Genomic DNA, 57,671 nt, shown 5'->3' on the forward strand with positions numbered 1-57,671 from the left:
AGATTTTTGAGTGCAGCCATCTTTTCTTCTGCTAACGTGATTAGGATCTGAGACTTCTCGATATAAGAATAAAGTATGGCGCCCTCTTGCGTTAAGTTAACGCCTTTGGAATTCCGGTAGAACAAAATGACGCCGAAGCTGTCTTCCAACTGCTTGATGGCGTGACTGACGCTTGGCTGGGTGATATACAACGATTTGGCGGCCTTAGACAAGCTTCCCGTCTTTGCGGCCCAATAAAAAACCTTATATAGCTCGTGATTGATCATAGACGTGGTCTATAGCTCCTGTGAAATATACTAATTACATGTATAGGTGATATTCGTATTATAGTGGATTTAAGAAATAGAAACCAGAGCTAGCAAATTAGCCCTGTTGAAAGGAGAAGAAAAATGGAGTCTACCACGTTTGTCTTGTTTGGAGCGACAGGGGATTTAGCCAAAAGAAAAATTTACCCTGCCTTGTATAATTTATTCGTTGATCAGAAGCTGCCTCATTCTTTCAGTGTGATCGGCCTTGGAAGAAGGGAACTATCTGATGAAGCCTTTCAAGCTAATGTAGAGCAATCTCTTCGTATGTTTTCCAGGAGAGAAGTGAAAGATCCCGTTTTGGTGAAAAAGTTTTTACGCACCTTCCGCTATAGTGTGCTAGATGTAAGCCGTAAAGAAGATTATCAGAAGCTGCTTCAGCTCATTGAACAACAGGAAGCTGAGCTTCGCATGGCGCCAAACCGTATGTTTTATTTGTCCGTAGGCCCGGAATTTTTTGAAACCATTGCAGCGAACATCCAGGAAAGCGGACTTGGTTCCGCGGATGGCTGGAAGCGACTGGTGATCGAGAAGCCGTTTGGCCATGATTTGCAATCTGCTCGAGCGTTGAATAACAATCTGAGCAAAGCTTTTACGGAAGATGAGATTTTTAGAATCGATCATTATCTCGGCAAGCCAATGGTGCAGAAGCTTGAGGTGCTGCAGCAGAGCAATCCAGTCCTTCAGGCATTATGGGATAACCGTTACATTGCTAACGTTCAAATAACGGCGAATGAAATCGTCGGCGTCGAAGAAAGAGCTGGTTATTACGATCATGTTGGTGCTGTAAGAGACATGTTCCAAAACCATATGCTGCAATTGCTTATGATGCTGACGATTCACCTCCCGAACAACAGTACGTCAGAAAATGTCCGTTTCAAAAAGAAACTGGTGATGGAGGCACTGGAGCTGCTGCAAAAAGAGGATCTTAGCTCCCATGTTGTTCGCGGACAATACGGAGCAGGAACGATCCAAGGGAAACCGGTGATCGGATACAATTCCGAACCCAACATTGCCGCAACCTCTAGAAATGACACCTTTATCGCAGTTAAGCTGCAAATCGATGATTATTCATGGCGAGGCGTTCCTTTTTACATCCGCACAGGCAAAAGAATGAAGGACAAATCGACGCGAATCGTAATCGAGTTCAAAGAACCTTTAAAACAGTCCAAGGCAAACGATGATACGAAGAAACCTAATCTTCTCGTCATTGAAATTAGTCCGAACGAAAGCATATCGCTGCAATTAAATACAAGAAATCCTCAGAACAAAGGGGAGTTCAAGCCCATGCATATCGACTTCCACGAGAGTGGAGACAATGTACCCGAGGCTTACGAGAATTTAATTGGCGATGCTTTGCACGGAGATTCTACATTCTTCGCACATTGGGACGAAGTCGAATTATCATGGCAATGGGTTCAGCCTATCTTAGATGCATACGAAGAGAACCGAGTGCCGCTTCATCTGTACGCAGCTGGCAGTAATGGTCCAGCAGAGTCAGATGAGCTGTTAGCTCAGGACGGCTATCATTGGTGGTTTGACGAGATGACGGAACAACAAATCGAAACCAAAGAAGGAGAACAATATGCCTATCACACAAACAATTGATCAACTGGCAGTCGATACGATCCGCACCTTGTCGATTGATGCCATCAATGCCGCTAATTCCGGACATCCAGGACTTCCTATGGGAGCTGCGCCTATGGCGTATGCACTTTGGGGCAAACTACTGAATCACAATCCAGCACATGCAAAATGGTTCAACCGCGATCGTTTTGTATTATCCGCAGGTCACGGCTCGGCTTTGCTTTACAGCCTTCTGCATTTGTCTGGCTATAACGTCTCAATAGAAGATGTGAAGCAGTTCCGCAAGCTGAACAGCAAAACGCCTGGACATCCTGAATTTGGCCACACAGATGGCGTAGATGCAACAACTGGTCCTCTAGGACAAGGTATTGCGATGGCGGTAGGCATGGCAATGGCTGAAGCGCATCTGGCTTCGAAATTCAACCAAAGCGGGTTTCCAGTCGTCGATCATTACACGTATGCGCTTGTCGGAGATGGCTGCTTGATGGAAGGAATCTCTTACGAGGCCATGTCCATGGCGGGACATATGAAACTGAACAAATTAGTTGTATTGTACGATTCCAACGACATCTCCTTGGATGGTGAACTCAATCTTTCCTTTGGAGAGAACATGCAAAAAAGAGCAGAATCCGCAAATTGGCACTATTTGAGGGTTGAAGACGGCAACGACATCGAGCAAATTACGAAAGCGATCGAAGCAGCCAAGCAAAATAATTCCCAGCCGACGATTATTGAAATCCGGACGATTATAGGTTACGGAAGCAAAGTAGCGGGAACGAATAAAGCGCATGGCAATCCGCTCGGCAAAGAAGAAGCAAAGGCAACTAAGCAAGCTTATGGATGGAAGTATGAAGAAGAATTCACGGTTCCTGAAGAAGTCAAAGCTCATTTTGCACAGCTGAAACAAAATGGCGAAGCAAAAGAAGCAGCATGGAACCAATTGATCGCTTCCTATAAAGCACAGCATCCAGCACTTAGCACAGAGCTTGAGCAAGTCATCGAAGGCTCCGTCGTAATCGATGCCGCAGATATCCTTACCTTTGATGCTTCAAAAACAGTTTCAACTCGTGTAGCAAGTGGTCAAGCGATTAATCATTTCGTAAAATCAGTTCCTTCGATTTTTGGCGGCAGCGCGGACTTATCACATTCAACGATGACTGATATTAGCGGTGAGCAAGTGTTTGCGGTTGAATCCTATGCTGGACGGAATATTTACTTCGGCGTTCGCGAGCATGCAATGGGTGCAGCTGGCAACGGCATGGCGCTGCATGGTGGAGTAAAACCATTCGTAAGCACATTCTTCGTGTTCAGCGACTATCTGCGCCCGTCCATTCGTTTGGCTGCACTGCAGAAACTGCCTGTTACTTATGTATTTACCCATGATTCAGTAGCAGTTGGTGAGGATGGGCCTACGCATGAGCCAGTTGAGCAGTTGACTGCGCTGCGTACCATTCCTGGACTTACGGTCATTCGTCCTACCGATGCCAATGAAACAGCAAGTGCATGGGCTTATGCCTTGCAGCAAAATGAAGGTCCGGTAGCGCTGGTACTGAGCAGACAGAACCTGCCTATATATGAAGCAACCAAAGGCAATGTTGAAGCGGTAGCCCAAGGAGCCTATGTCCTTACGGAAACCAATAATCAGCCGGATGTCATCCTGATCGGAACCGGTTCCGAGGTTTCTCTGGCCGTGAGCGCCAAAGCTGAGCTCGAGAAGGAAAATATCTCTGTACGTGTAGTTGCTATGCCAAGCCGCGAGCTGTTCGACCGTCAATCATACGCTTATAAGCAGTCCGTACTGCCTGCTTCCGTCACGAAGCGTTTAGCAATTGAAGCGGGTATCTCGCTTGGATGGGAGCGTTACACGGGACCAAGCGGCAGCGTATTGTCCATCGATACATTTGGAGCTTCAGGACCAGGAGCTGAGGTCTTGGAATACTTTGGCTTCTCCGTGGATAATGTGGTTCGTTTGACGAAAGAATTACTATAGTAAAACGCAAGAATTGAGAACAGGCGACTCTGTTCAGTCGGAACTTTCTTTCGCGGATATGTGTGTAAGTTTAACCATGTTAAATAATAACCATAAAAAAAACGGAGGTAATAACTATGAAATTTTTTATCGACACTGCGAACCTGGTAGATATCAAAAAGGCCTATAAAATCGGCGTCTTGTCCGGTGTTACGACAAATCCATCCTTGGTTGCCAAAGAAGGCGTGAAATTCGAGGATCGCATCGCTGAGATTTTACGTGAAGTACCTGAGGTCGAATCCGTTTCAGCCGAAGTTACACCTGATGCAATAACAGCTGAGGACATGATTGCGCAAGCGAATGAACTGATCAAAATCAATAACAATGATAAAAATATCACCATTAAGCTCCCGATGACGCTGGCAGGCTTGGAAGCATGCCGTTACCTGACAAAAAAAGGCGTAAAAACAAACGTAACACTGATCTTTACCGTGAATCAAGCACTCTTGGCTGCTCGCGCTGGTGCAACCTATGTCTCCCCGTTCCTTGGCCGTTTGGATGATATATCGGAAGATGGCGTTCTACTCGTATCCAAAATCGCTGAATTGTTCCGTACGCATAACCTGGATGCACAAATTATTGCGGCTTCTGTCCGTCATCCGGATCACGTGACACGCGTAGCCATGGCAGGCGCACATATCGCAACCATTCCTTTCTCAGTCATTGAACAAATTTCCAAGCATCCTCTAACGGATCAAGGCATGGAGAAATTTGCTGCCGATTGGAAAAAAACAGCTCATTAAGCATTTATCTGCAACTAGACAGTAATGACAGGGAGGTAGCAATAGTGAAGAAACAACAAATTGGCGTGGTCGGTTTGGCTGTAATGGGTAAAAACCTGGCCTTGAATATTGAAAGCAAAGGGTTCTCGGTTGCGGTGTATAACCGATCTGCGGAGAAAACAAATGAACTATTGGCAGAAGCGCAAGGGAAAAATTTCGTTGGCACGTTCAACGTCGAAGAGTTCGTCCAATCGCTGGAGACGCCGCGTAAAATCCTCATCATGGTCAAGGCGGGTCAACCCACTGACGATACCATAAATCAGCTTGTCCCTTACCTAGATCAAGGAGATATTCTGATCGACGGCGGAAATGCATATTTCCCTGATACGCAGCGCAGAAACAAAGATCTTCAGGCTCAAGGCTTCCACTTCATCGGCGCAGGCGTTTCTGGAGGCGAAGAGGGGGCATTGAAAGGTCCTGCCATTATGCCAGGTGGGCAAAAAGACGCGTATGATCTCGTAGAACCGATCCTGACAGCCATTTCGGCCAAAGTGAACGGTGATCCTTGCTCGACTTATATTGGAGAAGACGGCGCTGGCCATTACGTCAAAATGGTACACAACGGCATCGAATACGGTGATATGCAGCTCATCGGTGAAGCTTATCATCTGCTCAAGGATGTACTGAACTTGAGCACCAGCCAGCTGCATGACATTTTTACAGAATGGAACAACGGCGAGCTGGATAGCTATTTGATCGAGATAACGGCGGATATTTTCAAGAAGACAGATCCGGATACAGGCAAACCGATGGTGGATGTCATTCTCGACTCGGCAGGGCAAAAAGGAACTGGCAAATGGACAAGCCAAAGCGCATTGGATTTGGGTGTTCCATTGTCCATCATTACGGAATCCGTGTTTGCACGGTTTATCTCCGCGATGAAAGAAGAACGCGTAGCCGCAAGCAAGCAGCTGAATGGTCCTGCCGTATCCAACTATGACGGCGATGCTAAGGAATTCATCGAGGCCGTTCGTAAGGCTTTGTATACGAGTAAAATAGCTTCCTATGCACAAGGCTTTGCCCAGATGAGAGCTGCTTCTGATGCATACAACTGGAATTTGAACTATGGCAGCATTGCGATGATATTCCGCGGAGGATGTATTATCCGTGCAAGATTCCTACAGAATATTAAGGATGCCTATGACCGGAATCCGGCACTGAGCAATTTGTTCTTGGACGATTATTTCAGCCAGATCGTTGATAACTATCAGGAGGCTTGGAGAAAGGTAATAGCGATTGCCGTAACTAGAGGAATTCCGGTTCCTGCTTTTGCTTCTGCTTTAGCTTACTATGACAGTTATCGATCTGAGAGGCTGCCAGCTAATTTACTGCAAGCGCAAAGAGATTATTTTGGAGCACATACGTTCCAACGCCTTGATAAAGAGGGAAGCTTCCATTTCCAATGGATGGACAATAACGAATAACATGTAAGTGTGATGCTTATAGAACGATCTATTCAATTTCAAATACAATAAGGCACTCCTTTGGGATGGTTATGAAATGTCAAATTTCATGATACTCAACATAGGAGTGCTTTTTATTTGTTAAAGATTTTCGATGGGAAAGCCCGAAGAATGGCTGCCACCGATACCCAGCGAAAGGGAAGCGCAATTCGATTATACAATCCACTCTATTAATATCCCCACTTGTTCTGCCATGACACGAGGTGGAGAAGGCATTCGATTCTTGAACCACCATTCCACTAACTCTACGTAAGCCCCTTTTAAATGTGGCCTATAAGGCTGTTATGGCAGAGTCCCCTCACAGCCTCCGGCATAGTAGGGGTTAGCTCAAAAGATGCCGGTGCCGCCTCAGCTCATAGAGGGGTACCACCAGCAAAACGCAGATTTACACCGTTAAGGGGATTTGAACATTAAAATAACCAGTTTTCACCCCGCTAAGGGGTAACCGTTAGAAACGAAGACACATACAACTTTTTTTGAAAAAGTAGTAACTATACAATTTAACGTGTTAAGACATGTACATTCTACTAATGAGATATAGCACCGGGGTGCATCCAATGAGAGGTTTCTCTTTGATTCAAATGATCCCGATTATAAAAAAGAAGGAGCACTATATCGCTCCTTCTTCTTCTTTGGATATTTCCGCTACCAAGTACTAACAATATTGAACGTTTAAGCCACGTTAATACCGGAAAGAGGTCTTGCTCAGATACCTTACACCTACCTCAACCTACCCCAATAACGCTATTGAGAATATGCTGAATTATTTGTGATTTATAAATTGGGCTCCCGTTTTGCAAACTCTTGTAACATCCCTCTTATTTGTTCTACCAATAAAGCAGGCGCTTTCTTTGGGGAACCTGTGTCAAACGGAGGCTGAGGATCGTATTCCAAAATCAGCTGGACTCCTTTACTCATATCTTCTCCCAATTCCCATGCTATTAATTGAAGTGCCATATCGATACCAGAGGAGACACCGGCTGCTGTAACGATTTTGCCCTGACGAACCACTCTTTCATCTGTTGGAATTGTTCCAAGAGATTGAAGCAGGTCGAAGGATCCCCAATGACTGGTGGCTACAATTCCATTTAACAAGCCTGCGGCGCTCAAAATCAGAGAGCCGTTACAAACCGACGTGGTCCATTTCGTAGTTTCATGTATTTGGCGAATCCAATTTAACGTTTCTTCGTCATTCATTGGAGTTTTATAATTTGGCGGACTGCAACCTGGAACAACGAGAATATCAGCTGAAGTAACTTCAGAAAAACTGTAATCGGCATGCAAATAACCCATATTTGAGTCCAGTTTGATTAACCCTTTTTTCTTAGCGACAAACTTCACTTCACATTTCAGTGTAGCAGCAAATACATCGTATGGACCAATTGCATCTAATGCTGTGATTCCATCGAAAAGCATGATTGCGATTTTCAAGATGATCTCTCCTTTGGAGTGGGATTCTATTCTTACACACAAACTATAACATACTCATACGGGGTATGGGTATGTAGATATTGTGAAAACACTGCTCGGCGTTCTGATCATGAACGGTATCGCCCACAACCAGAAAGTGACCTTTGGAAGTAATAATACGCTTACCAGTGTAAAACCCCCATGCCGTAGACCAAGGTATTTTAATTTCAAACATCTCTTTCCACAAATATTGATTGAGAAATGCTCATGTAAACCTTTAATAGTACGTTACTTGTCAAAAAGCATACTTTATGACAAGTTGGAAAACAGGCAATATTCCACTTGTCATAAAGTATGCTTATTTATTTTGAAACACTGCACTTTACTGATATGCTTTTTGACACGAAGTTTCGTGAACTCGGAATTGAAGAACGGTATATCTTCATGGACAAGCAAAGTGGTAAGGACTTCAACCGGCCACAGTATCCGCGTTTTGCTGGTGGTACCTCATAGAGCTAAGTAACAAAAGGGGAAGGAATGGGCTACTTCAGCATGTTTATGAGTATTGCCATGGTAATTGGGCCGGCTTGTGGACTCTACTTATGGAAAGACAAGAACATCACGTTATTGCTTGTGACCGTTTGTGTCATTGCTGCGCTTTCTCTTCTGTTTACGTTGGGGATACGGGTACGTCAACCAAAACAGGGTAATACAAAGATGACTTTGAACGTAGAGCCAGTTAAGCGGAAAAAGGGCATGCACTGGAGTGACTTTATCGAGCCTAAGGCGCTACCTATTTCATTGGTGGGGTTTCTTCTTGCCGTATCTTATAGCTCATTATCTGGGTTTATGGCCTCTTTTACAACTGAGATTCATCAATCTCAAGTGGCGGGTATTTTTTTTGTTGCGTTTGCAATCATGATTGTATTATTTCGACCTCTTGTTGGAAAAGTATTCGATAAATATAACGAACATTACTTATGCTATCCCGGGATTTTGTTGTTTACAGTCGGTATGTTCCTGTTAAGTCAGGCGGACTCCGGAACGATGGTTTTGGTGGCCGGCTTCATTATGGGAGCAGGGTACGGAGCGCTTTTCTCTAGTTTTCAGGCACTTGCCATCTTGCTGTCCCCCGAAAACCGCAGAGGGAGCGCCAATGCGACGTTTTTCTTGTTGTTTGACTCCGGTTATGGGGTAGGTTCTTATTTCATGGGATTGATTGCATCCTTTACGGATTACCGCATGATGTATGTTTTCGCAGGCGCCATTGCGATGCTTTCTGCAGGCCTGTACTATGGTCTGCATCATCGCACTCGAGCGAAGCAGACTATTCAGAATCAAAATGCCATGTAAATTGCCTTTCCGACAGGATGCAATAATGAATTGATTGACATTTAATTAAGATTGGGGTAGCCGTACAATAATACCTTCAAACAAATCAACTTTGAGGGTCTAGAAATCGAAGCAAGTATGGGCGGCTGAACATATCGTTCGTTGACCTAATCATGGGAGACGAGAACTTAATAAATCCACCTAGCGATTCTCACTCCCATGTCTCAACGGATCTTAGCCCATTCATTCCTTCGTCACATCTTGGAGGTCGGACTTTCTAACGGAACGGGTCCGAGCCCTTTTGCGTAACGTTTCCCGATACTCCGGACGATTCCCGTTAGCGCAATCAATTATTATTGTCTTAACCTGTATAGCTTCGATGAACCAAATTACAAAAAACCTTGAATCATACGATCTTGTACGACCCAAGGTTTTTAATATTTTTAAAGATTACCTCAGCTTCATGTTATGCCTTCTTTAACGCTGATGGCGGGTAACCAAACCGCTCTTTGAATACTTTTGAGAAGTGGGCTGCATTCTCAAAGCCAATCGTAAAACAAATATCCGTAACGGATAAATTCGAATGAGTTAACAGTTCTTCCGCCTTGTCCAACCGACGATTGCGTATCCATTGTAGAGGAGATGTGTTGTACGTGGCTTGAAACTCTCTTTTAAAAGCAGATAAACTTCTTCCAGATAAGTATGCAAGATCGCTTATTGATACAGGGTTCATGAAGTTCTCCTCAATAACTTCGGCAATACCTTTCTTAGTTTTGCGTTTAAGCTGTAAAAACTGAAGCAGAAACCGATTGTCTGCGTCCACTACATTGAATAATAATTCCAGCAGCTTAAGCTTTACCAGTCCATCATTTATTTTTTCAGAATCATTGAAGTAAGGCTTAAGAGACTCCAAATAGCCGACAAGACGATCATTTACGGAGTGAACAGACACCGGAACAATCAGTGCCGGATATGATGATTTATAATCTGCCAGTTTCATAAATTCACGGAGCACATCTTCTTTCAGGAAAAACATCATGTAGTCCAATTTATATTCAGAATCCGAATCTCCCGATTTCTCATATTCGACAACAATCGATTTTTGCAAAAGTATCATTTCATTTTTAAGAACCGTATATTCCTGATTTCCGAATCTCACCGTGTACATTCCCTCAAGGACGAAGAGAAGCAGGTGATCCTCTAAAAACATGGTTCCCTTTGTGCCTTGGGTATGTGTGCAGGATTCAATCACAGACAATCCTTTCAGCTTTAAGACACTTTGATTATACGGAGGCCTACTAAGGGCTTGAGGCGCCTTAACAATCGCACTGTTTCTTACAGACATCAATTATTCCTCCTGAATATAACTGCAAAATATATTCGCCCCTATGACGAATATTCCTTTTCAAAATAAAGCAAAAGTAATTTTGCTATAACTCCAATCAACTAACGTTACTGAGCCCCGCCAAATAACGTTATTACGAATCATTCTTTAATTTTCCTTTCTAGGGGTAGTACCAGCGAAGCTTACACCACCCGCACAGTTGAAGGATTATTTATAAATAATCAGTTCCAAAATTGAGCTAGCATTTCGTGTTATCTTACCTCTAATACTTGAGAAATTCAAGAAAGGGGTTTGAGTCCGAACAAGCTTGCCGCGATCATCTTTTCCACATCTGTATGCCAAACTGTCTTTGATGTCGAAGTGCCAGAATGCCTCGACAAAAACATTAAAAACCTTGGGTCGTACTGAGTACGATTCAAGGTTTTTTGTCTGTCATGTGGTTCATTGTAGCCGTGCAAATGAGCGAAATGAACAAATGTATAGAGCTTTGGAACAAAGTAATGGATGCGCTGGTGAAGTAAACTTACCTCATCAGGAAAACAAATCAAGCTGAACAGAAAGGAAAGGGAAATGATTATGACAAAACAAAAGGTTTGGTTCGTAACAGGAGCATCAAGAGGTTTTGGATTGGAAATTGTCAAAGAAGCGTTGGGATTCGGTGATCAGGTTGTGGCAACGGTCCGGAATTCACCTGAATTATTGGCAAGCAAGTTAGATAATCCGGATAACCTTAGCGTGGTCGTGCTTGATGTCACTAATGAACAACAGGCTTACGAGGCAGCAGGACAGGCAATCAAACGATTCGGTAGGATTGATGTGCTTGTCAATAATGCAGGATTCGGCCTGCTGAGTGCAGTAGAAGAAGCGACGGACAAGGAAGTAAAGAGAAATTTTGAAGTCAATGTGTTCGGGTTGTTAAACGTTACCCGCGCAGTTCTTCCTTATATGAGAAAAGAACGTCCGGGACATGTGATCAATATTTCCTCGATAGGCGGATTAACGGGTAACGTCGGATGGGGGGTGTACGGCTCCACAAAATTCGCTGTTGAAGGATTAACGGAAGCAATGGCAAAAGAATTGGCTCCGCTAGGCATTCATGCTACTGTCGTAGAACCCGGTTTGTTCCGAACGGAATTCCTGGATGTAACGTCACTGACTCGTACCAGCCGTGTAATTGACGATTATGCGGAAACAGTAGGTGAGATGAGAAGTTTCGCCACTGAGGTTAACAAAAAGCAACCCGGCGATCCTGTCAAGTTAGCCAAAGCATTAATTCTCTTGGCTAATGCGGAGAAACCTCCGGTACACTTACCGATGGGAAAGGATACCCTCACTTTCTTCAAAGAAAAAATGGATCTTTTCGAGAAGGATATTGAGGCATGGTTTGACGTGATAACAGGCACAGACCATGATGATGTGATTTCGTGAGGTTCGATATTAAGTAGCATTAAACGAATATTCGATTTAATTTAGCCACTGACGGACGATTCGAAGCGTTTATCCACGATCAGTCATTTGGTTAGGGTTTGCTGTTAAAGAGGCTCCAAGCATTCGCCTTCGTATGATTCACTTGAGTCTAAGCAGTAATCAATAAATCAAATGAAAAGAGGACAAAAAATGAATTCGAAATACAATCAACTGTTCCAACCTTTCACATTCAAAAATGGTATCACGATCAAGAACCGCGTCGTTATGGCACCAATGACAACCTGGGCAAGCAACGATGATCTAACCATCTCCGACGAGGAAGTCAGCTATTACCGCAAAAGAGTTAACGGGGTTGGACTCGTTATTACGGGGTGCACGCAGGTCACTCCAAATGGACAAGGCTTTACGAATGAATTTGCCGCTTACGACGATTCCTTTATTCCGAGTCTGCGAAAACTTGCTGATGCTGCGAAAAGCGGCGGAGCTCCTGCTTTGCTTCAAATTTTCCATGCCGGGAATAAAGCTTTGCCGGACCTCGATATCGTAAGTCCTAGTGCAATGAAAACGGAAGCTACGGCTTTTGCTCCAAGCGTAGAAACAAGAGAGTTATCCCATGGGGAAATCTTATCCATTATCCATGCCTTTGGCGAAACCACAAGAAGAGCGATCGAAGCTGGATTTGATGGTATCGAAATTCACGGGGCACATGGATTTTTGATTCAAAACTTCTGGTCCCCAATAACAAATCAACGTACCGACGAATGGGGTGGCACACTCGAAAACCGCTTGCGGTTCCCAACTGCACTTATTGAAGAGATCAAAAGTGTCATTAAGAAGCATGCACAAAAACCATTAATTATAGGCTTCCGTATTTCCCCTGAAGAATCGAGAGAAGGGGGACTGCGAATGAAAGATACGTACGAATTAATCGAGCGGCTTGTTCAACTGGATGTCGATTATATTCACGCTTCGTTGGATGACGTATCTTCAAAACCAATTGACAGCGAAGATGACAAAACGAGACTCGAATTGATTCTCGACAAAGTAAACGGCAGAGTACCGGTCATGGCTGCAGGTTCTGTCAAAACACCGGACGATGCCCTTAAAGCTGTAGAGAAAGGGTTACCGCTTTTTGCTATTGGGCATGCGCTGGTAATGGACCCTGAGTGGGCCCAAAAGGCTTTAAATGGCCGTGAAGCCGAGATCGATACGGAATTGAAAGTCTCGAAACTCAGCCAGCTTGAACTGCCGGATAAGCTTTGGAATGTAATTCAGGCAATTCCGGGCTGGTTTACGATCAGCAAAGAAGAAGAACAAGTGAAATAAAGGGAAATCGTTTCATATTCGTCAAAATCATAAAAATCATGCGTTGATTAATCAATCCACATTGATTATTCCACATACATTGATTTAACTAATTTGGTGAAAGTAAACGGAGGAGGGAATTTGAATGTCAGATGCAAAGACAACTAACTGGTGCACAGAAAACGATTGGAGATTTTGCACCAGAACTTATCGAATTAACCGATGATGTTTTATTAGGAAATGTGTGGGGGCGAAAGGACCTTTCTCCTCATGAGCGCAGTTTAATTACCATATCCAGCTTGATCACGGGCGGAACAACTGAAATTTCATCTTAATAAAGCAAAGGAAAAGCCGAAAGCGATGTCTGCAATTATGGTTGCCAAAGAACTGTTCCAATAGGAAAGTAGTTATTCCAAAGCAGCAAAAGTAAAAATAGTTTAACCAGGTCTGATCAATTAGCAGCTTTACATCGCATTGGTGAAATTTAATGACTTAAAAACTCAGTAATCGCATACAAGCGTAACAACATAGGAGGAAAGAAAATGACAGACAAAAAAGTTTGGTTTATTACAGGTGCCGGGCGTGGTATGGGTGTAGATATTGCAAAGGTCGTCTTGGCTGCTGGCCACCGGGTCGTCGCCACCGGTCGCAACACCGACACCGTTGCCAAAGCTGTGGGAGAGTCGGGCAACCTTTTGGTGGTCAAGCTCGATGTGACTAGCCCTGCAGACGCCGAGGCAGCTGTCAAGGCTGCGGTTGAACGGTTCGGCCGCATCGATGTGCTCGTCAATAATGCCGCCAACTTCTACGCGGGCTACTTTGAGGAGCTGACTCCCGAGCAGATCGAGTCGCAATTGGGGACGGCCCTCATCGGACCGATGAACGTCACCCGTGCCGTCCTGCCTGTGATGCGTAAGCAGCGCTCGGGGCACGTGATCTCGATCTCGTCGAGTGCGGGCCTTCTCGGGTTCGAGTTCTGTACCGCCTACGCCGCGTCGAAGTTCGGCCTCGAGGGATGGATGGAGTCGCTGAATGCTGAGGTTGCGCCTTTCGACATCAACACCACCATCGTCAACCCAGGCTTTTTCCGCACAGAGCTCCTTACGAAGGAGTCGGTGACATACGCAAAGCCGATCATCGAGGACTACGCCGAGCGCAGAGCAGGGCAGCTAGAGTGGTGGAATGCCCAGAGCGGACAGCAGCCTGGCGACCCGGCTAAGCTCGCTCAGGCGCTGATTACGATCGCGAGCGAGGAGCAGCCGCCGACCCGGTTCGTCGCAGGAGCCGACGCCATCGGCGTCGCTGAGCTGAAAATCGCCAATCTACAGGCGGAGATCGACGCCTACCGTGATCTTTCGATATCTATGGCACACAAGCAAGCATAAGCACTGGAACTGATCTTGCCGGACCGCACCAACTAGCCTGCATCCGTCGCGATTGCATTAGCTCTGGCTGCGGTCTCCTTAGCCGTATCTGCTCGTCCTCCGAAACGGTTAGCAGTCTAAGGTGATGGAACTTAAGAAATCAGGAACAGAAAGAGGTTTATACATGATGATGAACTTGATTGAAAAAGGAACATTTGAAGGCGAACGCCCCTTATTTAAGATTGCTAACGTGCAAATTAAGCATAGTGAATTTTTAGTAGGGGAATCTGCCGTTAAAGAGAGTCGAAATCTGAAAGTGTCGGATTGTAGTTTCTCCGGTAAATATCCTTTTTGACATAACAAAGGTATAGAAATTCAAGATTGCTATTTTTCAGAAGGTAGTCGTGCAGCGATTTGGTACACAAGCCATGTTCGCATGACTAATTGTAGAGTTGATTTGCCTAAGATGTTTAGAGATGCTCAAAATATCACCATTCACAAGACGCTGAAAATAAGTGATAAAAGAGGTGGAAAACCACGTGATCAATATTCTTGTTGTGGAAGACGATATAAAGCTAAATAAAATTGTATGTGCTTATCTGAACGATAATGGCTACCGTGCTATCGGATGCAAAACCGCTTCGGAGGGGTTTGATAAGATGGTTGACAACATGGTGGACTTGATTGTTTCGGATATTATGATGCCTGAGATGGATGGATTTGAGTTTGCGTCCCATATAAGGAATCAAGATAAAACTATACCGATTTTGTTCGTGACCGCCCGTGACGATATTTCCTCCAAGCAAAAGGGGTTCCGAATCGGCATTGACGATTATATGGTCAAACCGATTGATATGGATGAATTGGTATTGCGTGTTGGTGCTCTGCTGCGCCGAGCTAACATTGCCAATGAAAAGAAGATGTGCATAGGAAGCCTTCTGATGGACGCGGATGAAATGACGGCTTATTTGGACGGAGAGGAAATTCCGCTTACCGTCAGGGAGTTTAACATCCTTTTCAAGCTCCTGTCTTATCCTAAGCGGACATTTACCCGAAACCAGTTGATGGATCAGTTTTGGGGTATGGAATCAGAAAGTACACCTAGAACGGTGGACGTATATATTACCAAGCTACGGGACAAATTTGGTGGCTGCAAGGACTTTGAAATCGTTACGGTTCATGGGTTGGGATACAAGACGGTATTGAAATGAAACTTAAACGGAAGAAACGGGATGAGCGGGTCAATGTACGCTACACATGGGTTAGAGATTTTATTGGTTTATTCCTAATACTGATAGTCATCAATAGCGGTTATATCCTTATTTTTATGGCAATCTTCAACATAGAGCCTACAGTCTCCAATTTATTAGTACCGGATACGATGGCTTTTTTAATTTTTGCCACACTGATATTATGTACGATCACTACCATGTTGCGAAGTTACTCCTTGAATCTTCCCACGCAGCGGCTAAGTGAAGCTGCAAAAAGAATTGCCGAGGGAGATTTTTCTGTCCGTGTCGCCCCATTGCGCAAGGATGGAAAGAAAGACTTCGTTGAAGTGATGTTTGATGATTTTAATAAAATGGCGGGGGAACTTTCCAGTATTGATACCTTAAAAAATGACTTTATCGCCAATGTATCTCACGAGATCAAAACGCCGCTTTCCGTTATCCAGAGCTATGCTTCAGCCATTCAGCGTGATACGCTATCACCGGAAAAGCGAAAAGAATATTCTGAAACCATCCTGACTGCCTCACAAAAGCTGACCGCATTGGTCACCAATATTCTGAAACTCAGCAAGCTGGAAAATCAGGAAATTACGCCGGTGGCCAAGCTATTTGACCTGAGTGAGCAGCTGCGCTGCTGCACCCTTGCTTTTGAGGATTTATGGGAAAACAAAAGTATTGCGTTTACAGCCGATATAGCGGACGATGTGACCGTAAGCTATGACGAAAGTATGCTGGAGATCGTATGGAATAACCTGATTTCCAATGCTATCAAATTTACTGATCCGGGCGGTTCCATTGCATTGACGCTGAAAAACGAGGATGGCTTTGCCGTGGTTTCGGTAACAGATAACGGCTGCGGTATGGACGAAGCAACAGAAAGTCATATCTTTGATAAATTCTATCAGGGAGACACCTCACATTCGCAGGAAGGAAACGGATTGGGGCTTGCTCTTGTAAAAAAGGTCATTGAAATTATTGATGGCGGAATAACGATTGACAGTAAAGTGGGTCTCGGTACAACTTTTACTATCCGGTTAAAAAAAGTATAGCTTGTCATATCTAAAAGCCTTTTCTTGACTTGAACGTCAGGGAAGGCTTTTTATGTTCGCATTATTTCACATTAATATTTCTTTAACAATTGTTTGACAAGTCAAAAACAACTGCCCTATAAAGTAAGGGCATCAAGAGGTTCACCAAACTTGTAACCAAGGAGAGATAAAAAATAAGTGTTGGTCGATCACAAGGGTGAGCTAAATTAGCAATTTACTTTCTTTTTATTAATTTGACGATAGGTGGGAACTTAAATTGATTGAAACATTATACACATTGTGGCCTGTTACACTACTCTGGTTAGTATTGCATATTCTTGGGGTTATTATTTTTATCAAAAAAAAGAAAAGAAAGAGGGAGGCTTCTCGTCTTAATAATTAAAAAAGCCACTCGGAAAAAGTATTCATAAATGACAAAAAAATGCAGCGTATTCCCACAAAATAATGTAATTAAAAGGAGCAAACCGATATGATGAAAGCAGCCATTTATTATGGAAAAAATGATGTTCGTGTAGAAGAAAAACCGATTCCAACAGTAGGCCCCAAAGATGTATTAGTTCGTAACTTGCGAGGCGGCATATGCGGCACGGATATTAATATCGTGAAAGCCGGCGGAGGGAATATAGGCATTAGTCTCGGCGCCGAGTTTGGACATGAAATGGTCGGCGAAGTCGTTCAGGTTGGAGCGGACGTATCTGCCGATATTAAAGTCGGTTTGCGCGTCGGCATTAACCCGATTACGGCGAAACGAGCTGGGCGACGCAAATCACTGGAATGCTCTGGTTTTTCTCAATATGTTCTGATCGAAGATGCAGCGTTAAATTATAACTTATATGAAATGGACCACAACATTCCATTAGAAACAGCAGTATTAATGGAACCTGTAAGTGTCGGGCGGCATGGCGCTTTTCGTGTAAACCCACAGCCGACAGATAAAGTCGTTGTATTAGGCGCTGGTCCAATTGGTCTTTCAGCTGCAGCAAGCTTGATTGCAGAAGGCATTACGAATGTATGTGTCGTTGACATTGATGATTGGCGTTTACAAAAAGCGACAGAACTAGGTGCTGTTACAGTGAACTCAATGAAAGAGGATTTAGTAGAAGGTTTAACAAAACATTTCGGTGCAGTAAACGTTTATGGTCATATCGTGCCAGATGTTGATATTTTTATTGATGCAGCCGGTGCACCCGTTCTGTTCGAAAAGGTAATGAAAATCGTTAAGTTTCAAGCGAAGATTTCTATCATTGCGGTTTATAAAAATGAAGTGCCTGTCAGCTTAGCCCAAATGATGTCGAAAGAACTGCAAATTCAAGGTGCAAGCGGTTATACGCATGAGGATATTACCAAGGTGATCGATCACCTCGCCAATAAAAAAACAAATATTGCCAATATCGTCACGCAGGTCTATAAACTAGATGATATCCAGGAAGCATTCACCGCAGCCATCGAAGCCAAAGAGGCTATCAAGGTTATCGTTGATTTATCGTAACACTGAAGCGGTCAACTTATCGGCCCTATGCGAAAACGGGGCCGTGATCGCCGCCGACGGAGGCTGGAAGGCGTATTAATTCGATCTTGCGATTCCATGGCAGATATACCGCCATTCAGCCAGATCCCCAACATCGTGCAAGAACGAGGAAGGGGTGAGCAATGCTCCAAGCTTGCTTAACCCTTCTTTTCTTTAACTGGATCTGTTTTTGAAAACAATGGCCAGATTTTTCGAATGCATTTTCTAAGATTATCAGCATTTTTGTTATTCTAAGTTCGTATTTGGGGTTATAGTTGGTAACCCAAAGATTACGCATCTGGGTACGGAAGGGCTCATCGGCTCAGGTAGCGGACAGACGAAGCTTTCCGACGAACGGGAGCGGCGCTGCAGTACGGTCGGGAGCTGTGGACTTGTCTCGATCTGTGGTTGAGCGACCGGTATCCGGGGCACTCCCCCGAGGAGCTGCGTAGCGATTTGCTGTTCGGGTATTGGATGGGCGTCGACCGGATGTATGTGGAAAACCTGAACTACGAGGACAGCCTTGTTGCAGCGGAACATGACAACGGTGTGCGAACGAATAAGCTGACCGCATGGGAAGAGCAGCTCCGATGGTTTGCACGCCACACTTGCCTGCCAACCCGAGACCGTATACATCCCGCGAGGTCAGGCCGGATATTGCGATCATCCGCTTCGACGACACTGACTTCGGTCAAGCCGGCGAGCCATTCTAGCCGGAATGGCTGTACGGATCCAAGTCGTTGCACTCCAGTGAAGTGACCTCCCATTGGCTGTAAATTTGGCATCTGCTGTCGCATGGCGTCATTCCTGCGGATAGCCTTTGCTGGATTACGGCGAAGTACGCCTCGATTCCCCATCGCTCTTTCGCTCCGCTGAACGGTGTCGTCGTATACGATCACAAGGTCGGGAGAGAGCAGATTGAACCGCTGAAGTTTTCTTTTGTAAGCGGTATCATTGACATAAGCAAGGAAACATTGGAACAATTGGACGGCATGGTGGAGCGAACGGGCTTGTCGTCGTCACGCCCCCCGCGCTTGCGCTCGATTTCCTGAAAGCCGACTACGGCGGCGGAAGGGAGGTGATGGCTAGGGGATCGGACAAATGTATCTTGAGCGACGATGTACTGTCTGATCGCGTCAGGAGCACATTTCGCAGTACCTGGGCAAGGAAGACGAAATACACTATGTATTCAGCAAACGGGAGACCGTGTTCAAGCCAGCAGGGGGGGACGAAATCGAAGTAATCGAAAGTTGAATGCGAAATCCGAAAATCGGAATAAATGCGGCATCGCGATAGGCCGTATGCAAGTTTTCATCGAGTGCCGCATCCGGGAAATCCAGTGAACTCTATGATCGAATCAATATTCATCGGGAGATCGAAACCGATTCCCCCGTCGGCCGGACCAATTAAGTTGAAGGAGAGTTTATGAATGAGCAAAAAAATGAAAACGGTTATTCTTGTTTGGTTAGTGGCCATTATGGCCGCCGGGGCACTGCCGGGAGCGACAGTTCATGCGGCGCCGCCCCAAACGTCCTATGTCAGCAATTCGGCAGGAAACGATGCCAACAGCGGTATTAGTACAGCGGCGCCTTGGAAGACGCTGGCGAAAGTGTCTTCAGTCACGTTCAACCCGGGCGATACCGTACTGCTGAATAGAGGCGACACATGGACGGGTGAAACGCTTTATTTGAAAGGAAACGGCTCCTCCACCGATTGGATCACGCTGTCCGCCTACGGGACGGGCAACCGACCCGTCATTTCGCCGTACGCTTCGCAAGCGGCCATTCCCGCTCCGGACCCGAGCAGCGTCGCCAACAACGGCTTACTCTATGCGATTAAGCTGGACAATACGGCAGGCTGGAAAATAACGGGGCTGGAAATCGCCAACTCGAGAAGCGGTATCGTCTATATAAATGGGGCGGAAGGAGAACGCGACGGACTATGGGTGGAAGACTGCTATATCCACGATATTACGAATTGGCCACTTACGCCATATCCCGCAGCGGAAAACCGAGTACCTGAACTGGTAATGATGCCGTATTCAGTTGGCATCTTTACATTTCTGAATTCTGGAGAAAGATTACAGCATGTTACGATTAAAATCGTATTTTCGAAAGAACGGATGCACAAGCAGCCCATCCTCTGACGAGGAACGAGCTGCTTTTTACTTTTCTATCTCTTTTTCCATCTTGGAGTACCGATTCCCTCAAAATCGAGGCTTTTGCAGGGCTCTCTATTCAGGTGCTGAAAATTGCAAATATGGTATTAGGTTCTCGTTTTTACGGCTAACCCACTAAACGATACAGGCCCAACAACATCGGCTCTTGTATTTGCAGTACGGTTTTCTGCTGTGACTGTGTAAACATGGGTACCAGCTCTTACATTTCTATCTTCCGCCTGGAACGTAACTGCATAATTTTGTTCAGAACCAGCAGATTCGATCCCTTGTTGTGTGTTGAAAATCTCTATTCCATCGCGAAAGATTCTAAAGAGTATTTGCGCAATGCCAGTGACACCTCGAACACCCACGGTTGCTACCAAATCTACCCGATTAGGTTGAGAATTAACTGGAATCCGTATAGTGATTGTTGCAAGGCGAGATCTTGCTGGTGAACGTCGGATAATAAATGAGTTTGCTAAGTTGAATCTACGGCGCGGCTGGACGGCAGCTTTATCGAGAATACGTACCAAAATATCAACTCCTCTTGTTTTATATCTCCAATATATGTTGGTCAAAAAGAGAATGATTGGACAATCATGTAAGATGCTTTGATTTGAAACAAATACATTATTGACACACACAGCTGACTGACAGTTTTCATGTGGCGTTTAAAAATGTTGTTGACACGACACCAAATGGTGGCCTATGATTAAAGCGACACTAAATGGTGTCAAATCAGGAGTTGCCTCGTGGGCGCTACGTCCGAAGTGGCTAAGGAGGTTGTGAAATTAACGGCTGTCCCTTAGTAATAATATTTAGGAGAGGGTGTTGTGAGCGAGAACAACCAGTTGCGGGATGTGTTTGACGCGATTGCAGATCCAACTAGGCGCCGACTGATTCGTCTGTTAGCAGAGGTAGAGGAGATACCGCTTCATGAGTTAACGGCACAGTTTCAAATGGGCCGTACAGCGGTATCCAAGCATTTGACAATCCTTAAAGAGGCCGGACTGGTACTTGACCGAAAAGTCGGCAGAGAAACGCGATTTAGGCTAAACGCCTCTCCACTCAGAGAAATTAAAGATTGGGTGGCTTTCTACAGCAAGTTCTGGAGTACGAATATGTTGCGCTTGAACCAACTATTAGAGGAGGAAGAAGAATGAGTTTAACATTATCCTTGGATTTTCAGTACACGACATCGATCGAGAAGCTTTGGTCCGCCATAACCGATTCAAACAAGCTTGCCAAGTGGGTGGTCAACATCCACAATGGTCAGGCGATGGATAATGATTTTGAGCCCGTCGTAGGACACCGTTTTCAGTTTCGCACTCAGCCGTCCGAATATTGGGATGGCATTATTGACGGAGAAGTGCTTATCGTGGACGCACCAAACCGGGTGTCCTATACTTGGGCCAGCGGAGGGGAGAAGCACACGGTCACCTGGACGCTGCAGGATTTAGGGGACGGAAAGGTTAACCTTCATCTCGAACAAACCGGATTCGCCAATGCCCAAGGTCTCGAAGGCGCTAGGTATGGCTGGGGTAAATGGTGCGGCGAGCTTGAAAAGGTATTGGCCTAGTTGTAAAAGGAAGGGGGAGCCTTATGAATATCATTTTTATTATTCTACAAAGTTTTCTGCTCGTCTCCATGGCCTTTGGCGGCGGAAGCAAGCTAGCTGGTGCGAAGAATTTTGTTGAAATGTTCGAGTCGCTAAAACTGCCGCAATGGTTTCGGGTTGTTACTGGGCTCGTTCAACTAGCCGGGGCAGCCGGACTTGTTATCGGATACTGGAACCCGGCGGTAGCCGTATGGGCAGGCATTTGGATTGGCATCACGATGCTAGTGGCAAGCCTTTTACATTTCAGAGTCAAGCATCCTTTTGGAGAAGCGATACCGGCCTTTGTGATTACTTTGATTGCAGCCACTTTGGTAGTTGTGCACCAGGTAGCATGAAGAAGAACGGATCGATGAAACTCGAGTCTCCATCAGAGCTGATAGACGCAAAAATCGAGGAGCTAGGCAACTGGAGGGGAGAGATGCTCTCCCGGCAACGCGCGCTAATCAAATAGGCGGACCCCGAAGTTGCCGAGGAGTGGAAGTGGAGAGGGACACCAGTCTGGTCGCACAGGGCTCTTCAACGCTAGTCTCGAAGGCAACAAATGGTGGGCCATCGACTTCCATAAAGGCGACCAGATTGATGAGGATGCTCTAAAGATTGGAAAGTATTCACACTCCTTTCGGAGAGCCTACGGAGCCCCTATGCAGGGCTCTTTTTTCATATCCAAAAGGAGGCAATACAACCTCATTCGTTCATTCAATCAAGATTGTATTGTCAGCGGTTTGCAGCCATAAAATGAAATAATGGTGAAAAAATCATTTATAGGATCAAGAAGTTGTCGGAACAGATAACAACATACGGGGGCTAATTAGGATCAAGTGATGAATCGGATAATGTTACGAAGGATGCTATACTGATAAAAGGAGTAGAACTTTTCAATCATCTGATATTTTGCTGCATGAAAAATCAGGCGACTTGATCTACCGCATGATATGCTCCTTTTGAGAGGAGGGATCGCCGTGGATTGGCTTCAACGTATGAACCATGCTATTGACTATATTGAAGACAACTTAGAAAATAATATTGATTATGAACAGATTGCTAGAATTGCTTTATGTTCTGTTTATCAATTTCAACGCATGTTTTCATTTGTACTTGAAGTACCTTTATCAGAATATATCAGGCGCAGAAGGCTTACGCTTGCCGCCTTTGATTTAAAAAACAGAAATAATAAAGTGACTGATATAGCCTTGAAATATGGATATGAAACGCCAGAATCATTTGCGCGAGCATTTCAAAATCTGCATGGATTGACTCCTACATCAGCGCGCAATGCCGGAAGTCAGTTAAAAGCCTATCCTCGCATCTCCTTTCAAATTATATTAAAAGGAGTTGTCGGGATGAATTATCGAATTGAGAAACGGGATGCTTTTCAAGTTTTTGGGTTAGAGGATCTATACAATTACGACAATATTGCGAACCAACAAGGAGTATCTATCCCGGAGGTTTGGCAAAACATATGCAAGAATGGCGAGTTTGATAGATTACGCCAGTCGGTAATTGGGGATTGGTGGCGCGAAGGCAATTTCAGCAAGGAACTTGGAGCAGTTTTTGCATACGATGCCTACAAATTCACAAGCAATACTACTTTCCCTTATCTTATCGGGTGTTACAAATCGGAGAATAGCAAGGTCAATGGATATACAGTTGTTGATGTTCCAGCATCTACTTGGGCGGTATTTTCAACATTAAGTGATGGGAATGGCAGCGGCAACTATGATTTGCGCTCATTAAAAAATCGGATATTTTCTGAATGGTTACAAACATCTAAGTTTAATGTTTTAGATGGCGGCAATTTCGAAATGTATTGTACAAACAAAGACGGTTATGAATATTGTGAGCTATGGTATCGAATTGAGGAAAAACAAATAGGATAAGCACAAAGCTCGCTCCGCTAATGAAGCACAATAGTTCAATGCTTAAGGCTGCCATATGGCAGCCTTTTCTCAACAAATGGGTAGATTCGCACTACAAAAATTAGAAATTAATATAACAATATCCAATCTCATCTCAATCATTTAGATAATGATGGGAGAAGCACAGCATGGAATTCTCAGAAAGATCACACTAGAAAACCGACGTGCCGTATTTTTTCGCAAATTGATACACCGAATCGGCAAATGTTTTTTTCTGTACTATGAGATAAGTAACAAGGGCCTCTCTGTCTTGTATCGGCACACTCCAATCCCCAGGAATTTCCCGAATCACTTCCTCAATAAGGGCTTCCGGTAAAGCAAGGATCTGTTCAATATATGAAGAGAGTATCGATGGATCTTCGAGCATACCCACAGTCCAAATATGAACGATAGAATCCTTTTTAAACTTATCGTGTTCTTGCAATGTTGCTTTGTTCCATTTGTATCCTCCCGGAAAACATTTTCCGTGATCGATCATATGAATATCATATTTGCCTTCCGTCAGCCGCTCCAGAAGAATGTTGCTTTTTGTACGGTCAGAGTTATGCACCCAATGGTCGAATACGAAAATTCCGGCCAAAACCTGGTTATTTTTGATTTCCGTTTTAGTCGGATGAGGGGGTTCCTTCGAGAGGCCTATGCAATTGTCTAAAAATAGGCTCGCAAATTGTGTGCCCGGATTGTATTTGGAAGAAAATTTTTTTGGTATATATTGAATCTGCTGCTCTGTCATATTCACCATTCTAAATGGCACTACAGGCAAAGAAAGGTGTTGCCCTAATCTGGCGATCACGAATTCGTTTACCAGTTCCCTTGTCCCGTGGAAATTGTTTTTACATTTTACCGCATAACGGTTTCCATCATTAAATGACAACAAATGTGCGGCTTTTCCAGACAGCGTCTCCAAATATTTTATCGGTTCTAAAGATGTCATCGCTCCACAACCCTTCTTTGATAGCATCTAAAATTACAATATACAAAAATAATTGAAGAGTATGGACAAAAGGGATATTATTTTTCAAACTTGCCGTTACTGAAGCGCGGTGAACCTTATCATAAATAAGGGTTGAGGTCATTAAGCTCCCTCGGAAAACGCTAGTTCAATGCAAACAGATTAAAACCTCTCATTGGAAGCAAACCTAGATTTAATAGGTCTAATGGGAGGTTTTATTATGAATTAAAGGGAATTGTGGAGGCTGTATATCCGATTAGCTGCCGTTTGAAGCCAAACAGCTTTGGACATCGTATTTGCTTTATTCGATCTCTTTTTCGTTTTGCCTATGAAGAAACATATCTAACTTCTAATCCATCTCTATAATTAAGAGAACCTAAGATGGAGAAGCGTATTCATAGTTCTTAATCGTGGAAGATGTGATTCATTTGAAGATTTCATGCCTATCCCTTCGAGAATGAGTCCTACTTGAGTTCCTATTCAGTACCAGCTGCCGAGTAGGAGAGGTTCAGAAGATAAACGTTGAAGACCTATACTGGCAGAATTGCTCTGCAATTGTCAATGGTAAGGGATCCATCCGCCGAATGTATAACGCCATAGAAGGAAACACTTTCACCTATCAAGAAACGGCCTTTTTCCTACGGGAGGGTCTAACGGTGAAAGGGAAGTCACTCCGTGAACACATTGAGGTTATTAATCATGCGGAAGCAATAGATTTTCTGCAAGAAGGAATTACGTTGTCATCAATCGATCGTCCGCGCGATCTTAACGCCTGTATCGCCCGTTCCAAGAAGACCGTATTCCACAGTACGATGGATGCTACCACCAGATTAAGGCCGGAAGCACGATAGCGCAATCTTTGAACTGCATCGGACGTTTTGATTATTATCAACAGCATTTTTTGGAAGACTGGCTTGACCCTTACGTAACGTAATGCTGTATAGTGAGGGTACCGGTAAAAAGCTAGCAACCAAGAAAGGGGATGATCATGCTACGAGAATGGAAAGTTGGAGAACTTGCTAAAATGGCAGGACTGACGGTTCGAACATTGCGATTTTATGATCAAATCGGTTTGTTTTCACCATCGGGCCATTCCGATTCCGGATACAGGCTCTACACCGAAACGGACATTTCGCGTCTACAGCAAATCCTTTCCTTGAAGGAGTTAGGTTTATCGCTGGAGCAGATTAAAGTCATTATGGACGGAGATCAACTCAGCCTGTCAGACATTGTATCCCTTCAAATGGACCGACTCAAAGAAAATATTCGCCTTCAGCAGAAGCTCTTGCACGAGTTGGAGAATGTATCGAGCCGAATGCAAAGGAACGAATTATTGACTGTTGAAAATTTCACCAAAATCATGCAGACGATGAGAATGAATCATGAGAAATTTTTCGTCGAGAGGAAGTCGAGCTGGGAAAATCACCTCGACCAACTTAGTACATATCTAGACGAACATCCGGGAGAACCCGACTAAGGAGGATTTGACTATGAATGAACCATCTGCAAACCATTCCACTTTTGTTATCAAACGAAACTATAAGCATTCGCCTACCCGAGTATTCGCCGCTTGGGCAGGTCAAGCCGCCAAAGCCGGTTGGTTCCCGAAAGCTGAAGAGTTCGACTTTCGCGTCGGCGGACGCGAGTTCAACCGCGGAGGTCCATCCGGGGGCCCGGTCTACACTTTTGACGCCTGTTATCAGGAGATCGTTCCAGACAAGCGCATTGTCTACTCGTATACTATGGACATGGAGGACACGCGGATATCCGTCTCTGTGACGACAGTGGAATTTATTCCTGCGGAGGGCGGCACGCGATTGATATACACTGAGCAGGGCGTTTTTCTGGACGGCCACGATACGCCCGAACAGCGCGAACACGGAACGAAGTGGTTGTTGGACCGGCTCGGCGACGCTCTGGACAGCCAATGAAGGATGCTGCGATCGAATCTAACCTCCAGGCGGGCCTGAAGGATATGAACTCTCACATGATCTGCAAGGCGAATCGCGATTTAGGGCTGCAGCGGTCGAAACCGGCTCATTCTCTTCTTAACAGGATTAGCCATATTTTTGTACACGCTGATAGCCTGCAGGAAACGACCAAATGGTATGAGGATTCCCGGATGGTAACGGATTAATGGTCGTTCAGAAGTAATTCCCAAATCATAGGAGGCAATTACAATGAAAAAAGTAATTTCAAAAGACGGAACCGCCATTGCATTTGATAAATCCGGGAATGGACCGGCGATCATCCTTGTATGCGCTGCATTTCAAACTCGTTCGGATCCGATGATGTCGCAACTTGCTTCGCTTCTGTCACCCCACTTTACCGTGTTCAATTACGATCGTCGGGGTCGAGGGGATAGCGGCGACACTTCGCCGTACGCGGTTGAGCGCGAAGTCGAAGATATCGAAGCTCTCATCAACGAGGCTGGCGGATCGGCATACGTATTCGGCATGTCTTCCGGTGGAGTCCTTGCCCTCGAAGTGGCTCGCAAGCTTGCTATCGCGAAGCTGGCATTGTACGAGCCACCGTTCGTCGTTGACAATACGCGTCCTCCGCTGCCGAAGGGTTACTTAAAGCAGCTCAAAGAGCTGACAACGTCGGGCCGCCGAGGCGACGCAGTCGAGTATTTCTTGACGAAGGCAGCAGGCGTTCCTGCCGATTTCGTTGCTCCGATGCGAAGCGCGCCATTCTGGCCGGCGATGGAAGATGTAGCGTACACGTTGGTCTATGATGGCACCATCATGGGTGACACCATGTCGGGTAACCCATTGCCAGCCGAGCGGTGGTCTTCCGTCTCGATCCCTACGCTCGTGGTGGGTGGAGGGACAAGTCCTGAGTACCAGCAAAATGCGGTGAAAGCGCTCGTGGACAGACTCCCCAATGCAAAGTGCCACATTCTGGAAGATCAGGATCATAACGTGGCTCCGGATTTCCTCGCTCCCGTTTTGACTGATTTTTTCTCCATGTAAATCAAAGGAGACTATAGCAATGAGAAAAATCATTTTACTCATGCACGTATCGCTTGATGGCTTCGTAACAGGACCCAACGGTGAAATGGATTGGATTATCCATACAGAGGAAGAACAGAACTATGTCACCGACTTGCTAAACACCGTAGACACCGTTTTATTTGGATGTGTGACTTATCAAATGATGGAAAGCTTCTGGCCGACTGTACCCGCGCATCCCTTCTGGTCAAAATCGAAGTACCATGCCGAACATGCTGTCTGGATCGAGAAGACAGAGAATTGTTCATAATATTAAGGAATCTATATATACGGATATGGAGTTAATAGGAACGGGAAGTACAATAAAATAATTAAAACTAGAACGCTGGAACGATAAATATAAAAGGGATTATATGCTTCGATTATTAGCGTGGGTTTGATTATTGTTTAAATGGTATATCACGACTAATTGCTTCAAAACTGCCGACGATTTTCGATTTTATTCGGCAGTTTTTTATGCTAGTAATAAAGATAAACCGAGCGATCCTGGAATCGATTGCCTCGCGACGCAATGAAACCAAATAATTAATGAGGCATTTGCACCTCTATTTTAACCCGCGCCCTGCGCGGGTTTTTCATTTTTTACTAAATACGCTCATCCTGGACGATGTCCTAAAAAGGGTAATTTTGTCAAATGATGCGGAATTTGTTTGGATTTCCCGAGTTGTACAGGGGGATGTTCCGTATATCTTGTTTATAATTGAGATGAAATTTTTTGGGCGGCATCCAGAACAATGGGGATTAATTTTGAATTAGAATCTTTTTTCTGCACGACTAGAACAGATACGCTCAAAGCTGCAACAACTTTGCCTTTATTGTTGAAGATAGGTGCTGCAATGCATTCCAAGTGCTCGGAGTACTCTTCCTTGTCGACGGCATAGCCTTGTTTCCTTATTAGCTCAAGCTCCTGCAAAATATCGGGTATTTCCGTTTTTGTAGTGGGAGTAAGGGGGATGAGATCAGAGTTTTTCAGCGCCTTAATGACGTCTTCAATCGGATTAAAGGCCCACATAGCTTTTCCGAGTGCAGTACAGTATGCCGGGGCTTTTTTGCCAACACTTGTATCAATTCGAATCATACGGTCTGCAGCAATTTTATCCATGTGCATAACTTCCCGCATATCGTTAGTAAGAATGCCTAGATTAATACTCTCGTTAAGAGTGGCGAATAGCTTTTCAAGAACAGGTCTAGCAATTTGGGGTAGAGTAAACCCGCGATTGACCTGCGTGGAAAGCTGCAAAAGGCGTAAACCGGGAGTGTAAGCTGCGTTTGATTTGTCGTGCTCCAAAAAATCGTTGTTTACTAATTCCTGCAAATATCGTAATGCGGTGCTAGGAGAAACGCATAGTTCTCGCGAAAGTTCTCTAACACCCGTTTTTTCTTTATTTATCATGATCTCAAGTGTATTTAAAATCAACGTGGCGCTGCTTTCTGAGTTTCCCTTTTTAGGCATTACAATCGCTCCCCTTGACCTGAAATAGAATAACCCTCTTGTAATAAGTGAGGGAATTTGTATTATCATAAACTTTTAATCATGGAGTATATATTTGTATATAGAACATTGTTCTTGTAATTAGAACACTAAATAAATACACGAAAGAGAGTGAGCCCTATGTTTGAAAGACCCCATCAATGGATGAAGAAATTAAATTTAACGCCGGATTTAAACGATTTGCCTCATTCAACAAGAACCTTTGAAGATGGCGGAAAGTTCAGGGTGGAGATTCCAGAAGTCGAGAATCCAGGCGTTTTTGAAGTGATGATCGAAGAAGCCGACAAGCTGGGCGTGCCGGTTCATCGTGTATCGCAGGGAACAGGAATTATGAAGCTTTTGGATAAGGATTTGCGTCAAATGGCTGCAATTGGAGCTGATCGGGGCATTGAGGTTTTCCTTTTTATCGGGGTTCGAGGCGATACCGGAATGGGAGCTCAAGCCCGCAGTGAAGCAGGCGGTTCAACCAGAAAGCGACTGCAAGGCGCAACGCAGCTGCTATATGCCCTTGAAGATGTGAAACGGGCTATTGACGCAGGCATTCGCGGCTTCTTGATTTCCGACGAAGGCTTGATTTGGGTGTTGAGTCAGCTGCGAGAGCTTGGTGAGATTCCGGCTGATGTTGTAATTAAAACATCCGTATCCATGGGTTACGGAACGCCGGCTTCAGCGAAGGTGCTTGAAAATTTAGGTATCGATTCGTTTAATCTGCCGGTGGATTTATCGCTGGGTACGATTGCGGCACTTCGTCATTCCATTCAAACTCCAATGGATTTATATATTGAGGCGCCAACAGGCATGGGAGGGAGCAACCGGTTCTACGAGCTGCAGGATATCGTGAATATTGCGGCTCCGGTGAATTTGAAGTTTGGATTAAGCACAGAGGAATTGACGGATCCAATCGGCATTCATACGCAGGAAAAAGCGGATTTGCAGGTTCGGGAGCGGATTCGGCTGGCCGCAATCGGCTTGGAGATTTTGAGCCATGATGGATATATGTCCTTCATTTCACCGAACGTTAAAAACCGCAAGGGCGTTCCAGTAATTGTATAAGAAAGAAAAGCATATTAAGAAAAGACAGGGTGTGGTGGAATGCGTTTGCGCAGCGAAGAGTGGTTCCAAGGAGCGCCGGACAATACCTTTCAGCATCGTTCTGCGCTGCGTACGATCGGCCACTTGCCGGAAAATTATATAGGCAAACCCATTATCGGGATTGCAAACTCATGGAGCGATTTTAATAATTGCAATATGCCGCATAAGGAACTAGTAGAATGGGTCAAGAAAGGCGTAATCATGGCGGGCGGTTATCCGATGGAGTTCCACACCATTACGACTCCTGCCGATTTAATGAAGCCCTCGGATCTGGTCTATCGTAATTTGATGGCGATGGACGTCGAAGAAATGGTACGGTCTCAGCCCATCGATGGACTTGTCTTATTAGCGGAATGCGACAAAACAACGCCTGCTCAATTAATGGCGGCGGCAAGCTGCAACATACCGGCGATTCAACTGGCGGCTGGGCATCGTTCATCCGGGACGTTTAGGGGTGAAACCGTTACCTATGCCACAGATTTATGGAAATACCTCGATGAGTATAAAGCAGGTTTACTGAAACAGCAGGAATGGGATGAGCTAGAAGGCTGTATGTCTTGCAGTGCTGGCGGCTGCGCGGTCATGGGCAGTGCAAGCACAATAAAGTGTATGTCAGAGATGTTAGGCATGATGCTGCCCGGAACTGCCTGCATCCCAGCTGTCGACTCGAGAAGAGTGGAGGCGGCCATTGCAACAGGAAAAAGGATCGTTGAGATGGTTCAACAGGATCTGCGACCTTCGGATCTAATGACCCCATCTGCATTTCATAACGCGTTTAAATTGCTGGCTGCGCTCGGAGGCTCGACGAATGCAATTATTCATTTGACCGCTATAGCCGGACGCCGTGGTATTCATTTGGATTTAGCGCAAATTCAGACGCTGATGCAGGATATTCCTCTCATCGTAAATTTGCAGCCAAGCGGTTCATTTAATATGGATGCTTACTATCAGGCAGGAGGTTTGCCCGCAACAATAAGGCAACTGCTTCCTTTATTAGAGTCTGCGTGCTTAGGGGCTACAGGAGAAACAATTGCAAAGATATATGGCGAGGAAACGGTTAAGATTCCGGGCGTAATCACATCAATAGATGAGCCGGTTCAAGCAGCGCCAACGTTAGTAATGCTGCAAGGGAACATAGCACCCAATGGTGCTATTATTAAAAAATCGGCTAGCTCGGAGCAGCTTCTTAAGCATAGAGGAAAGGCCGTTACGTTCCATAGCTATGAAGATATGCTGGAACGTATTGACAGCGATGAGCTGGAGGTAGATGAAACCTCGATTCTGGTCATGAAGAATTGCGGCCCTGTAGGGGAAGGCATGCCAGAGTGGGGCTCTATTCCAATCCCGCGCAAGCTTCTGAAGCAAGGGATTAAGGATTTGGTTCGTATCAGTGACGCTCGCATGAGTGGCACCAGCTATGGCACGGTGGTCCTGCATATTGCACCGGAAGCGGCTATTGGCGGACCGTTAGCCATTGTTGAGGATGGGGATATGATCGAATTGGACGTATTGCAGGGCAGCATTCAACTGATAGTGGAGGATGCAGTCATCCTGCAGCGTTTACAGCATTGGCGACGTCCCGTTCCCAGACATCATCGAGGGTACCCGCGTTTATATGCGGACCATGTTTTACAAGCCCCGGAGGGCTGCGATTTCGATTTTCTGCGACCTCAAAGCGTAAACGAATTACCTTTTGTGGAGCCGATCATAGGCCGGGGATAGCGGGAGATTTTGCATCGTTTTACATACGAAGATACGAAGATACGAAGATCATTAAAATGGTGGTTTTGAAGGAAATCGAGGAGGATGTTGGATATGAAACGTTTTGCAGATCAGGTTGTTATCGTTACAGGGGCTGCTTCAGGAATTGGCGAGGCAACCGCAAGGCTATTTGCCGCCGAAGGCGCGAAGGTAGCGGCTGTAGATATTAATGAGGATGGGCTTAGGAGGCTGGCAAACGATTTCGATGCGAGCCATAACGGAGAGATTGTCCCATTTGTTTGTGATCTCATCAGGTCGGCAGATGTGGAGAAAATGGTTGGCGAGATTGCAGTCCGATGGGGAAGAATTGATGTGTTGTTTAACAACGCTGGCATTGAAGAGACCGATTCCATAACTAACACAACAGAGGAAATGTGGGACCGCCAAATTACCGTTAATTTGAAAAGTGTTTTCCTTTGTTCGAAATATGTCATTCCCCATATGCAAAAAACAAACGGAGGCAAGATCATCAACGCGGGCTCCATTGAGGGGATTGTTGCGGAACCTAATGGTGCGGCCTATGTCGCTTCAAAAGGAGCCATCGTTTTATTGACCAAGGAAATGGCATTGTCTTATGCCAAGGATAACATCCGCGTGAACTGTGTTTGTCCGGGCTGGATCGATACCGGGATGGCTAAACGCTCGATCGATAAAAAGGGCGGAATAGAGGTTATGCTGCCGGAAATTCAACGGCTTCAGCCGCTTGGGCGTTTGGGGCAGCCCGAGGAAGTCGGACGTTCTGTGCTCTTCTTGGCATCGGATGATTCTTCCTTTATTACGGGTATTTCATTGATGGTTGATGGCGGATATACGGCACAGTAAGTAGGCAAGTGGTCAGACATTTTGAAAAATGGAGGTCGAATTTCATGAAGAAAATGTCATTTCTGTTGCTGGCTTTATTGTTTGTGGTAGTCGTTGTTCTTTCCGGGTGCAGCTCCAAAGATTCAAAATCCAAAGATGGTGAAAAAGTAACGTTGACTTATTGGACACAGTTCACTGAAAGCTTGCCTGAAAGCAAGTGGATCAATGCTGCGGTGAAACGCTTTGAAGACTCGCATCCTAACGTTAAGGTGAATGTTGTGCACCAAACGCAGGATCCGAGTTATTTTACGATGTTCCAAGCAAGCTCACTTTCCAAAACCGGACCGGATATTGTCGATCTGTGGACGGGGTTGTATGCACTGCGTTATAAACAGTTTCTCGAGCCGTTGAACAAAGTTTTGACCGATGAGCAAAAAGGGAACTTGATTGGATTGCAGTATGCCTCGGATGGATTCGATAGCACAAAAAGTATATACGGAATACCGAGTGAAACACAATTTTATATGGGGTATTACAACAAAAAATTATTCGAAAAAGCAGGGATTAAAGACGTTCCGAAAACATACGAGGAACTTCTCGAGGTTTGCAAGAAGCTAAAGGATGCCGGAATTCTGCCGATTGCGGACGGCGGCTTTAACGGTTCAGCGTACATGCCATTCCAAGGATTCTCTTACTTCATGATGAATACGCTTTCAGTTGATGACATTAATAAACTGCGCACAGGTGAAATTGCTTTAACCTCGCAGCAAATGGTGGAGCCTTTGGAAAAATGGGCCGCCTTGTATAAAAACGGCTACGTTAACACGGATGCTATGTCCACAGTGAATGCGAATAAGCTATTTGTCGAAGGTAAAGCGGCGATGGTATTTAATGATGGCAGTTGGGATATTCCACAATTCCAGGAAGCTCTTGGCGTGGATAACGTAGGGCCTTTCTTCCCGCCGGTATACAACGAAAATGCCCCGTCCAAAGGCTACACGGTCGCTTATCCCGGGGTTATGACTGGGGTTACGAACTATTCTAAGCATAAAGAATTGTCGCTGGAGTTCATTAAAAGCGCATTAGATCCCTCGGTAATGGGCGTTATGGCGCAAGAAGGATTGGTCCCGGCATTGAAGGGATTATCAACAGATTTGATGAAAAATCCGCTGCAGCTTCAGCTTTACAAAATTTTGCAAGAAAACAAAAACTGGCCGATGTTTGACAACTTAATTCAATCTGAAGTTATGTCGACTATGACGAAGGAATTCCAGCTTGTGGCCTTGGATCAAGTAAGCCCGAGCGATGCGCTTAAAGTGATCCAGCAGGCTTGGGATAGTCTGCCGGCTGGCGAGAAAGAAAAATAATGAAAATTTGCATCCAATCGCGTATCCAATCCGCTTACGGATTGGATACGCAGTGAGGAGAGATGTCAATGGCCAAAGCCACAGAAATATCGTTGAATAAGGCGAATCAGATCATCAAGCCACGGAGGAATTGGAGACTCCGATTGTTCGGACGCTATAACATAAATGCGGTTGGATTTATGTTTGTTCTTCCAGCAATCCTCCTCATTGCATCGCTTATTTTCCTTCCGATCGTCAAAGCTATTTTTTATAGCTTTTTTGATTGGGATGGAGTTAATGCGACTTTTACGGGAGTGAGGAATTATTCCTCGCTGTTTTCTTCAACCGTATTTCACGTCATTCTCAGAAACAATTTGATTTTACTGCTTTCCGTTCCTTTTTGGGTAGTTATTCCGCTATTTGCCGCGTATTTACTATATCTTGAACCGCCGGGATGGAGGATATTCCGCGTCATCTTTTTTGTGCCTACGGCGTTGTCATGGGTTATAATTGGAATCGTTTGGCGATTTTTCTTCAGCTATGATGGGCAGTTCAATCAATTTCTTGGCGCAATCGGACTGCCGTCTTTAATCAAGGATTGGTTATCTGATCCAACAATCGCTTTATTCGTATTAATTGCCACCGCAATCTGGGCTTGGTTTGGAACAGGAGTAATCATTTTCTCGGTAGGCATGTCAACAATTCCGACAGACATTATGGAGGCGGCAGCTATTGAGGGTTGTCGGGGATGGCGGCTGTTGTTTTATATTCTTTTGCCTTCTCTGCGAAAGTTTATTGAGTTTTACACCGTCTACAGCATTGTAATGGCGTTTACCCAGATGTTCGGATTAATTTATGTGATGACACAGGGAGGACCGGGCTATTTCACAACAACGGCGGAATATCAGATCTATATGACAGCTTTCCAAAATATGAAGTTTGGTATGGCATCCGCGGTTGGCGTTGTTTTGTTTGTGGCAGTCCTATTAGTTTCATTAGTTCAACAGCGGATTATGCGAGGTGACGATTAACATGCTTCATCCGACAAAAAAATTCCGCGCTAGGGACATACCGGTGCTTGTAGTGCTCCTAGCCATTGCTATGTCATGTCTGTATCCTTTTTACTTTATGCTTGTCTCCTCGTTTAAGTCCAATCAAGAATATACGGTGAATCCGATCGGCTTTCCTAAGCATTTTACATTGGAGAGTATTCAAATGATGCTGGATCAAACCGATGTTTTCCAGTCTTTACTGAATTCTTTATTTGTCGTGTGCGTTTCCGTTCTGATCATCATGATCGTTTCAAGCATGGCGGGCTATTCGTTTAGCAAGCTTAAATTTTGGGGCTCCAATAAATTTTTTATCGTTATTTTATCTACCATAATGATTCCCATTCAAATTATTATCATTCCGCTTTATATCAATATGGCGGATTTGGAACTAGTCAATCATTACAGCTCGATCATTTTGATATATACAGCGATCTCCATTCCTTTTGGAGCCTATTTAATGAGATCTTTCTACACCGGAATACCCAGCGAACTGATGGATGCCGCGATGATAGATGGGCTATCGTATACCCAAATTTATTACAAAATCATGCTTCCGTTGTCAGCGCCTGCTCTTGCTACGTTGGGTATTTTGCAATTTATAAACCTTTGGAACGATTTGTTGATTTCGATGATCTTTTTGCAAGATCCGTCTACTCGTACAGTCACGGTGACGATTGCGGCATTAGCTGGGAGGTACGTGACGAATTATCCGGTTATTATTTCCGGTCTTTTGGTATCGACGATACCAGCGGTTATTGGTTTCCTGACCTTGCAGCGATATCTTGTCAAAGGTATTACAGTCGGTATAACGAAGTGAGAAATACGGGAGGGATCAGTCATGAACAGCAGCAATTGGATCGGTGGAGATTGGATAACGCCTGCGAAAGAATGCTTGGAAGTCATAAATCCATCTCAATTAACTAATCAGGTAGGCGTGCTGCATTTATCTGATCCGGAAATGGCTTTACAGGCTGCGGATGCGGCAAACAAAGCTCAACCTGGGTGGGGAAAACTCCCGAGTGCTAAACGGGGAGAATATTTATTTCAGGTGGCTAATTTACTGATGGAGCATCTGGAGGAGGTGTCGCTTCTTGCCAGCTCAGAGATGGGCAAACCACTTGGAGAAATGCGCGGTGAAGTGATGCGCGGTATTCAAATACTCCGTTATTATGCCGGTGAAGGGGTACGCGCCAATGGCAGTGTTATACCCGCGAACGAAGCTAATATTTTACAATATACGAAACGGGTGCCGCTCGGGGTTGTTGCTATTATTACGCCTTGGAATTTCCCTGTAGCTATTCCGATTTGGAAAATTGCTCCTGCCCTTATCTGCGGGAACACGATCGTCTGGAAACCAGCGGAAACAGCATCTTTGACTGCGACGCGTTTAGTTCAAATTTTCGCAGAAGCGCAGCTGCCTCCTGGTGTTCTTAATTTGGTCATCGGGGTAGGCAGCGTAGTCGGAACTGCCCTACTGGAAAAAGCGGATTTGGATGGAGTGAGTTTTACCGGATCCGATGTGACTGGACTTCGCATTGCTGCAGCTTGTGCGCAAAGGAATATCAAGTATCAAACGGAAATGGGCGGAAAAAATGCAGCCATCGTTCTAAGAGATGCGAATTTGGAAAAAACCATTCCGCAATTGCTTAGCGGAGCTTTTCGCTCAGCTGGCCAGAAATGTACGGCAACCAGTCGTATTATTGTGGAAGAAAATGCATATGAGCCATTGCTTGAGGGTTTATCTAAAAGTGTTTCTGCGTTAAAGGCTGGATCAGCTTTAGATGAAACGGCATATTTAGGTCCCGTTGCGTCCAAGGCTCAATGGGAAAAAGTAAAGGCTTATGGGCATTTGTCGGAAAAAGACGGCGAGATCATAGCACAGGGAAGCTGCTCGGTGGATCCCACGTCCGGATATTTTATAGCCCCGAAGATTGTAACCGGCATTCCGGTCGAGCATGCTCTTGCACAAGAGGAGATTTTTGGACCCCTTGCTGTTATTCTGCGTGCTCGTGATTTTGAAGCATCCATAGAGCTTTGCAATAAGACGGTTTACGGCTTGAGCGCTTCTCTATACACACAGGATTTAACTAAAGCGATGCGTTTCATGGAGGAAGCGCAAGCAGGATTGCTTAAAGTGAATCAGGAAACAGCAGGAGTTGAATATCAAGCGCCGTTTGGCGGGATGAAATTATCAAGCTCTCACTCACGCGAGCAAGGTACCTCAGCTCTTGAGTTCTACAGTCAGGTAAAAACCTGTTCTGTCTATTTTGGCTAGGGGTACGGATCATACACAAATCGGGAAAGTTGTCGCAGCCCTTGAAGAGCTATAGGGTGTGTATGGCGCTTTATGAGGATCCTGCAAAAGTGTATTCGTTGACCATTAAGCGAAACATGATCGCTGTCGTTACCGATGGCTCTGCCGTGCTTGGGCTTGGTAATATTGGTCCACAAGCGGCATTGCCCGTAACCGTTGAGTCGTGGGAGGGTGAACCTCCGAGGATTTTGTGGAGTATACGTGCAGTAGAAACGAATTGGGGGAATATTCCTGAGTATTCCTCTGTTCCCGCATGCCCAACCGTGAGTCCATCAACAGTATCTGCGTACTTTCCGTAAGATTCTCCTAATTTAATGTACGCTCAATATCTTGTCGAAACCGAATCACCAGAATACCTGGAGAACGTACTGGCTATTAGAAATAGTTTTGAGCAGTTAGGTCCTGATGCTGGACCATATGGATGAATATACCAGAGTGTTATGGAATGAAATATCTACGATAAATTTAACAAAATGACCATATAGAATTAATAAAATCCCCGACATCCTTTTATATACTTAAGTTGTTTGATATAGCGATATACAAGGACTAGGTGGTAGATTTAATGTTAAAAAAACGTGATTTGCACGAATGTCATACACTGTATAACTTAATTACGGACCCTGCAGTTTTTCCTTACGTTCGTTATAAATGCCAATTTTATGAACAATATTTATTCATAACCAAACAGTTGATTGTTGAAGAAGAACAGGAGACATGTATTTCTAGAACAATTCTTAACGAGATGGGTCATCCCATTGGTACCATTGATCTATATGATATTGTTAATAAAACGGGCTTCTTAGCCACATGGATTGGAACTCCCTATTTTGGAAAAGGTTATAACCAACGAGCGAAGGAATCCTTTTTTATTGAACTATTTCTTGAACATAATATCGAAACGGTATTTTTGAAAGTCCGAAAACAAAATATTCGATCGAAGAAGGCGGTAGAAAAACTATCGTATGCCAAATTAGCAAATGTTATAAACCATCAAATATATAAATCGATAAATAATACGCAACAGATCTATGATTTGTATCAAGTGGAACGGTTAGACTTTTTAGAATGTAGTAAAGTCATTCAACATGAGGTTGCTACGTAACAACCTGTACAAAAAACTGTCTTCAAATAAAGTTTTGGGGCAGTTTTTTGTACGACGAAAAGCTTCACTAATGGAGAACTATAGCTTAACAATCACTAGGACGAGGCTGCCGTTTCTTAACGGCAGCCTCGTTGAATGGGCAGATTACGTTAACAAAAAAATAAAACAGGCGTATTCTGGAAGCCAATAGTTAACCTATTAGAAGCTGAAGATATTGAATTTTTAGTTGTAAATGCTCAGCATATGAAAGCTCTCCCCGGACGTAAAACGGATGTGAAAGATGCGGAATGGATAGCCCAACTTCTTCGTCATGGACTGCTAAAGGCAAGCTTCATTCCGAACCGTTACCAAAGGGAACTGCGAGAACTAGTTCGTTATCGCCGAAGCATCATTGAAGAACGAGCTAGAGGCGAGGAAATAAAGTCTGGTTCCAATTACTCTGAGGGTTTGGATGATTGGCTAAACGTTCATAAAGGACAAGGAGTTGAAATGCTTGAGCCTGCTAGTCATGCTATCGCAAGAGTAAAAAGCGAATCAGAACTGAGGGAGCTATGGGAGGAGACGGGGGATTCAAGTGAATGGATGGAAATTGTAGAGAATTTGGAAGCCAGACTAAAATCTTTACTATGAAAAAATTTAATAAACACTCAGGACGAGGCTGCCGGTATGATCGGTGGCCTTTATTACATTAACGGGCAGTTATGCGCAATGCGCGCAGGATCGTAAGCGTTGAGCACAGCTTCTATATTAGCATTGACAATGGAACGGGCAATTCGTATGATCCAAATAGGATTGTAAAAAAATGCAAATGGGGTAGAATGCGGATGGCGACAGCTGACTGGGCGAACAAAATTACCGAAATCACATTGTTTGTGGAAGATTTGCATCGGTCGAAGGCATTCTACCAAGAGACGTTCAAACTTGCGATCATATATGAAGATGAAAGCTGCGCCGTGTTCGATTATGGCAATACAAACATCAATCTGTTAAATCAATCGAATGCCCGCAAGTTGATTGAGCCGGCGCAGGTTGGGCGCGGCGGAGATGGCACGCGGTTTCAGTTCACGATCCAAGTGCCAGACGTTAACCGGGTATGCGATGAGCTGGAAGTGCGGGGCGTTAAGTTATTGAATGGACCGATAACGCGCCCCTGGGGGCGGCGGACGGCTTGTTTTGCCGATCCGGACGGGCATGTGTGGGAGATCGCGCAGGTGCTGTAATGAATTAGGATTAGCAGTGAGAGGATCTGGATGTTGAACGATAGTTCGGCTATTATCGAGCAATACATGAGGAATCTGGATAGATATTCGATAGAGCAGTTGCGATTTAAATGCAAAGAAAACGTATGGTCGGTCGGGCAAATGTATATCCACGTGATCGAAGTGGCGAATGAGTATATCGGGCATATTGAAACATGCACCAAGGCAACACACGAAGAGCCTGAAGGCAAGACGGAAGACGGAACGAAGGCGCTTGCCGAAAAAGAGTGGCCCAATATTCGCGTGAAACTTGAGGAACCGCCCAACGCGATATGCAACCCCGAAAGCAAGGATGAAATCATAGCAGGTCTGGAGCAGGTGCTAGAGAAGTTGGCCTACTGGGCGGGTTACGTATATGAGTCGAATCCGGCTTGCAAGGTGCGCCATGGCTGGTTTGGCTGGCTCAACGCGCGTGATTGGTTTGAGATGGTTGGTATGCACAGCTGGCACCATTTGCGCCAGAAGGCGAAGCTGGACGAAAAACTGGCGGAGGCAGGCATAAGATAGCCCGATTTTCTAAAGCTTTTTGCTCACTTATGATTAAACTAAACATTCCTGTAATGTCGGTTGACAAGAACATTGTCTGAATGAAGTCCGCGTAAACTGCGGGCTTTTTTAGTTATCGGATCAAGTTCTTGTCATTTTGCGATGACAAGAACTTGATCCGATTCCCGATTCGTGACACGAACATTGTCCGATTGCCAACAAGCAGTTGAACGCCTGCCGCGCAACTTCTTTTAACAGAGTTTGATAAATATGTCCTGCTGGGCGTTGCGAACGGGCAGATTGGTATTATTTACAACGTGATAGAAATATCAATCTGAATGCAGGTCTTCCACATGTTACCAATAATTCGTTAATTGAGGTAACAACAATGAGTTAGGAATTTATGCACTAACGTGTACAATAGCGCAAACCACATCATGAAGCTGCCGCACGAAAATGTTCGGCAGCTTCATTGTGCGAGAGGCAGTTATCAAAAATAAAGCGGTGTTCGAAAAAGGGGATTATTGGGTTAAACCGAATACATATTTTATATTGTAAAAAGCGAGCCAAACGAAAGGAATGATCAAAGCTATGCCGACTTTTGAAACTATGGTCGAATTATTGAAATCTAATATTGCCGAAGAAACACCAGCACCGTACTTACAGGCGACGGCGCTGCTTACCGATCACGGCAACGTATATGTAGCTGTCTGCCGTGACGTATTCGGTTCCGACTGCGGTTACGATAACATGCTCACTTTTATGAAAACTAGGGGCGAAACAAGGATCCTGAAAATGGTCACAATGTGGACAGACGGGGGTATTAACCTCAGTAGTATGAATTTCAGAGAATCAATTTATGAAATGAACAAAGAAAATATTGAGACCGAAATCTTGGTTCTCGGGAGGAAACGTAACGATCCGGAAGATACACCACTCCAGCCTTTCGTCAAGAAGCTGATAAACACACTTAATTCCAGTGTAACGCTCGAATTGTTAAAAGAGAAATATATGGATTGGACCAATGCTAAAAAGGCGTTGGATGCGATGGAAAAGTATATAGAACAGCATGGAATGGACGGCGCTGGCGATGTGCTTCGCGAAGCTGCACCTGAAATCTGGAAGGATATTTACTGGCGGTAAAATCGTTAGCCGCGGCCAACAGCACAGAGGCCATGCCATTAAGCTCCCATGAAAATTAAATCCGCAGTTGCAGAAAAAGACAGCACTAAAGAAGACGCAGCTTATTCGTTTTTTAAAAAGGCGCAGCGCCTGAAATAAAGAATATGGTTATCTTAGAGGAGGATTAGGAGACTTCTGAAATGGTTACAGAATAACCTAAGTTTTCTAGTCGCCGAACGGCATACTTTACAATAGATTGTTGCTTCTGTTTGTCAAAATAATCTTCACCTAAGTCTACATACATTTCGTTACGAGTTAAGAGATAGAAGGCAGTCCTTAACATCGCATGAGCCACATTTATGGCTGCTCGTTTTTTACCTTTTCGTGCAGCTGTACGTCTATACATGGCGCCGAGATAATTCTTTGATGCTGCAACGGAATGGGCTGCTTCAACTAGAGCAGATTTGAGATATTTGTTTCCGTTTTTGGCTTTGGCAGATTTCCTTTTTCCTGCACTTTCGTTATGTCCAGGTACCAGTCCTGCCCATGAACATAAGTGCGCTGCACTGGGAAACTGCTTCTTAACTTCCGTCCCAATTTCCGCGATGATCTGTTCGGCCATTCGCGTGGCGATACCAGGAATCGAATCTAAACGTTCGACGTCGTCATGAAAAGGAGTTACCCGCTTAGCGACTTCTTGATCCAGCAATATGATCTGTTCACTTAAAAAATCAATGTGAGTTAATATGGTCTTAATCATCAGGCGTTGGTGTGGATTTACATAACCTTGAAGAGCAAGTTCGAGCTCATCCTTTTTTTTCTTCATGGTGCGTCTAGCGAAGTTTGCTAGTTTTTCGGGATCATCTTCACCTTCTGCAATGGCATGCAGCATATCACGAGAGGAAACCCCCATAATATCAGAGACAACAGAGCCGAGTTTAATATTAGCTCCTTCCAACACTTTTTGAATGCGATTATGTTGTCTGGCCCTTTCTTTCAATGATGCTTCGACGATACCGAACAAGTTCCCGTAGCTCCCGTTGATTTCGATCTGGAATGAAACTTGCTTTGAGGAGTCCATGACGAAGAAGTTTTGCAATCCATTCCGAATCTTTGACATCTGTTTTACGTCCGGGCAGTGCCTTCATATGCTGGGCATTCACCACTAAAAATTCGATGCCTTCAGCTTCATGCAGATTGACGATAGGCTTCCAAAATACCCCTGTGCTTTCCATCGCAACGTGAGTACATTCACATTGCTTAATCCAGTCAATGAGCTGTAATAGAAAAACCGTTTTCGTTGAAAACGTTCGAATCTCCTTTCCCTTAGACGTTAAAATACATGCTGTAATGTTATCCTTATGAATATCCATACCGCATGCCCGTTCAATGACAACTTCCACCTTAAAAACATCCTCTCTATGGCTAAATCAGAGTAGGATTAATCTCCCATGAGTGCTTCCCGAAAGGGAGCGACAATCTGTGATGCACCGTGATCGTTGGAGTCAGACTAACGGATGGGCTCTAAGGCACCATAGCGTATCGACCTCCCTCTCCCAGCCATAGTAGCAGTATGGACAGACTCTTCCATTTTCATCATCTGTGGTGCAGCGCTTGCGCTGCATGTGTGGCAAACGGGCAGGATACTTCCAATATGTGTTAATATTGAGTTGCACTATGACTTTGCGGTGCGGTAAGAATATATAAATTAGCCGAGATTTGATCCTATTCTAAGGTGGGAAGCTTATGACAGTACAGAAAGCAATACAGTTTATAGAACAGGAACTTTCAAAAACCTTGATTGATTACTATGCATGGTTTGAAGGAAAACCGGAATTACTTAATTTTAAACCTGAAGTAGGTTGGAGCATTGAAGAAATATTAGAACATGTGACATTAACTAACCATTTCTTGTTAATATTGATTCGTAAAGGTAAGAAAAAGGCTAAAGACCTTGCAATTAAGGTAAACCTAAATCAAATTGTTTCTACTTATGAGTACAATTTAGAGGAGCTTGACCAAATTGATAAACATAAATCATTTGTCTGGATACGACCTGAGCATATGGAACCGGTGGGGGATAAAACAATATCAGAAATAAAAAAAATCATGGAAGAACAAATAAATGAGTGCAAAGAAATACTTAGAGAAATACCAAACGGGGAAGGCATTTTATTTAAAACGACGATGACTGTAAACAATCTCGGAAAGATTGATGTTTACCAATATATTTATTTCTTGTGTCAGCATGCCAAACGTCATATTATTCAAATGCAGACCGTACGAGAAGAGTTTAGTAGAAACAAGGTTGACTAGATTAACGTCATTACGCTAACGGAACACGATAGTTGAATAATCAACAGGTCGAGGCTGCAGGCACGAACGGCAGCCTTTCGTTCAATTAACGGGCGGGAGAACGCAAAATGGACAGTTTAACGCAACAAAACTATCATTAGTATAGTTGGCGTGGGATAATATGGCAGTAATATGAGGTGATAATTTTTTGGGAGATTTTATGCGCGGAGTATGGAAAAATGGAGCAGTTAGGAAGTGTATCCTCTTATTCATTGTGGCAGTAGTCGGGATAAGTGGTCTCATAGTTAAAGGTAAGGAAGTATCAGCATGCGATTATAACGGTAATATCACCAAACCAAAGCCGGAATCGAATGTGTTTGTTGGTAAAGTACTTGAGGTTCGAGATGATGGGCGGAGTGGAAAAGATGTTTTTTTAGAAGTTTACAAAGTTGAACAAGGTACCGTAAAAGCGCTAGCTAAAGTATGGACACCATACGCATCTGGTTCCTGCGGCGGTTTTGACTTCAAGGTTGGGGAAATCTATTACGTGATAACAATAGATTCTAAGATATTTACTTCATCGAATGAGGTGTATATTAATACAGCCAGACCATTATTGCCTGAGGAAAAAAGCGACAAGAAAAAATTTGAGGGGCAATCTCTCATAGAAGATTTCCAAAAACGATTAGATGTATCCGTCTCCATTAATGCAGAGGATTTGGTTGTAAATAGACCATATGATTACTTCTATTCTAATAAAGATAACCGGGTTATGGTCCCTTTGACCAAAGCATTTATGAGTAGGTTTGGAATAGAGGTTGCTCTAACAAATGAGAATGACGACAGCGTAACATTAAATTATATGGGGAGAGAGTATACTTATCAGGTTGGACTTAACACCGTACTTATCGGTGAGAGAGAAGTCATTATGGATACCGTTATTGAACGATATGATGGAATTACTTTTATTCCCGCACGACAGGTTGCAGAAATTATCGATGCAAAACTAACTTGGAACAACAAACTCAAAAAATTAAGTTTTTCCTTCTGAAGAGGCTCTAAAAGGTCATATTGATTCACGGGACACGATAGTTCCATGAGGGCCGCCTTCGGGCGGCTCTTCGTTACGCTAACTGGCAGAATAGCGCAACTTCCAACTACTGGAATCGTATAAGTAATTGGTGAGTTTACGACCATACATTTACAATTGAGTATTTTTAAGGAGTGAGAAAATGAGTGTTTACTCGAAACGCATCAGAATAATCATTGTTGGTGTTGTTTTAACCATTTGCGTAGTGGGAGGTACTATGGCGTTTCAAAGCGATGCTAAAAGCACGATTAATCAAAGCCTCACAAATTCTCTCAACTATCCTGAAAATGAACGTGGACAGACATTCGGTTCTGCTGAAGCCACCTCCGTTGAAATGCTACCTGATTTAATCCATGGAGGAAGTGTGAATGGCATTAAAGGATATTTGCTGAAAAAAGATTATCTCGGTGAACCTGGTGGTGTCCCACTTTATGATGTTGATGGAGTAAACATAATTGGTTCTTTGTATATTAGCCCTAAGAATATGAACTATCCTAAAAATAAAAACGGACAGACATACGGTTCTGCCGCAGATGCTACTTCTCCAGAAACGGAACCTGATTTAATTCAAGCAGAAGGTGTGGATGGCACTGTGGGATATGTGCTGAAAAAAGATTTAGACGGTGAGCAACCAAAGACGCCCGAAGAAGCTATAGCTATACAGAACAGTAGACCCCCAGGTGGTTATGACTACCCACTATACGATGTTGATGGTAAAACCGTAATTGGTGTCTTTCATATTGGAGGCAATTGATAAAAAAAATGTCTTTCAATTGTTAAGCTCCCTCGGTACGATAGAGCAATGAACTACACCACGAGGCTGCCGTTGATTGAACGGCAGCCTCGTTACGCATAATGCAAAAGCTTGTTTTTCTTAATATTCCATAAAACAAATAATATTTCACGAATACTTTAGATAACAGGGGAGATGATGTCTTGCGAAAGTTGTCCATATTATTGGCATGCCTTGTAGTTTTCTTTGCAGGGTGTTCAAAAGATACCGACAAAATAGATACTAAAGTTCGTTCTGTTCATACAAATTTAACGAAGCAAAGCGGTTTAGAACATTGGAAATTAGCGTTGGTACCGAAAATCAATTCTCTTGGGCAACAAGGATATGATATTGAATTTCAAAATTCTGGTGATACTTCGGTTAAAAGTGTAACGATATATTATAGAGTTGACACAAAAGTAAAGCTTTCAGGTAAAACGGTAAAAGCTGATTCTCAAACAATGATTTCAAAACTGGATTCGAATGAAAAAATAACTTTATCTGATTTAACATTGCCAATTAATACGCCTGTACAAGTGGAAGTTGATTGGCTAGTAGGGAGCACTATAACTAGAGGAACTGGGACATTCCAAATCACGGAAATTAAGTAGTGAAACAGACTTATTTAAAAGAATCACTAGAAAACGAAAGCATCACATACAGTTCAATGTCATCGTTTTTAACTACCATGAAAATTAAAAGCTGGGAGTCGAAGAAAAGAGCAGCACTAAAGAAGACGCGGCTCTTTGATTTTTTAAAAATATGCAGCGCCTTGGATATTGGTGATCCGTGGATCAGGAGACTTCCGAAATGGTAACGTTGTAGCCTAAGGTTTCGAGTCTTCGAACCGAATTCCGTACAATAGCTCCAAGTTTTTGTTTATCAAAATAATCTTCACCTAAGTCTACATACATTTCTTTTCTTGTCAGCAGATAATAAGCGATTCTCAGCATGGCATGGGCCACAACAACAGCTGCTCTTTTTCTGCCTTTTCGTGCTAATGTTCGTCTGTACATAGCGCCAAGATAGTTTTTTGAAGCACCTACGGAGTGTGCGGCTTCTGTTAATGCAGATTTTAAATATTTGTTTCCTTTCTTTCCTTTAGAGGATTTCCGTTTGCCTGCACTCTCATTATGTCCAGGTACGAGTGCTGCCCAAGAACATAAGTGAGCCGCACTTGGAAACTGTTCTTTAATGTTTGTTCCTATTTCAGCTAAGATTTGTTCAGCCATTCGAGTGGCAATTCCAGGGATAGAGTCTAATCGCTCGATGTCTTCTTGATCTGAAATAACTCTCTGGGCAACCTCTTGATCTAACCTCTCAATTTGTTCGGTGAGGAAGTCAATGTGACCTAAAATGGTTTTAAGCATCATGCGTTGATGAGGATTAACGTAACCTCGAAGAGCGAGCTCAAGTTCATCTTTTTTCTTTTTCATCGTTCGCCGAGCGAAGCTTGCTAATTTCTCCGGATCTTCTTCACCTTCTGCGATGGCGTGAAGCATGTCCTTAGATGAGACACCCATAATATCTGAAACCACAGACCCAAGCTTGATATTTGCTCCTTCTAACACTTTTTGAATCCTATTATGTTGTCTAGCTCGTTCTTCAATGATGCTTCGGCGATAACGAACTAGTTCTCGCAGTTCCCTTTGGTAACGGTTCGGAATGAAGCTTGCCTTTAGCAGCCCATGACGAAGAAGTTGGGCTATCCATTCCGCATCTTTCACATCCGTTTTACGTCCGGGGAGAGCTTTCATATGCTGAGCATTTACAACTAAAAAATCAATATCTTCAGCTTCTAATAGGTTAACTATTGGCTTCCAGAATACGCCTGTACTCTCCATCGCTACGTGGGTACAACCATGCTTTTTAATCCAGTCAATTAATTGGAGTAGAAATACGGTTTTAGTAGAGAACGTTTGAATCTCCTTTCCTTCGGGTGTCATTGTACATGCAGTAATGGAATCCTTATGAACATCCATGCCACATGCGCGCTCAATGAGTATATCCATTGAAATTGTCCTTTCTACGGCTTTGAATATTGGGGACTGGTGCAACAACCAAAATAGGATTAATCTACCATGAGTGCTTCCCGAAGGAGCGACATTCTGTGATGCACCGTGGTCGGTGGACTGTGACTAACGGATGGGCTCTAAGGCACCATAGTTGATCGACCTTCCTCACCCAGCCGTAGTAGAAGTATTGACGGATTTCATCCATTTTCATCCTCTGTGGTGCAGCGCTGGTCTTGCGCTGCATGAATGGCTAACGGGAGACGATAGCTCAATAAAACAACAGAAGGATCCGTCGCGGCGGATCCTTTTACATCTACACAAAATAGGAGATTATGTACAGATGTCCCTATCGACGAGTAGCGTCATTCATTGAGGGACGGGCAGTTATCTGCAAAAAAATATTGGACTCAAGCAGGAAAATATAGGCAATTACACGAATGTAAATAATCAAATAATTTTGTTAAGGGGACGGTTTCTTGACTCTTATTAATAATCGCATTGTTGATCTTTATATTTCGTGTGAAGATGAAAAACGTGCCAAGGATTGGTACTTAATCGTATTAGGGCTATCAGATTTAGTCATGGAAAATGGCAGTAGACTTTTATTGATGGATTGGGGTGAAAACCACAAACCAATAGTTGATGCGGCTGTGTTTAGCCTCCAAGCTCCTGATATTCATAAAGCACACACAGAATTAAAATTAAGAGGTGCTAAAGTTGATGAAGTGGTTGCACAATACGGCGCACAATCCTTTGGGTTTCACGTAATTGATTCTGAAGGAAATGCAATTTTGATTATTGACCAAGCCAGTTAAGGTTAACGAGTTATAAAACTCCCTCGATATGATTTGATTTTCTCACGAAAGCTCGTGTATTCGCAGGATTTCATCCCTTTTAGATTCGGTGATGAAGGAAGAGAGCCAGGACTTGCTATGTTCGAGCCATTAGAAGGCGTGCGGAAAGAGAGGCGGGGGTATCCTCACCCAATTCATTCCATATGCTGCACGTATTCTCCACACAACCCTTAGCGATTGTCGCTCCCATGTCTCAACGGGTCAAATGCCCTTTCATTCCTTCGTTACACCTATCTATGGGGTGGAGGTCGGTCTTTCTAACGGAACGGGTCTTGGCCCTTTTGCGTAACATCTCCCGATACTCCGTGCTTTCTTTGTAATCCTGCGAATACGCCAACTTGCGTGAGGAAGTGGTTCTTACAGACCACTTCCTTACTCATGACTTATATCTCAACCATGGTCGCTTTTGTGAATTAATTTCAAAAATGCGATGATGGCGATGTTGGCTTGTCCGATACGTACAACAAGAGAGGACGTAGAGATAAGCGTATTTGGTTGGCTCAAAGCCGTGAGCGGCACCTAACGTTTAGAAGGAGTGGATGAAACGGAGGAAGAGGTTTCTTTCGTTTTGCGAAGCCAATATTTGAGTTGATCTAGCTTAAAGTGATTGGTGGTACACCATGCTGACATGGTAAGGCCGCTGGATTTGTAATCTGTGATACGCACGATCCATGCTTGACGACGTTGTTTAGTTGCCTTCATTTTCTCATGAATGGATTTAATGTTGAAGGTGGGCTTGGTTTGACGCTTAAGGTTCGAACGTCCAAGTAGACTCTCTTAAGAAAGCAGGAAACATCATGAACATGTATCCTTACTACAGAAGGGCGCTGCTGATCATCGCCGCGTTCGTCATGCTGGCCGGTGCTCCAGGCGGAGCCATAGCGGCAGAGATGGACCCTGGCCCTGCCATACAGTGGGAGCAGCAGGTTAAAGGCATCGCGGCAACGCCGACCATCGATCGCGAAGGGACCCTTTACGTCGCTTCCCACGTGGATTGGAAGGAAGGGTGGCTGACCGCCCTCGAGCCGGACGGCACGATCAGGTTCGAAACTCCGACCGGTCCTGCTTTTTCGCGTCCTGAGGTGGACGAAGAACGCGGCTTGCTCTATGTGTCCGCCGAACGTTTAACGGCGATTCGGTCAGAAGATGGGTCAGCCGCTTGGCAGTTCGAGCTGCCCGGCTCCAAGTTCTCCGCGAAACCGGCCCTTCATCAGGGGGTTATTTATGCCGCCGATAACCATTCCGGTTCGCTGTATGCGATCCACCCTGATGGCAGCCTGCTGTGGGAAGAGCGGCTTACGGATTCGAAGGGCTGGTTCTCTCCGGCTACGTTCGATTCGGAGGGCACGGCGTATCTGGTGCATGCCCGAGAGGTGGCAGGCGATTTTGAAGACGATCCTCAAGCGTATATGGTTACGGAAGGCGGCATTACGGAGTACCGCAAACAGATGTCCACGCTGTATGCGGTAACGAGCGACAGGAAGATCAAGTGGCAGCTGGAGCTGGAAGGACTCGGGGCACTAGAGGAGCCGGTTCTCATCAGTCCGTGGGGCGACCTGGTCTTGGGCCGGGATGCGTTGTACGTCGTCGACAAAGGGGGCAAGTTGAAGTGGACGTCATCCGCTTTTTATGACGGCAATTCAGGTGTGCCGGCCATCTATGACGGGCAGATCTATATGCCGATCGGGAACAGGCTGCATGTGTTCGGTCCAGATGGAGAGATGAGCATGGAGTCTCATGTCGGCGGAATCGCGGAGGGACTCACAAGGGATAGTATCGGAAACGTGTATCTATGGGGAAGGGGAAATGCGATTCTTGCCCTGAACCCGGACGGCAGCGAAAAATGGCGCCATGTTGCGAGTGGCGTGCCGGCTGCTTCGATCGTGGGTACGGACTCCGGAATCATGTATTCCGCCTACTATTCGGATCGAGGCCAAAGTAAGATAATCGCGTTTACTGATCCTTATGCCAAGATTCTCCCCGCACCTCAGCCACCGCAGCGGCCGCTGGAGATCGTAGTCACGCTTGACGGCGTGCCCATGCATCTTGCCAAGGCGCCGCTGCTGAGTCAGGGGTACGTCTTTGTACCTATACGCGAGTTGTTCACCCGGTTGGGAGCCGCCGTTTCATTCGACGCCAAGAAGAAGATCATCATCGCGCGAAAAGGCGACACGACGATGATGTACCGTCTGAGCGATGCATATGCGACCATCAACGGAAATCAGGTTCGCATGGAAGCCGGTTACCGTACGTGGAACAGCCAAGTGTATATGCCGCTTCGATTCGTCAGCGAGGTCTTCGGATATAAGGTCGTTTATGATGCCTCGCTATATGTCGTCAAGATCACAACATGGTAGTGTGAAACGCGCCTGTCCTTGTCCCGGGACAGGCGCGTTTGGTCTTTTCTCGGGACCCTTCATCACTCGAGGATGCAAGGCGACGGTGGCCGCTCGGCAGGTCGTTACCCGCGGCGGCGACGGACGCCCACGGCGACGACACAAATAAGATTATGTTGGCACATTTGTGTCATTTATGTTGGTGGATTTGTGTCCTTAGACAATTGTCGGGTGACAAGAATATTGCCGATGTAGACCACAAATATGATCCGATTGCCGACAAGAGGTTTTAACTTTCTCGATTTTATGCCGTATTGATCATCATGAATAATAAATGAATAGTTGGTTAAAAAGTAATTGGTTCTCAAAGTTTGGAGAAATAATGGGCTAATCATTTTAATTATCAATTTTCTCGCAAACAATATTAAGTGATATTTGAGCGAATAAATGAAGTAATAACATTACAGGAATTTAACGGGACACGAGGGAGTTCAGTACCAAAATGGCTGCCGAGTGGCAGCCATTTATTCTGCTCCCATGAAAATAAAATCCGCAGTTGCAGAAAAAGACAACACTAAAGAAGACGCAGCTTATTCGTTTTTTAAAAGGCACAGCGCCTGAAATAAAGAATATGGTTATCTTAGAGGAGGATTAGGAGACTTCTGAAATGGTTACAGAGTAACCTAAGTTTTCTAGTCGCCGAACGGCATACTTTACAAGAGATTGTTGCTTCTGTTTGTCAAAATAATCTTCACCTAAGTCTACATACATTTCGTTACGAGTTAAGAGATAGAAGGCAATTCTTAACATCGCATGAGCCACATTTATGGCTGCTCGTTTTTTACCTTTTCGTGCAGCTGTACGTCTATACATGGCGCCGAGATAATTCTTTGACGCTGCAACGGAATGCGCTGCTTCGCTTCCAAAATACCCCTGTGCTTTCCATCGCAACGTGCGTGCATTCACATTGCTTAATCCAGTCAATGAGCTGTAATAGAAAAACCGTTTTCGTTGAAAACGTTCAGGTCCCTGTTGATTCAGATCAGGAGAGAAATGGTAGTATCTGACTCGATTCTGAGTTCTTAGCTTGATGGGCATGGGGTATTACCCCTAATTGGTCAGCGGGACCCTTGAATGACCTTGAGTAAGCTGGCACAGGTGGCGAAATGGGTTGGATAGCTTTCATTGGACAGCGCGGCCGGCAAAGCCGATGCGCCTACAACGAAAGCCGTTACCTATGAATAGCGGCTTTTCACCTGTTTTTTGGAATATATGCAACATTTATGATCCTCAATCGTCTAATTGTTGATTGACCCATCATTCATAAATTCAGAATTATATTGGACAGGAGGCTATATCCTTGCTTCGTAATTCACGACGGCTTATTCTAACATGCATTACTGCATTAGTTATCACTTTATTTCATCCATCATCCGGTTCATCTGAGGTTCATGCCGCAACCAAAGCTTCAGTATCTGAAAGCATCAAGGTTACCTTTAACGGGAGCGAATATAAACCGAAGACCGCTCCATTCGTCAGCGACGGGTCTGTGTACCTGCCGGTAAGAGATATGGGGGAGCTGCTCGGAACCATGGTCGCCTGGATTTCATCAGCCAAAACGGTGACGATGAACTATCCTGAGCTGACCGTGAAACTTGTTTACGGCTCGAAGAATGCAGCGGTCAACGGCAAAACGGTCGAATTGACGGCGCCACTGCTCATGGTCGAAGGCAGAATTTTTGTGCCGCTGCGGTTCTTCTCCGAGGCTACCGGTGCAGACGTGAAATGGGAACCATCGCTGAAGACGGTCAGCATTATACGGGTCGATGATTTCATCAAACCACAGGTTTGGAGCGGCATTTGGTTGAATCGAAAAACCGGCGATCTTTATACTGCCCGGGATGAGCAATCCCCAGCTGTTTTTAACGGGAAGCTGGATGCCTCCATCAAAGGCAGCGTTTCCGTCAATGCAGGGGGGATCGGTTCGGTTCTCACTATTGTTGACAATTACGGCGAACCTCAAGTTCAGTACGACGCATACGGTATTCTCATTCAAAACAATAAGATCGTCAGTCAGAAGAAAGCGAGCTACTTCCAGCGTTATGAGGAAAATGTGAGTTATTTTCAAGTCTATAATCCAAAAGGATGGCTCCTGTATTCGGTGCTGACCGATGGCAAGATAGTGACCGTATTCAATGAGCAGGGCAAAGCTGTCAAGGAATATGATCTGCCCGCGCTTGCAGGCAAGGATGAGGTTTATTCCGTACTTATGATCGGCGAGGATTATTTAGTCGTTCGGCCGAACCGGACCGGACTCCTCACCTTGATCGACCTTAAAGACAATACAACGGTGGTACTTGCCGACAAGCTTCTCTCCGGAAAAGATTTGGAATATGCCCGCAGCAACGATGTTCCCTATCACGGGGACGAGTTGGAATTCGCCGGCGATATGGGGCATGGCACACTGAGTTTCTCTTACGATAGTCCGGTCGACAACAAGAAAGACAACAATGTCTTTTTGTCTTATGATCGGCCATCCTACGAGGAAGAGAGGAATGCATTGCCCAAAAATCGCAGTGTCAGCGAATTGGCTTCCGGATGCAAGCAGGAGACCATAAAATCAGTGGTTATGCAGGACGGGGATCTCCTATATATCCCTCTTATTGGAGACAACAAAGAGGACGGAAAATCCATTAACACCGTCTGCGGCATTTTGAAAAAATTCGCATCCAAGGGCGTAGAGGAGACAACAGGCCCCCCTGTAATAACAGAAGGTTTTTTTCATGGCATGGAAATCAGTTTCACTGAAGGCGACGCTTTGCAATTGTATGCCGTTTCTAAAGGATTGGCCATCGATCTTGAAGGCAATAAACGTCTCGTTCTGAACGACAGCCAAGCTAACCGTGATTTTGAAAATCTGAAAGTTCAACCCCCTCGTATATCGGTCGGGCCCAATCCGGCCCGTATTGGAGAGACGCTTCATATCACAGGCGCAAATGTTGAATATTGGAGTGAATCAAGCGTAGTATCCGTCTACTGGATGCCGACCGACAGCTACTCCAACACGGATAAAAAATCGCTTCTTATCTACACAGGGACGGCGAAGTTCGGCCGCTATGATATCAAATTCAAAATGCCGGCTTCAGGGAAAGCTTCAGACGGTACAATGAAAAATATCCCATTGGGCAAAGGCAGGATTAGCGTATATGATTCGTCTACGATCGAGCTGCTCCCTGCGGCAGCTTCATCGGAGAAAACAGGAAAATAGTTGGGGGCGCCCGTCAAACCGGGCGCTTTTTTTGTGTCCCAGTTGCTACGCTTAAACGGGTGGTATTAATTGTAAGATAGAGGAGATTCGCATAAATGCCCTCACTTCGAGATAGACCCGTGTATTACGAGGTTTCCGGGAGTAATCAGGGTAAATAGTTTCCGAATAATGACCGTGACAACAACTTTATTCCACTAAACCCAAAGAAGCCGCGATTTACACTCACGTGACAGGTCGTCCGATGTCGGATGACAAGAACATTAGCCGAATGAAGTCTACTTGAATTGCGGACTTTATTTATTATCGGATTAAGTTCTTGTCATTTGTCAATGTCAAGAACATTGTCCGATTGCCGACGAGCTTTGCCGGTAGGCAGCCTGTTTAACGAACGGGAAAGAAAGTTAAAAAAAGGAAAATTACGATGAACCGTGTCAACACCTTAACATTGGTTGTTCGCTACACGGGGGCTCGTTCATTTTCAATCCAGATGGGACATTCGAAACAAGTTCAGATGAAGATGCTTTGATTTTCTTCTTAGGTGAAAGAGTAAGCATTGGTAGATTAACGGCTAAGTGCAATGAAGAGGATTTTGATAATGTTATAAGTGTAAATTTGAAGGGAACTTGGTTATGTATGAAACATGAAATACAAGCAATGACTCTGCAAGGAGGTGGAATCATTATTAATACTGCTTCAATTGCTGGACTAATTGGTCTTAAACACCACGCTGCATACGTTGCTAGCAAACCCGGTATCATTGGTCTAACGAAGACGGCAGCAGTTGAGTATGCATCAAAAGGGATACGCGTTAATGCCGTTTGTCCAGGTACAATACATACGGCTTGGGTTGGAAGAGTCACAGATAAATTAAATAAAGCCCATCCAATCGGGAGGACTGGTACGCCTCAAGAGGTTTTGTTCGAGCCGGACGGATCGGATGAGGATGTGCTTCTGAGAGAGGGCGCTGCTGGACAATTACCTGGAAAGCGGTCAGCAGGAGGCCTTCCGTCAGATGGTCGCCGAAATTTTCGATTGAAAAAATTATGCAACTACTTAACTTATGAATGAAAGAAGGTATAGAAAATGATACGAGAAATTGAAGAGCAATTCACTGAAGAGATCCTTACCGAAGCAATAAAGCGATTTGACATTAATAATGACACTGTTCGTTCATTGGGCGGTTATGAAAGCTTTGTTTATGAATACCAGAAAAACAACGCATTTTTCATATTAAAAATCTCACATACAATTAGAAGATCAAGATATAATATACGGGGTGAAATTGAATTTTTAAATTTTTTGTCGAATAAAGGACTGGCAGTTTCAAATGCTGTTCCATCGACCAGGGGTAATATGGTTGAAGAAATTGCTGCAGAAAATGGTTCGTTCCTAGCCATTTCATACGAAATGTCTCTTGGAAAAGAAGTGTCGGATGAAGATTGGAATGAATCGCTTTACGAAAAATGGGGCGAATTTCTGGGGAAAATCCATCATGCCACAAAGGGTTATGAATGGAGTAATCCGGCGTTTAAACGACACGCCTGGGACCAAGAAGTTCAATTAAAGGCGGAGAAATACCTGCGACCTGATGATGTAATGATTTCAATTCTAAAAGAAAGATTAACAAAACTTACTTCTCTGCCCAAGTCCAAAGATACATACGGTTTGACTCATACTGATTTTCATCAAAGTAATTTTTATCTGCATAACGGAGACATTTATTTGTTCGATTTTGATGATTGCGGTTATACGTATTTCGTAAACGATATTGGGATTACATTGTATTATGCACTTTCTTATCCGTTTAAGGAATTTGAAAATAAAACGGAATATTATAAATTGTTTTTCCGCCATTTTATGAAAGGATATCTGAAGGAAAATACAATCCAAGAAGAAGAAATAGTATATTTACAAGATTCTATTAAACTTCGTCATGCATTGCTGTATATTTATTTTCATCAAGCAAACGATGTGTCAAATTTGGATGAAGAATCAATGAACTGGTTAAAAGAGCTTCAACGAGTAGCCGCTTCTGATGACCCTATGCTGCCGATTGATTTTGTTCAAGAATTTAAAAGCATTTATAATAGTATTCATTAACCTGGGAGCATCGCATTTTACTAACGTGCTCGCGGCTGTAATCGAACTGGAAAAGGGTACAAGAACCGAATTATAAATGCTACAATTGTCGGGTGATATCAAGTTCTTGTCATCCGACACAAGCAGTATGCGTATAGACCAGAGAACGTACACAAACATGAATGATAAATCCGGCAATCGAAGAGGGTTTGACATCGCTTGGCCTTTCCGTTGGCGGTACCGGAGCACAGTATTCAAAGAAAAAGCAATTCGGATTAAATCCGAATTGCTTTTTTACTGCAAGAAAGGGAACTTATAAAAAAACAGAACGAAAATCGAGCTACATGGTGTATGACACTTGGTGTATGACACTAAATGATGTCCAATGACACAAAACAACCCCCAATTCACTTCCAGAATTTACTGGACTTATCAGTGAATTGGGGGTATATTTGTGTCAAGAAAAAATGACACAAATATACCCCCGAATTAAGAGTTTGTCACAATACTTACCTCAAATAAGGAGTTTTCTTACCACTGATCAGCGGCGGCAATGAACGATTTATGAAAAATGAGGTGAAAGCGTGTACACACCAATCCCCATGAAGCGCAGCACTCGATACGGTAATAATTATTGGGAAGCATTCAGCATCAAAATGAACCGCGATGTGCGGTTTTTTAGCGATCTGGAATATGATCATTGGATTCTCGTTGAAGCTGATTCGGATATTGTTGCCTTCTGTGAACAACCCAAGCGAATACAAGTCGAATGGCAAGGAGACTTAGTAGAATCCATCTTTGACATGTGGATTCAGTGTATGAACGGAACGGAGTGCTTCTTGGAAGTGAAATATGCTTCTGAACTTGACCCTAAAGACAAAAGATTTTCACCAAGATCTTATAAACAAACGAATGCTCAAGCAAAATGGTGCCAAGAAAATGGGTTCAATCATCTCATTCGAACCGATAAAGACATTCGATCCAACTTGATTTATTTGAATAATTTGAAAACTATTATCCCTTACATTCAACAACGCCCTGTTCTTGTGGAAACCGTCCAATATCAAATCATGAAAGTTCTAAGCAAGACCTCCAAAACCACGATAGATGAAATTGAACAAGCGCTTCCGGTTCTTGGTCGTCAACGGATACGGGAAACTGTGTATCAGCTGATTTATCGGGGAATGATTGACTCTACAATCACTCACAAACCATTAGATTCAAAAACAGAGGTGTGGAGCAATGCCTAAAAAAAGATGGATTGAGAATGAGAAAATTGATCCGGCACATTTAGATACATCACTCTGGCCGATTGTTCATGAAGATAAATTGGATTCTA

General features: G+C 44.3%; 54 protein-coding genes and 6 pseudogenes (2 of these 60 running past the window's edge). 48 read left to right on the top strand and 12 right to left on the bottom strand.

Annotated elements, in window-relative coordinates; translation table 11 throughout:
• Nucleotides 1-266, bottom strand: the 5' end (the start) of a protein-coding gene (locus tag EKN16_RS07555; protein WP_125655099.1) for a LysR family transcriptional regulator. Its footprint begins 610 nt before the window's first position; only the first 266 of its 876 coding nucleotides appear in the window; the start codon lies at nt 264-266; its stop codon lies off the left edge, out of view.
• 123 nt (nt 267-389) lie between these two features.
• Between EKN16_RS07555 and zwf the strand changes: the two genes are divergently transcribed.
• The 4 genes from zwf to gndA all read left to right on the top strand — a co-directional run bounded on the left by zwf (nt 390) and on the right by gndA (nt 6,127).
• Nucleotides 390-1,913 (top strand): glucose-6-phosphate dehydrogenase, encoded by a 1,524-nt coding sequence (zwf, locus tag EKN16_RS07560; protein ID WP_125655101.1) that lies wholly within the window; start codon nt 390-392, stop codon nt 1,911-1,913.
• The gene (gene tkt, locus EKN16_RS07565) at nt 1,897-3,882 is read left to right on the top strand and encodes a transketolase (RefSeq protein ID WP_125666002.1); all 1,986 of its coding nucleotides are present in this window, start codon (nt 1,897-1,899) and stop codon (nt 3,880-3,882) included. The genes zwf and tkt overlap by 17 nt, the downstream gene beginning before the upstream one ends.
• 116 nt (nt 3,883-3,998) lie before the next feature.
• The gene (fsa, locus tag EKN16_RS07570; protein WP_125655103.1) at nt 3,999-4,664 is read left to right on the top strand and encodes a fructose-6-phosphate aldolase; all 666 of its coding nucleotides are present in this window, start codon (nt 3,999-4,001) and stop codon (nt 4,662-4,664) included.
• Nucleotides 4,665-4,708: 44 nt separating this feature from the next.
• Complete coding sequence (gndA, locus tag EKN16_RS07575; RefSeq protein WP_125655105.1) at nt 4,709-6,127, top strand: NADP-dependent phosphogluconate dehydrogenase; 1,419 nt, start codon at nt 4,709-4,711, stop codon at nt 6,125-6,127.
• Between the two features lie 813 nt (nt 6,128-6,940).
• Here the strand turns inward: gndA and EKN16_RS07585 are convergent.
• Nucleotides 6,941-7,597 (bottom strand): DJ-1/PfpI family protein, encoded by a 657-nt coding sequence (locus EKN16_RS07585; RefSeq protein ID WP_125655107.1) that lies wholly within the window; start codon nt 7,595-7,597, stop codon nt 6,941-6,943.
• Between the two features lie 516 nt (nt 7,598-8,113).
• On the opposite strand from EKN16_RS07585, the gene EKN16_RS07590 reads away from it, so the two are divergent.
• Nucleotides 8,114-8,929, top strand: a complete 816-nt coding sequence (locus EKN16_RS07590; RefSeq protein WP_125655109.1) for an MFS transporter — start codon at nt 8,114-8,116, stop codon at nt 8,927-8,929.
• A gap of 445 nt (nt 8,930-9,374) precedes the next feature.
• On the opposite strand, the gene EKN16_RS07595 is transcribed toward EKN16_RS07590, so the two are convergent.
• Nucleotides 9,375-10,253 (bottom strand): AraC family transcriptional regulator, encoded by an 879-nt coding sequence (locus EKN16_RS07595; protein WP_125655111.1) that lies wholly within the window; start codon nt 10,251-10,253, stop codon nt 9,375-9,377.
• Nucleotides 10,254-10,829: 576 nt separating this feature from the next.
• On the opposite strand from EKN16_RS07595, the gene EKN16_RS07600 reads away from it, so the two are divergent.
• The 8 genes and pseudogenes from EKN16_RS07600 (at nt 10,830) to EKN16_RS07640 (ending at nt 18,117) form a co-directional block, all read left to right on the top strand.
• Nucleotides 10,830-11,681, top strand: coding sequence for an oxidoreductase (locus EKN16_RS07600; protein ID WP_125666004.1), 852 nt, complete (start codon nt 10,830-10,832; stop codon nt 11,679-11,681).
• 189 nt (nt 11,682-11,870) lie between these two features.
• Nucleotides 11,871-13,007 carry an NADH-dependent flavin oxidoreductase gene (locus tag EKN16_RS07605; protein ID WP_125655113.1) on the top strand — a complete coding sequence of 379 codons (1,137 nt, stop codon included), beginning with the start codon at nt 11,871-11,873 and terminating at the stop codon, nt 13,005-13,007.
• A gap of 131 nt (nt 13,008-13,138) precedes the next feature.
• Nucleotides 13,139-13,321, top strand: a complete 183-nt coding sequence (locus EKN16_RS07610; protein ID WP_311547872.1) for a carboxymuconolactone decarboxylase family protein — start codon at nt 13,139-13,141, stop codon at nt 13,319-13,321.
• A 207-nt stretch (nt 13,322-13,528) separates the two neighbouring features.
• On the top strand, nt 13,529-14,371 hold the full coding sequence (locus EKN16_RS07615; protein ID WP_125655115.1) for an SDR family NAD(P)-dependent oxidoreductase: 843 nt from the start codon (nt 13,529-13,531) through the stop codon (nt 14,369-14,371).
• Between the two features lie 169 nt (nt 14,372-14,540).
• Nucleotides 14,541-14,933, top strand: a pseudogene (locus tag EKN16_RS32910) (DUF3737 family protein).
• The gene (locus tag EKN16_RS07630; protein WP_125655119.1) at nt 14,890-15,561 is read left to right on the top strand and encodes a response regulator transcription factor; all 672 of its coding nucleotides are present in this window, start codon (nt 14,890-14,892) and stop codon (nt 15,559-15,561) included. The pseudogene EKN16_RS32910 and the gene EKN16_RS07630 overlap by 44 nt, the downstream one beginning before the upstream one ends.
• Nucleotides 15,558-16,628 carry a sensor histidine kinase gene (locus EKN16_RS07635; RefSeq protein ID WP_125655121.1) on the top strand — a complete coding sequence of 357 codons (1,071 nt, stop codon included), beginning with the start codon at nt 15,558-15,560 and terminating at the stop codon, nt 16,626-16,628. Before EKN16_RS07630 ends, EKN16_RS07635 begins: the two co-directional genes overlap by 4 nt.
• A 469-nt stretch (nt 16,629-17,097) precedes the next feature.
• The gene (locus EKN16_RS07640) at nt 17,098-18,117 is read left to right on the top strand and encodes a zinc-dependent alcohol dehydrogenase (RefSeq protein ID WP_232016286.1); all 1,020 of its coding nucleotides are present in this window, start codon (nt 17,098-17,100) and stop codon (nt 18,115-18,117) included.
• A 527-nt stretch (nt 18,118-18,644) separates the two neighbouring features.
• Here the strand turns inward: EKN16_RS07640 and EKN16_RS07645 are convergent.
• Complete coding sequence (locus tag EKN16_RS07645) at nt 18,645-19,118, bottom strand: hypothetical protein (RefSeq protein ID WP_164522719.1); 474 nt, start codon at nt 19,116-19,118, stop codon at nt 18,645-18,647.
• Nucleotides 19,119-19,564: 446 nt separating this feature from the next.
• On the opposite strand from EKN16_RS07645, the gene EKN16_RS07650 reads away from it, so the two are divergent.
• Nucleotides 19,565-20,281, top strand: a complete 717-nt coding sequence (locus tag EKN16_RS07650; RefSeq protein WP_125655125.1) for a hypothetical protein — start codon at nt 19,565-19,567, stop codon at nt 20,279-20,281.
• 119 nt (nt 20,282-20,400) lie between these two features.
• On the opposite strand, the gene EKN16_RS07655 is transcribed toward EKN16_RS07650, so the two are convergent.
• A complete protein-coding gene (locus EKN16_RS07655; protein ID WP_125655127.1) occupies nt 20,401-20,826 on the bottom strand; it encodes an exosporium protein C in 426 nt (141 codons plus the stop codon).
• A gap of 300 nt (nt 20,827-21,126) precedes the next feature.
• On the opposite strand from EKN16_RS07655, the gene EKN16_RS07660 reads away from it, so the two are divergent.
• From EKN16_RS07660 to EKN16_RS07680, 4 genes are all read left to right on the top strand, one after another.
• Nucleotides 21,127-21,456 carry an ArsR/SmtB family transcription factor gene (locus EKN16_RS07660; RefSeq protein ID WP_125655129.1) on the top strand — a complete coding sequence of 110 codons (330 nt, stop codon included), beginning with the start codon at nt 21,127-21,129 and terminating at the stop codon, nt 21,454-21,456.
• Entirely contained in the window at nt 21,453-21,872 is a 420-nt protein-coding gene (locus tag EKN16_RS07665) for an SRPBCC family protein (RefSeq protein ID WP_125655131.1), read from the top strand. The genes EKN16_RS07660 and EKN16_RS07665 overlap by 4 nt, the downstream gene beginning before the upstream one ends.
• 23 nt (nt 21,873-21,895) lie before the next feature.
• On the top strand, nt 21,896-22,246 hold the full coding sequence (locus EKN16_RS07670; protein WP_125655133.1) for a DoxX family protein: 351 nt from the start codon (nt 21,896-21,898) through the stop codon (nt 22,244-22,246).
• Between the two features lie 624 nt (nt 22,247-22,870).
• The gene (locus tag EKN16_RS07680; protein ID WP_125655135.1) at nt 22,871-23,788 is read left to right on the top strand and encodes an AraC family transcriptional regulator; all 918 of its coding nucleotides are present in this window, start codon (nt 22,871-22,873) and stop codon (nt 23,786-23,788) included.
• A gap of 190 nt (nt 23,789-23,978) precedes the next feature.
• On the opposite strand, the gene EKN16_RS07685 is transcribed toward EKN16_RS07680, so the two are convergent.
• On the bottom strand, nt 23,979-24,761 hold the full coding sequence (locus EKN16_RS07685) for a HipA family kinase (RefSeq protein ID WP_125655137.1): 783 nt from the start codon (nt 24,759-24,761) through the stop codon (nt 23,979-23,981).
• A gap of 608 nt (nt 24,762-25,369) precedes the next feature.
• Here EKN16_RS07685 and EKN16_RS33685 point away from each other — a divergent pair.
• Nucleotides 25,370-25,507 (top strand): annotated as a pseudogene (locus tag EKN16_RS33685) (Fic family protein); the annotation flags it as partial.
• A 2-nt stretch (nt 25,508-25,509) separates the two neighbouring features.
• On the opposite strand, the pseudogene EKN16_RS33690 reads toward EKN16_RS33685, so the two are convergent.
• A pseudogene (locus EKN16_RS33690) lies at nt 25,510-25,641 on the bottom strand (Tn3 family transposase); the annotation flags it as partial.
• 126 nt (nt 25,642-25,767) lie between these two features.
• Between EKN16_RS33690 and EKN16_RS07705 the strand changes: the two are divergent.
• From EKN16_RS07705 to EKN16_RS07725, 5 genes are read left to right on the top strand one after another with little or no spacing between them, the layout of a single operon-like run.
• On the top strand, nt 25,768-26,256 hold the full coding sequence (locus EKN16_RS07705) for a MerR family transcriptional regulator (RefSeq protein ID WP_125655067.1): 489 nt from the start codon (nt 25,768-25,770) through the stop codon (nt 26,254-26,256).
• A 13-nt stretch (nt 26,257-26,269) separates the two neighbouring features.
• Nucleotides 26,270-26,710 carry an SRPBCC family protein gene (locus EKN16_RS07710; RefSeq protein ID WP_125655065.1) on the top strand — a complete coding sequence of 147 codons (441 nt, stop codon included), beginning with the start codon at nt 26,270-26,272 and terminating at the stop codon, nt 26,708-26,710.
• The gene (locus EKN16_RS07715; RefSeq protein ID WP_125655141.1) at nt 26,707-26,916 is read left to right on the top strand and encodes a hypothetical protein; all 210 of its coding nucleotides are present in this window, start codon (nt 26,707-26,709) and stop codon (nt 26,914-26,916) included. Before EKN16_RS07710 ends, EKN16_RS07715 begins: the two co-directional genes overlap by 4 nt.
• A gap of 43 nt (nt 26,917-26,959) precedes the next feature.
• Complete coding sequence (locus tag EKN16_RS07720; protein ID WP_125655143.1) at nt 26,960-27,754, top strand: alpha/beta fold hydrolase; 795 nt, start codon at nt 26,960-26,962, stop codon at nt 27,752-27,754.
• A 19-nt stretch (nt 27,755-27,773) separates the two neighbouring features.
• Nucleotides 27,774-28,043, top strand: a complete 270-nt coding sequence (locus tag EKN16_RS07725) for a dihydrofolate reductase family protein (protein WP_232016290.1) — start codon at nt 27,774-27,776, stop codon at nt 28,041-28,043.
• 444 nt (nt 28,044-28,487) lie between these two features.
• Here EKN16_RS07725 and EKN16_RS07730 read toward each other — a convergent pair whose 3' ends face one another.
• Nucleotides 28,488-29,246 carry an IclR family transcriptional regulator gene (locus tag EKN16_RS07730; protein WP_164522721.1) on the bottom strand — a complete coding sequence of 253 codons (759 nt, stop codon included), beginning with the start codon at nt 29,244-29,246 and terminating at the stop codon, nt 28,488-28,490.
• Nucleotides 29,247-29,429: 183 nt separating this feature from the next.
• Here EKN16_RS07730 and EKN16_RS07735 point away from each other — a divergent pair, with 183 nt between their 5' ends.
• The 13 genes and pseudogenes from EKN16_RS07735 to EKN16_RS07795 all read left to right on the top strand — a co-directional run bounded on the left by EKN16_RS07735 (nt 29,430) and on the right by EKN16_RS07795 (nt 41,644).
• Nucleotides 29,430-30,338 (top strand): U32 family peptidase, encoded by a 909-nt coding sequence (locus tag EKN16_RS07735; protein WP_164522722.1) that lies wholly within the window; start codon nt 29,430-29,432, stop codon nt 30,336-30,338.
• A gap of 39 nt (nt 30,339-30,377) precedes the next feature.
• On the top strand, nt 30,378-32,099 hold the full coding sequence (locus tag EKN16_RS07740) for a dihydroxy-acid dehydratase (protein ID WP_125655149.1): 1,722 nt from the start codon (nt 30,378-30,380) through the stop codon (nt 32,097-32,099).
• Nucleotides 32,100-32,192: 93 nt separating this feature from the next.
• On the top strand, nt 32,193-32,960 hold the full coding sequence (locus EKN16_RS07745) for an SDR family NAD(P)-dependent oxidoreductase (RefSeq protein WP_164522723.1): 768 nt from the start codon (nt 32,193-32,195) through the stop codon (nt 32,958-32,960).
• Nucleotides 32,961-33,004: 44 nt separating this feature from the next.
• A complete protein-coding gene (locus tag EKN16_RS07750) occupies nt 33,005-34,306 on the top strand; it encodes an ABC transporter substrate-binding protein (protein WP_125655153.1) in 1,302 nt (433 codons plus the stop codon).
• Between the two features lie 68 nt (nt 34,307-34,374).
• Nucleotides 34,375-35,316 (top strand): carbohydrate ABC transporter permease, encoded by a 942-nt coding sequence (locus tag EKN16_RS07755; RefSeq protein ID WP_164522724.1) that lies wholly within the window; start codon nt 34,375-34,377, stop codon nt 35,314-35,316.
• A gap of 1 nt (nt 35,317) precedes the next feature.
• Nucleotides 35,318-36,154, top strand: coding sequence for a carbohydrate ABC transporter permease (locus EKN16_RS07760; protein WP_125655157.1), 837 nt, complete (start codon nt 35,318-35,320; stop codon nt 36,152-36,154).
• 21 nt (nt 36,155-36,175) lie between these two features.
• Nucleotides 36,176-37,612: an aldehyde dehydrogenase family protein gene (locus tag EKN16_RS07765; protein WP_125655159.1), complete on the top strand. Its 1,437-nt coding sequence runs from the start codon at nt 36,176-36,178 to the stop codon at nt 37,610-37,612.
• Nucleotides 37,613-37,665: 53 nt separating this feature from the next.
• Nucleotides 37,666-37,803 (top strand): annotated as a pseudogene (locus EKN16_RS33695) (hypothetical protein); the annotation flags it as partial.
• Nucleotides 37,804-38,216: 413 nt separating this feature from the next.
• The gene (locus EKN16_RS07775; protein ID WP_125655161.1) at nt 38,217-38,756 is read left to right on the top strand and encodes a GNAT family N-acetyltransferase; all 540 of its coding nucleotides are present in this window, start codon (nt 38,217-38,219) and stop codon (nt 38,754-38,756) included.
• 165 nt (nt 38,757-38,921) lie between these two features.
• A pseudogene (locus tag EKN16_RS33700) lies at nt 38,922-39,386 on the top strand (IS110 family transposase); the annotation flags it as partial.
• A 71-nt stretch (nt 39,387-39,457) separates the two neighbouring features.
• Complete coding sequence (locus tag EKN16_RS07785; protein WP_311547875.1) at nt 39,458-39,976, top strand: VOC family protein; 519 nt, start codon at nt 39,458-39,460, stop codon at nt 39,974-39,976.
• Between the two features lie 30 nt (nt 39,977-40,006).
• On the top strand, nt 40,007-40,522 hold the full coding sequence (locus tag EKN16_RS07790; RefSeq protein WP_125655163.1) for a DinB family protein: 516 nt from the start codon (nt 40,007-40,009) through the stop codon (nt 40,520-40,522).
• Nucleotides 40,523-41,110: 588 nt separating this feature from the next.
• Nucleotides 41,111-41,644: a hypothetical protein gene (locus tag EKN16_RS07795; RefSeq protein WP_221226935.1), complete on the top strand. Its 534-nt coding sequence runs from the start codon at nt 41,111-41,113 to the stop codon at nt 41,642-41,644.
• 163 nt (nt 41,645-41,807) lie between these two features.
• Here EKN16_RS07795 and EKN16_RS07800 read toward each other — a convergent pair.
• Nucleotides 41,808-43,026 (bottom strand): annotated as a pseudogene (locus tag EKN16_RS07800) (IS110 family RNA-guided transposase).
• A 343-nt stretch (nt 43,027-43,369) separates the two neighbouring features.
• Here EKN16_RS07800 and EKN16_RS07805 point away from each other — a divergent pair.
• From EKN16_RS07805 to EKN16_RS07820, 4 genes are all read left to right on the top strand, one after another.
• Nucleotides 43,370-43,939: a DinB family protein gene (locus EKN16_RS07805; protein ID WP_125655167.1), complete on the top strand. Its 570-nt coding sequence runs from the start codon at nt 43,370-43,372 to the stop codon at nt 43,937-43,939.
• 187 nt (nt 43,940-44,126) lie between these two features.
• Entirely contained in the window at nt 44,127-44,969 is an 843-nt protein-coding gene (locus EKN16_RS07810; RefSeq protein ID WP_125655169.1) for a copper amine oxidase N-terminal domain-containing protein, read from the top strand.
• 181 nt (nt 44,970-45,150) lie between these two features.
• The gene (locus EKN16_RS07815; protein WP_125655171.1) at nt 45,151-45,762 is read left to right on the top strand and encodes a hypothetical protein; all 612 of its coding nucleotides are present in this window, start codon (nt 45,151-45,153) and stop codon (nt 45,760-45,762) included.
• Between the two features lie 182 nt (nt 45,763-45,944).
• Nucleotides 45,945-46,391: a hypothetical protein gene (locus EKN16_RS07820; protein ID WP_125655173.1), complete on the top strand. Its 447-nt coding sequence runs from the start codon at nt 45,945-45,947 to the stop codon at nt 46,389-46,391.
• A gap of 183 nt (nt 46,392-46,574) precedes the next feature.
• Here the strand turns inward: EKN16_RS07820 and EKN16_RS07825 are convergent, their stop codons facing one another.
• A complete protein-coding gene (locus EKN16_RS07825) occupies nt 46,575-47,792 on the bottom strand; it encodes an IS110 family RNA-guided transposase (RefSeq protein ID WP_125655175.1) in 1,218 nt (405 codons plus the stop codon).
• 479 nt (nt 47,793-48,271) lie between these two features.
• On the opposite strand from EKN16_RS07825, the gene EKN16_RS07830 reads away from it, so the two are divergent.
• Nucleotides 48,272-48,610, top strand: coding sequence for a VOC family protein (locus EKN16_RS07830; protein WP_125655177.1), 339 nt, complete (start codon nt 48,272-48,274; stop codon nt 48,608-48,610).
• 558 nt (nt 48,611-49,168) lie between these two features.
• On the opposite strand, the gene tnpA is transcribed toward EKN16_RS07830, so the two are convergent.
• Nucleotides 49,169-49,351 carry an IS66 family insertion sequence element accessory protein TnpA gene (gene tnpA, locus EKN16_RS33705; RefSeq protein WP_260182949.1) on the bottom strand — a complete coding sequence of 61 codons (183 nt, stop codon included), beginning with the start codon at nt 49,349-49,351 and terminating at the stop codon, nt 49,169-49,171.
• A 95-nt stretch (nt 49,352-49,446) separates the two neighbouring features.
• Here tnpA and EKN16_RS07840 point away from each other — a divergent pair, with 95 nt between their 5' ends.
• Nucleotides 49,447-51,006 carry a stalk domain-containing protein gene (locus EKN16_RS07840; RefSeq protein ID WP_125655179.1) on the top strand — a complete coding sequence of 520 codons (1,560 nt, stop codon included), beginning with the start codon at nt 49,447-49,449 and terminating at the stop codon, nt 51,004-51,006.
• 630 nt (nt 51,007-51,636) lie between these two features.
• On the opposite strand, the gene EKN16_RS32630 is transcribed toward EKN16_RS07840, so the two are convergent.
• Nucleotides 51,637-52,083, bottom strand: coding sequence for a hypothetical protein (locus EKN16_RS32630; RefSeq protein WP_179955596.1), 447 nt, complete (start codon nt 52,081-52,083; stop codon nt 51,637-51,639).
• A 262-nt stretch (nt 52,084-52,345) separates the two neighbouring features.
• On the opposite strand from EKN16_RS32630, the gene EKN16_RS07850 reads away from it, so the two are divergent.
• The 5 genes from EKN16_RS07850 to EKN16_RS07870 all read left to right on the top strand — a co-directional run.
• Nucleotides 52,346-54,253: a copper amine oxidase N-terminal domain-containing protein gene (locus tag EKN16_RS07850; RefSeq protein ID WP_125655181.1), complete on the top strand. Its 1,908-nt coding sequence runs from the start codon at nt 52,346-52,348 to the stop codon at nt 54,251-54,253.
• Nucleotides 54,254-54,775: 522 nt separating this feature from the next.
• Complete coding sequence (locus EKN16_RS07855; RefSeq protein WP_197719126.1) at nt 54,776-55,321, top strand: SDR family oxidoreductase; 546 nt, start codon at nt 54,776-54,778, stop codon at nt 55,319-55,321.
• 15 nt (nt 55,322-55,336) lie between these two features.
• Nucleotides 55,337-56,353 (top strand): phosphotransferase enzyme family protein, encoded by a 1,017-nt coding sequence (locus EKN16_RS07860; RefSeq protein ID WP_125655185.1) that lies wholly within the window; start codon nt 55,337-55,339, stop codon nt 56,351-56,353.
• Between the two features lie 581 nt (nt 56,354-56,934).
• Complete coding sequence (locus EKN16_RS07865; RefSeq protein WP_125655187.1) at nt 56,935-57,582, top strand: TnsA endonuclease N-terminal domain-containing protein; 648 nt, start codon at nt 56,935-56,937, stop codon at nt 57,580-57,582.
• Nucleotides 57,575-57,671 carry the start of a TnsB C-terminal domain-containing protein gene (locus EKN16_RS07870; protein WP_125655189.1) on the top strand. 1,868 nt of this gene lie beyond the right edge of the window, so the window shows 97 of its 1,965 coding nt (coding positions 1-97); the start codon lies at nt 57,575-57,577; its stop codon lies off the right edge, out of view. The genes EKN16_RS07865 and EKN16_RS07870 overlap by 8 nt, the downstream gene beginning before the upstream one ends.

Source organism: Paenibacillus baekrokdamisoli (assembly GCF_003945345.1).
Lineage (GTDB): Bacteria > Bacillota > Bacilli > Paenibacillales > Paenibacillaceae > Paenibacillus_Z > Paenibacillus_Z baekrokdamisoli.

Coding starts and splice junctions, on each gene's coding strand:
- EKN16_RS07685 (WP_125655137.1), bottom strand. CDS start 24,761: ATGACATCTTTAGAACCGATAAAATATTTGGAGACGCTGTCTGGAAAA.
- EKN16_RS32630 (WP_179955596.1), bottom strand. CDS start 52,083: ATGCCCATCAAGCTAAGAACTCAGAATCGAGTCAGATACTACCATTTC.
- EKN16_RS07635 (WP_125655121.1), top strand. CDS start 15,558: ATGAAACTTAAACGGAAGAAACGGGATGAGCGGGTCAATGTACGCTAC.
- EKN16_RS07790 (WP_125655163.1), top strand. CDS start 40,007: ATGTTGAACGATAGTTCGGCTATTATCGAGCAATACATGAGGAATCTG.
- EKN16_RS07665 (WP_125655131.1), top strand. CDS start 21,453: ATGAGTTTAACATTATCCTTGGATTTTCAGTACACGACATCGATCGAG.
- zwf (WP_125655101.1), top strand. CDS start 390: ATGGAGTCTACCACGTTTGTCTTGTTTGGAGCGACAGGGGATTTAGCC.
- fsa (WP_125655103.1), top strand. CDS start 3,999: ATGAAATTTTTTATCGACACTGCGAACCTGGTAGATATCAAAAAGGCC.
- EKN16_RS07730 (WP_164522721.1), bottom strand. CDS start 29,246: ATGCCTAAAAAGGGAAACTCAGAAAGCAGCGCCACGTTGATTTTAAAT.
- EKN16_RS07595 (WP_125655111.1), bottom strand. CDS start 10,253: ATGTCTGTAAGAAACAGTGCGATTGTTAAGGCGCCTCAAGCCCTTAGT.
- EKN16_RS07610 (WP_311547872.1), top strand. CDS start 13,139: ATGCAAAGACAACTAACTGGTGCACAGAAAACGATTGGAGATTTTGCA.
- EKN16_RS07720 (WP_125655143.1), top strand. CDS start 26,960: ATGAAAAAAGTAATTTCAAAAGACGGAACCGCCATTGCATTTGATAAA.
- EKN16_RS07605 (WP_125655113.1), top strand. CDS start 11,871: ATGAATTCGAAATACAATCAACTGTTCCAACCTTTCACATTCAAAAAT.
- EKN16_RS07785 (WP_311547875.1), top strand. CDS start 39,458: ATGCGCAATGCGCGCAGGATCGTAAGCGTTGAGCACAGCTTCTATATT.
- EKN16_RS07735 (WP_164522722.1), top strand. CDS start 29,430: ATGAAGAAATTAAATTTAACGCCGGATTTAAACGATTTGCCTCATTCA.
- EKN16_RS07805 (WP_125655167.1), top strand. CDS start 43,370: ATGACAGTACAGAAAGCAATACAGTTTATAGAACAGGAACTTTCAAAA.
- EKN16_RS07765 (WP_125655159.1), top strand. CDS start 36,176: ATGAACAGCAGCAATTGGATCGGTGGAGATTGGATAACGCCTGCGAAA.
- EKN16_RS07715 (WP_125655141.1), top strand. CDS start 26,707: ATGAAGGATGCTGCGATCGAATCTAACCTCCAGGCGGGCCTGAAGGAT.
- EKN16_RS07705 (WP_125655067.1), top strand. CDS start 25,768: ATGCTACGAGAATGGAAAGTTGGAGAACTTGCTAAAATGGCAGGACTG.
- EKN16_RS07750 (WP_125655153.1), top strand. CDS start 33,005: ATGAAGAAAATGTCATTTCTGTTGCTGGCTTTATTGTTTGTGGTAGTC.
- EKN16_RS07795 (WP_221226935.1), top strand. CDS start 41,111: ATGGTCGAATTATTGAAATCTAATATTGCCGAAGAAACACCAGCACCG.
- EKN16_RS07815 (WP_125655171.1), top strand. CDS start 45,151: ATGAGTGTTTACTCGAAACGCATCAGAATAATCATTGTTGGTGTTGTT.
- EKN16_RS07840 (WP_125655179.1), top strand. CDS start 49,447: ATGAACATGTATCCTTACTACAGAAGGGCGCTGCTGATCATCGCCGCG.
- EKN16_RS07710 (WP_125655065.1), top strand. CDS start 26,270: ATGAATGAACCATCTGCAAACCATTCCACTTTTGTTATCAAACGAAAC.
- EKN16_RS07860 (WP_125655185.1), top strand. CDS start 55,337: ATGATACGAGAAATTGAAGAGCAATTCACTGAAGAGATCCTTACCGAA.
- EKN16_RS07760 (WP_125655157.1), top strand. CDS start 35,318: ATGCTTCATCCGACAAAAAAATTCCGCGCTAGGGACATACCGGTGCTT.
- EKN16_RS07740 (WP_125655149.1), top strand. CDS start 30,378: ATGCGTTTGCGCAGCGAAGAGTGGTTCCAAGGAGCGCCGGACAATACC.
- EKN16_RS07650 (WP_125655125.1), top strand. CDS start 19,565: ATGAGCAAAAAAATGAAAACGGTTATTCTTGTTTGGTTAGTGGCCATT.
- EKN16_RS07670 (WP_125655133.1), top strand. CDS start 21,896: ATGAATATCATTTTTATTATTCTACAAAGTTTTCTGCTCGTCTCCATG.
- EKN16_RS07600 (WP_125666004.1), top strand. CDS start 10,830: ATGACAAAACAAAAGGTTTGGTTCGTAACAGGAGCATCAAGAGGTTTT.
- EKN16_RS07745 (WP_164522723.1), top strand. CDS start 32,193: ATGAAACGTTTTGCAGATCAGGTTGTTATCGTTACAGGGGCTGCTTCA.
- EKN16_RS07775 (WP_125655161.1), top strand. CDS start 38,217: ATGTTAAAAAAACGTGATTTGCACGAATGTCATACACTGTATAACTTA.
- tnpA (WP_260182949.1), bottom strand. CDS start 49,351: ATGAAGGCAACTAAACAACGTCGTCAAGCATGGATCGTGCGTATCACA.
- EKN16_RS07590 (WP_125655109.1), top strand. CDS start 8,114: ATGGGCTACTTCAGCATGTTTATGAGTATTGCCATGGTAATTGGGCCG.
- EKN16_RS07865 (WP_125655187.1), top strand. CDS start 56,935: ATGAAGCGCAGCACTCGATACGGTAATAATTATTGGGAAGCATTCAGC.
- EKN16_RS07725 (WP_232016290.1), top strand. CDS start 27,774: ATGAGAAAAATCATTTTACTCATGCACGTATCGCTTGATGGCTTCGTA.
- EKN16_RS07755 (WP_164522724.1), top strand. CDS start 34,375: ATGGCCAAAGCCACAGAAATATCGTTGAATAAGGCGAATCAGATCATC.
- EKN16_RS07640 (WP_232016286.1), top strand. CDS start 17,098: ATGATGAAAGCAGCCATTTATTATGGAAAAAATGATGTTCGTGTAGAA.
- EKN16_RS07615 (WP_125655115.1), top strand. CDS start 13,529: ATGACAGACAAAAAAGTTTGGTTTATTACAGGTGCCGGGCGTGGTATG.
- EKN16_RS07825 (WP_125655175.1), bottom strand. CDS start 47,792: ATGGATATACTCATTGAGCGCGCATGTGGCATGGATGTTCATAAGGAT.